General features: G+C 52.8%; 54 protein-coding genes, 1 tRNA gene, 1 other RNA gene and 1 pseudogene. 40 read left to right on the top strand and 17 right to left on the bottom strand.

Going from position 1 to position 57,435, the window contains the following annotated elements; genetic code table 11:
• Positions 1 to 80: 80 nt before the first annotated feature.
• A complete protein-coding gene (tkt, locus tag EOS97_RS04695; protein WP_000098650.1) occupies positions 81 to 2,072 on the top strand; it encodes a transketolase in 1,992 nt (663 codons plus the stop codon).
• A gap of 43 nt (positions 2,073 to 2,115) precedes the next feature.
• On the opposite strand, the gene EOS97_RS04690 is transcribed toward tkt, so the two are convergent.
• Genes EOS97_RS04690 through EOS97_RS04670 form a run of 5 tightly spaced genes read right to left on the bottom strand, consistent with a single transcriptional unit; the run spans position 2,116 to position 5,168 of the window.
• Positions 2,116 to 2,772, bottom strand: a complete 657-nt coding sequence (locus EOS97_RS04690) for an ABC transporter ATP-binding protein (RefSeq protein ID WP_000956906.1) — start codon at positions 2,770 to 2,772, stop codon at positions 2,116 to 2,118.
• Positions 2,766 to 3,443: an ABC transporter ATP-binding protein gene (locus EOS97_RS04685; protein WP_001805225.1), complete on the bottom strand. Its 678-nt coding sequence runs from the start codon at positions 3,441 to 3,443 to the stop codon at positions 2,766 to 2,768. The genes EOS97_RS04690 and EOS97_RS04685 overlap by 7 nt, the downstream gene beginning before the upstream one ends.
• On the bottom strand, positions 3,431 to 4,138 hold the full coding sequence (locus tag EOS97_RS04680) for an energy-coupling factor transporter transmembrane component T (RefSeq protein WP_000553271.1): 708 nt from the start codon (positions 4,136 to 4,138) through the stop codon (positions 3,431 to 3,433). The genes EOS97_RS04685 and EOS97_RS04680 overlap by 13 nt, the downstream gene beginning before the upstream one ends.
• Positions 4,139 to 4,717, bottom strand: a complete 579-nt coding sequence (locus EOS97_RS04675) for an ECF transporter S component (RefSeq protein WP_000124001.1) — start codon at positions 4,715 to 4,717, stop codon at positions 4,139 to 4,141.
• Between the two features lie 25 nt (positions 4,718 to 4,742).
• Complete coding sequence (locus EOS97_RS04670; protein WP_000218564.1) at positions 4,743 to 5,168, bottom strand: PPC domain-containing DNA-binding protein; 426 nt, start codon at positions 5,166 to 5,168, stop codon at positions 4,743 to 4,745.
• Positions 5,169 to 5,541: 373 nt separating this feature from the next.
• Here EOS97_RS04670 and epd point away from each other — a divergent pair, with 373 nt between their 5' ends.
• From epd to EOS97_RS04635, 6 genes are all read left to right on the top strand, one after another.
• Positions 5,542 to 6,588: an erythrose-4-phosphate dehydrogenase gene (gene epd / locus EOS97_RS04660; protein ID WP_000218327.1), complete on the top strand. Its 1,047-nt coding sequence runs from the start codon at positions 5,542 to 5,544 to the stop codon at positions 6,586 to 6,588.
• A gap of 21 nt (positions 6,589 to 6,609) precedes the next feature.
• A complete protein-coding gene (pgk, locus tag EOS97_RS04655; protein ID WP_000111274.1) occupies positions 6,610 to 7,773 on the top strand; it encodes a phosphoglycerate kinase in 1,164 nt (387 codons plus the stop codon).
• Positions 7,774 to 7,874: 101 nt separating this feature from the next.
• The gene (gene fbaA / locus EOS97_RS04650) at positions 7,875 to 8,954 is read left to right on the top strand and encodes a class II fructose-bisphosphate aldolase (RefSeq protein ID WP_000034386.1); all 1,080 of its coding nucleotides are present in this window, start codon (positions 7,875 to 7,877) and stop codon (positions 8,952 to 8,954) included.
• Positions 8,955 to 9,186: 232 nt separating this feature from the next.
• Positions 9,187 to 10,047: a small-conductance mechanosensitive channel MscS gene (locus tag EOS97_RS04645; protein ID WP_000389833.1), complete on the top strand. Its 861-nt coding sequence runs from the start codon at positions 9,187 to 9,189 to the stop codon at positions 10,045 to 10,047.
• Between the two features lie 187 nt (positions 10,048 to 10,234).
• Entirely contained in the window at positions 10,235 to 10,870 is a 636-nt protein-coding gene (gene argO / locus EOS97_RS04640) for an arginine exporter ArgO (protein ID WP_000626863.1), read from the top strand.
• Between the two features lie 93 nt (positions 10,871 to 10,963).
• Complete coding sequence (locus EOS97_RS04635; protein ID WP_000669854.1) at positions 10,964 to 11,710, top strand: oxidative stress defense protein; 747 nt, start codon at positions 10,964 to 10,966, stop codon at positions 11,708 to 11,710.
• A gap of 265 nt (positions 11,711 to 11,975) precedes the next feature.
• On the opposite strand, the gene argP is transcribed toward EOS97_RS04635, so the two are convergent.
• Positions 11,976 to 12,869, bottom strand: a complete 894-nt coding sequence (gene argP, locus EOS97_RS04625; RefSeq protein WP_000828345.1) for a DNA-binding transcriptional regulator ArgP — start codon at positions 12,867 to 12,869, stop codon at positions 11,976 to 11,978.
• Between the two features lie 153 nt (positions 12,870 to 13,022).
• Here argP and rpiA point away from each other — a divergent pair, with 153 nt between their 5' ends.
• Both rpiA and serA read left to right on the top strand, forming a co-directional pair.
• Positions 13,023 to 13,682: a ribose-5-phosphate isomerase RpiA gene (gene rpiA / locus EOS97_RS04620; RefSeq protein ID WP_000189741.1), complete on the top strand. Its 660-nt coding sequence runs from the start codon at positions 13,023 to 13,025 to the stop codon at positions 13,680 to 13,682.
• A 266-nt stretch (positions 13,683 to 13,948) separates the two neighbouring features.
• Positions 13,949 to 15,181, top strand: coding sequence for a phosphoglycerate dehydrogenase (serA, locus tag EOS97_RS04615; protein ID WP_001151627.1), 1,233 nt, complete (start codon positions 13,949 to 13,951; stop codon positions 15,179 to 15,181).
• A gap of 381 nt (positions 15,182 to 15,562) precedes the next feature.
• Here the strand turns inward: serA and EOS97_RS04610 are convergent, their stop codons facing one another.
• The 3 genes from EOS97_RS04610 to zapA form a co-directional block, all read right to left on the bottom strand.
• Positions 15,563 to 16,159, bottom strand: coding sequence for a 5-formyltetrahydrofolate cyclo-ligase (locus EOS97_RS04610; protein ID WP_000192754.1), 597 nt, complete (start codon positions 16,157 to 16,159; stop codon positions 15,563 to 15,565).
• A 20-nt stretch (positions 16,160 to 16,179) separates the two neighbouring features.
• A non-coding RNA gene (gene ssrS, locus EOS97_RS04605) (6S RNA) lies at positions 16,180 to 16,363 on the bottom strand.
• Between the two features lie 41 nt (positions 16,364 to 16,404).
• On the bottom strand, positions 16,405 to 16,734 hold the full coding sequence (gene zapA, locus EOS97_RS04600) for a cell division protein ZapA (protein ID WP_001276011.1): 330 nt from the start codon (positions 16,732 to 16,734) through the stop codon (positions 16,405 to 16,407).
• Positions 16,735 to 16,900: 166 nt separating this feature from the next.
• Here zapA and EOS97_RS04595 point away from each other — a divergent pair, with 166 nt between their 5' ends.
• The 8 genes from EOS97_RS04595 (at position 16,901) to EOS97_RS04555 (ending at position 27,673) form a co-directional block, all read left to right on the top strand.
• Positions 16,901 to 17,479, top strand: a complete 579-nt coding sequence (locus EOS97_RS04595) for a YecA family protein (RefSeq protein WP_000027237.1) — start codon at positions 16,901 to 16,903, stop codon at positions 17,477 to 17,479.
• 25 nt (positions 17,480 to 17,504) lie between these two features.
• Entirely contained in the window at positions 17,505 to 18,821 is a 1,317-nt protein-coding gene (gene pepP, locus EOS97_RS04590; RefSeq protein ID WP_000193682.1) for a Xaa-Pro aminopeptidase, read from the top strand.
• A complete protein-coding gene (ubiH, locus tag EOS97_RS04585) occupies positions 18,818 to 19,996 on the top strand; it encodes a 2-octaprenyl-6-methoxyphenyl hydroxylase (RefSeq protein WP_000111127.1) in 1,179 nt (392 codons plus the stop codon). The genes pepP and ubiH overlap by 4 nt, the downstream gene beginning before the upstream one ends.
• A gap of 125 nt (positions 19,997 to 20,121) precedes the next feature.
• Positions 20,122 to 21,324 carry an FAD-dependent 2-octaprenylphenol hydroxylase gene (ubiI, locus tag EOS97_RS04580; protein ID WP_001192144.1) on the top strand — a complete coding sequence of 401 codons (1,203 nt, stop codon included), beginning with the start codon at positions 20,122 to 20,124 and terminating at the stop codon, positions 21,322 to 21,324.
• A 454-nt stretch (positions 21,325 to 21,778) separates the two neighbouring features.
• Entirely contained in the window at positions 21,779 to 22,873 is a 1,095-nt protein-coding gene (gcvT, locus tag EOS97_RS04575; protein WP_000068741.1) for a glycine cleavage system aminomethyltransferase GcvT, read from the top strand.
• A gap of 25 nt (positions 22,874 to 22,898) precedes the next feature.
• On the top strand, positions 22,899 to 23,288 hold the full coding sequence (gcvH, locus tag EOS97_RS04570; protein WP_001295377.1) for a glycine cleavage system protein GcvH: 390 nt from the start codon (positions 22,899 to 22,901) through the stop codon (positions 23,286 to 23,288).
• Positions 23,289 to 23,450: 162 nt separating this feature from the next.
• Positions 23,451 to 26,324: an aminomethyl-transferring glycine dehydrogenase gene (gcvP, locus tag EOS97_RS04565; protein WP_000194984.1), complete on the top strand. Its 2,874-nt coding sequence runs from the start codon at positions 23,451 to 23,453 to the stop codon at positions 26,322 to 26,324.
• 455 nt (positions 26,325 to 26,779) lie between these two features.
• A complete protein-coding gene (locus EOS97_RS04555; RefSeq protein WP_000819372.1) occupies positions 26,780 to 27,673 on the top strand; it encodes a transporter in 894 nt (297 codons plus the stop codon).
• A 47-nt stretch (positions 27,674 to 27,720) separates the two neighbouring features.
• On the opposite strand, the gene bglA is transcribed toward EOS97_RS04555, so the two are convergent.
• Positions 27,721 to 29,154, bottom strand: a complete 1,434-nt coding sequence (bglA, locus tag EOS97_RS04550) for a 6-phospho-beta-glucosidase BglA (protein WP_023165909.1) — start codon at positions 29,152 to 29,154, stop codon at positions 27,721 to 27,723.
• Positions 29,155 to 29,311: 157 nt separating this feature from the next.
• Here bglA and yqfB point away from each other — a divergent pair, with 157 nt between their 5' ends.
• Positions 29,312 to 29,623, top strand: coding sequence for a N(4)-acetylcytidine aminohydrolase (gene yqfB / locus EOS97_RS04545; RefSeq protein WP_001182976.1), 312 nt, complete (start codon positions 29,312 to 29,314; stop codon positions 29,621 to 29,623).
• 163 nt (positions 29,624 to 29,786) lie between these two features.
• The gene (locus tag EOS97_RS04540; protein WP_000250289.1) at positions 29,787 to 30,446 is read left to right on the top strand and encodes a hemolysin III family protein; all 660 of its coding nucleotides are present in this window, start codon (positions 29,787 to 29,789) and stop codon (positions 30,444 to 30,446) included.
• Positions 30,447 to 30,561: 115 nt separating this feature from the next.
• Here EOS97_RS04540 and ygfZ read toward each other — a convergent pair whose 3' ends face one another.
• Positions 30,562 to 31,542 carry a tRNA-modifying protein YgfZ gene (gene ygfZ / locus EOS97_RS04530; RefSeq protein ID WP_000874178.1) on the bottom strand — a complete coding sequence of 327 codons (981 nt, stop codon included), beginning with the start codon at positions 31,540 to 31,542 and terminating at the stop codon, positions 30,562 to 30,564.
• A 249-nt stretch (positions 31,543 to 31,791) separates the two neighbouring features.
• Between ygfZ and sdhE the strand changes: the two genes are divergently transcribed.
• Both sdhE and EOS97_RS04520 read left to right on the top strand, forming a co-directional pair.
• The gene (gene sdhE / locus EOS97_RS04525) at positions 31,792 to 32,058 is read left to right on the top strand and encodes an FAD assembly factor SdhE (RefSeq protein ID WP_000351186.1); all 267 of its coding nucleotides are present in this window, start codon (positions 31,792 to 31,794) and stop codon (positions 32,056 to 32,058) included.
• Entirely contained in the window at positions 32,039 to 32,452 is a 414-nt protein-coding gene (locus EOS97_RS04520; RefSeq protein ID WP_000244756.1) for a protein YgfX, read from the top strand. Before sdhE ends, EOS97_RS04520 begins: the two co-directional genes overlap by 20 nt.
• Before the next feature lie 52 nt (positions 32,453 to 32,504).
• Here EOS97_RS04520 and fldB read toward each other — a convergent pair whose 3' ends face one another.
• Complete coding sequence (gene fldB, locus EOS97_RS04515; protein ID WP_001055885.1) at positions 32,505 to 33,026, bottom strand: flavodoxin FldB; 522 nt, start codon at positions 33,024 to 33,026, stop codon at positions 32,505 to 32,507.
• Between the two features lie 112 nt (positions 33,027 to 33,138).
• Between fldB and xerD the strand changes: the two genes are divergently transcribed.
• The 5 genes from xerD (at position 33,139) to lysS (ending at position 39,241) form a co-directional block, all read left to right on the top strand.
• The gene (xerD, locus tag EOS97_RS04510) at positions 33,139 to 34,035 is read left to right on the top strand and encodes a site-specific tyrosine recombinase XerD (protein ID WP_000434303.1); all 897 of its coding nucleotides are present in this window, start codon (positions 33,139 to 33,141) and stop codon (positions 34,033 to 34,035) included.
• 23 nt (positions 34,036 to 34,058) lie between these two features.
• Complete coding sequence (dsbC, locus tag EOS97_RS04505) at positions 34,059 to 34,772, top strand: bifunctional protein-disulfide isomerase/oxidoreductase DsbC (RefSeq protein WP_000745614.1); 714 nt, start codon at positions 34,059 to 34,061, stop codon at positions 34,770 to 34,772.
• Between the two features lie 5 nt (positions 34,773 to 34,777).
• A complete protein-coding gene (recJ, locus tag EOS97_RS04500; protein ID WP_000813386.1) occupies positions 34,778 to 36,511 on the top strand; it encodes a single-stranded-DNA-specific exonuclease RecJ in 1,734 nt (577 codons plus the stop codon).
• Between the two features lie 104 nt (positions 36,512 to 36,615).
• Positions 36,616 to 37,714, top strand: a protein-coding gene (prfB, locus tag EOS97_RS04495; RefSeq protein ID WP_010989230.1) for a peptide chain release factor 2 whose coding sequence is annotated in 2 segments (ribosomal slippage) — positions 36,616 to 36,690 and positions 36,692 to 37,714 — 1,098 coding nt in all. Because the reading frame shifts where the segments join, the coding sequence is not laid out codon by codon here.
• 9 nt (positions 37,715 to 37,723) lie between these two features.
• Positions 37,724 to 39,241: a lysine--tRNA ligase gene (gene lysS, locus EOS97_RS04490; RefSeq protein ID WP_000003339.1), complete on the top strand. Its 1,518-nt coding sequence runs from the start codon at positions 37,724 to 37,726 to the stop codon at positions 39,239 to 39,241.
• 75 nt (positions 39,242 to 39,316) lie between these two features.
• Here the strand turns inward: lysS and idi are convergent, their stop codons facing one another.
• On the bottom strand, positions 39,317 to 39,862 hold the full coding sequence (gene idi, locus EOS97_RS04485; protein ID WP_000133983.1) for an isopentenyl-diphosphate Delta-isomerase: 546 nt from the start codon (positions 39,860 to 39,862) through the stop codon (positions 39,317 to 39,319).
• 264 nt (positions 39,863 to 40,126) lie between these two features.
• On the opposite strand from idi, the gene actS reads away from it, so the two are divergent.
• Both actS and EOS97_RS04475 read left to right on the top strand, forming a co-directional pair.
• The gene (gene actS / locus EOS97_RS04480) at positions 40,127 to 40,885 is read left to right on the top strand and encodes an amidase activator ActS (protein ID WP_000244328.1); all 759 of its coding nucleotides are present in this window, start codon (positions 40,127 to 40,129) and stop codon (positions 40,883 to 40,885) included.
• Positions 40,886 to 40,964: 79 nt separating this feature from the next.
• Positions 40,965 to 41,038 (top strand) — tRNA-Gly (locus tag EOS97_RS04475).
• 131 nt (positions 41,039 to 41,169) lie between these two features.
• Here the strand turns inward: EOS97_RS04475 and EOS97_RS04470 are convergent.
• Positions 41,170 to 41,976, bottom strand: coding sequence for a DUF1460 domain-containing protein (locus EOS97_RS04470; RefSeq protein WP_127836125.1), 807 nt, complete (start codon positions 41,974 to 41,976; stop codon positions 41,170 to 41,172).
• 190 nt (positions 41,977 to 42,166) lie between these two features.
• Between EOS97_RS04470 and vapC the strand changes: the two are divergent.
• The 9 genes and pseudogenes from vapC to EOS97_RS04420 form a co-directional block, all read left to right on the top strand.
• Positions 42,167 to 42,337: pseudogene (vapC, locus tag EOS97_RS26700) on the top strand (tRNA(fMet)-specific endonuclease VapC); the annotation flags it as partial.
• 805 nt (positions 42,338 to 43,142) lie between these two features.
• Entirely contained in the window at positions 43,143 to 43,679 is a 537-nt protein-coding gene (locus EOS97_RS04455; protein ID WP_001038502.1) for an STM3031 family outer membrane protein, read from the top strand.
• Positions 43,680 to 43,725: 46 nt separating this feature from the next.
• Positions 43,726 to 44,358, top strand: coding sequence for a YfdX family protein (locus tag EOS97_RS04450; RefSeq protein WP_000835266.1), 633 nt, complete (start codon positions 43,726 to 43,728; stop codon positions 44,356 to 44,358).
• Positions 44,359 to 45,076: 718 nt separating this feature from the next.
• Positions 45,077 to 45,661, top strand: a complete 585-nt coding sequence (locus EOS97_RS04445) for a fimbrial protein (protein WP_001244640.1) — start codon at positions 45,077 to 45,079, stop codon at positions 45,659 to 45,661.
• A gap of 119 nt (positions 45,662 to 45,780) precedes the next feature.
• Positions 45,781 to 48,270, top strand: coding sequence for a fimbrial outer membrane usher protein StdB (gene stdB / locus EOS97_RS04440; protein WP_000705497.1), 2,490 nt, complete (start codon positions 45,781 to 45,783; stop codon positions 48,268 to 48,270).
• 40 nt (positions 48,271 to 48,310) lie between these two features.
• Entirely contained in the window at positions 48,311 to 49,054 is a 744-nt protein-coding gene (gene stdC, locus EOS97_RS04435; protein ID WP_000798493.1) for a fimbrial biogenesis chaperone StdC, read from the top strand.
• A complete protein-coding gene (locus tag EOS97_RS04430) occupies positions 49,051 to 50,118 on the top strand; it encodes a hypothetical protein (RefSeq protein ID WP_023165911.1) in 1,068 nt (355 codons plus the stop codon). The genes stdC and EOS97_RS04430 overlap by 4 nt, the downstream gene beginning before the upstream one ends.
• 109 nt (positions 50,119 to 50,227) lie before the next feature.
• On the top strand, positions 50,228 to 50,734 hold the full coding sequence (locus tag EOS97_RS04425) for a CaiF/GrlA family transcriptional regulator (RefSeq protein ID WP_000093332.1): 507 nt from the start codon (positions 50,228 to 50,230) through the stop codon (positions 50,732 to 50,734).
• Positions 50,721 to 51,479: a hypothetical protein gene (locus EOS97_RS04420; RefSeq protein ID WP_000134796.1), complete on the top strand. Its 759-nt coding sequence runs from the start codon at positions 50,721 to 50,723 to the stop codon at positions 51,477 to 51,479. Before EOS97_RS04425 ends, EOS97_RS04420 begins: the two co-directional genes overlap by 14 nt.
• Positions 51,480 to 51,688: 209 nt before the next feature.
• On the opposite strand, the gene EOS97_RS04415 is transcribed toward EOS97_RS04420, so the two are convergent.
• Positions 51,689 to 52,543 carry a nickel/cobalt efflux protein RcnA gene (locus tag EOS97_RS04415; RefSeq protein WP_000503701.1) on the bottom strand — a complete coding sequence of 285 codons (855 nt, stop codon included), beginning with the start codon at positions 52,541 to 52,543 and terminating at the stop codon, positions 51,689 to 51,691.
• 120 nt (positions 52,544 to 52,663) lie between these two features.
• On the opposite strand from EOS97_RS04415, the gene rcnR reads away from it, so the two are divergent.
• The gene (gene rcnR, locus EOS97_RS04410) at positions 52,664 to 52,936 is read left to right on the top strand and encodes a Ni(II)/Co(II)-binding transcriptional repressor RcnR (protein WP_000019953.1); all 273 of its coding nucleotides are present in this window, start codon (positions 52,664 to 52,666) and stop codon (positions 52,934 to 52,936) included.
• Between the two features lie 30 nt (positions 52,937 to 52,966).
• On the opposite strand, the gene EOS97_RS04405 is transcribed toward rcnR, so the two are convergent.
• Both EOS97_RS04405 and EOS97_RS04400 read right to left on the bottom strand, forming a co-directional pair.
• Positions 52,967 to 54,196 carry an amino acid permease gene (locus EOS97_RS04405; protein WP_000036825.1) on the bottom strand — a complete coding sequence of 410 codons (1,230 nt, stop codon included), beginning with the start codon at positions 54,194 to 54,196 and terminating at the stop codon, positions 52,967 to 52,969.
• 141 nt (positions 54,197 to 54,337) lie between these two features.
• Positions 54,338 to 54,793 carry a multidrug/biocide efflux PACE transporter gene (locus tag EOS97_RS04400; protein WP_001519547.1) on the bottom strand — a complete coding sequence of 152 codons (456 nt, stop codon included), beginning with the start codon at positions 54,791 to 54,793 and terminating at the stop codon, positions 54,338 to 54,340.
• 103 nt (positions 54,794 to 54,896) lie between these two features.
• On the opposite strand from EOS97_RS04400, the gene EOS97_RS04395 reads away from it, so the two are divergent.
• Both EOS97_RS04395 and EOS97_RS04390 read left to right on the top strand, forming a co-directional pair.
• Positions 54,897 to 55,760, top strand: coding sequence for a LysR family transcriptional regulator (locus tag EOS97_RS04395; RefSeq protein WP_001270770.1), 864 nt, complete (start codon positions 54,897 to 54,899; stop codon positions 55,758 to 55,760).
• Positions 55,761 to 55,882: 122 nt separating this feature from the next.
• Positions 55,883 to 57,061, top strand: coding sequence for an acetyl-CoA C-acetyltransferase (locus tag EOS97_RS04390; RefSeq protein WP_000665977.1), 1,179 nt, complete (start codon positions 55,883 to 55,885; stop codon positions 57,059 to 57,061).
• Positions 57,062 to 57,435: the final 374 nt, after the last annotated feature.

The following is a 57,435-nucleotide window of genomic DNA, read 5'->3' as shown; positions in this document are numbered from 1 at the left end:
AAATTTTCCGGCGTAGCCCAAAACGCGCTGTCGTCAAGTCGTTACGGGCATGGCCTTTCAACATCCGATCTGGAGTCAAAATGTCCTCACGTAAAGAGCTTGCCAATGCTATTCGTGCGCTGAGCATGGACGCAGTACAGAAAGCCAAATCCGGTCACCCGGGTGCCCCGATGGGTATGGCTGACATTGCCGAAGTCCTGTGGCGTGATTTCCTGAACCACAACCCGACCAACCCGTCCTGGGCCGACCGCGACCGCTTCGTGCTGTCCAATGGCCACGGCTCAATGCTGATTTACAGCCTGCTGCACCTCACCGGTTATGACCTGCCGATGTCCGAACTGCAGAATTTCCGTCAGCTACATTCAAAAACCCCTGGTCACCCGGAAGTGGGCTACACCGCTGGTGTTGAAACCACTACTGGCCCGCTGGGTCAGGGTATTGCCAACGCCGTCGGGATGGCGATTGCCGAGAAAACTCTGGCGGCGCAGTTTAACCGTCCTGGCCACGACATCGTTGACCACTTCACCTACGTCTTTATGGGCGACGGCTGCATGATGGAAGGCATTTCTCACGAAGTGTGCTCTCTGGCTGGTACTCTGAAACTGGGCAAACTGATCGCGTTCTATGATGACAACGGTATCTCTATCGATGGTCACGTTGAAGGCTGGTTCACCGATGACACCGCGAAACGTTTTGAAGCCTACGGCTGGCACGTTATCCGTGGCATTGACGGTCACGATGCCGACGCCATTAAACGCGCCACGGAAGAAGCTCGCGCCGTGACTGACAAACCGTCCCTGCTGATGTGCAAAACCATCATCGGCTTCGGTTCGCCGAACAAACAGGGTACCCACGATTCCCACGGCGCGCCGCTGGGCGACGCGGAAATCGCGCTGACCCGCGAACAGTTGGGCTGGAAATACGCGCCGTTCGAAATCCCGTCTGAAATCTACGCCCAGTGGGATGCGAAAGAAGCCGGCCAGGCGAAAGAGTCTGCATGGAATGAGAAATTCGCGGCTTATGAGAAAGCCTTCCCGCAGGAAGCTGCTGAATTCACCCGTCGTATGAAAGGCGACATGCCGGCTGACTTCGATGCGAAAGCGAATGAGTTCATCGCTAAACTGCAGGCTAACCCGTCCAAAATCGCCAGCCGTAAAGCGTCCCAGAATGCCATCGAAGCCTTCGGTCCGCTGTTGCCGGAATTCCTCGGCGGCTCCGCTGACCTGGCACCGTCTAACCTGACCCTGTGGTCTGGTTCTAAGGCTATCAACGAAGATGCCGCAGGTAACTACATTCACTACGGCGTGCGCGAATTCGGTATGACCGCTATCGCCAACGGTATCGCCCTGCACGGCGGTTTCCTGCCGTACACCTCCACCTTCCTGATGTTCGTCGAATATGCCCGTAACGCAGTGCGTATGGCAGCGTTGATGAAACAGCGTCAGGTGATGGTTTACACCCACGACTCCATCGGTCTAGGCGAAGATGGCCCGACGCACCAGCCGGTCGAGCAGGTGGCAAGCCTGCGCGTAACGCCGAACATGTCCACATGGCGTCCGTGCGACCAGGTGGAATCCGCGGTGGCGTGGAAATATGGCGTAGAGCGTCAGGATGGCCCAACCGCGCTGATCCTCTCCCGTCAGAACCTGGCGCAGCAGGAACGTACTGAAGAGCAACTGGCGAATATCGCCCGCGGTGGTTACGTACTGAAAGATTGTGCGGGCCAGCCGCAGATTATCTTCATTGCGACCGGTTCTGAGGTTGAGCTGGCGGTTGCCGCTTACGAAAAACTGACTGCCGAAGGCGTGAAGGCGCGCGTGGTTTCCATGCCGTCCACCGACGCGTTCGACAAGCAGGATGCGGCCTACCGTGAAGCTGTCCTGCCGAAAGCGGTCTCTGCGCGTGTGGCGATTGAAGCGGGTATCGCTGACTACTGGTTCAAATACGTCGGCCTGAACGGCGCTATTGTCGGCATGACCACCTTCGGTGAATCCGCCCCGGCAGAGCTGCTGTTTGAAGAGTTTGGCTTCACGGTGGACAACGTGATCGCCAAAGCGAAAGCGCTGCTGTAATCCTTAATACGGCATAAAACGGGTCGCTTCGGCGACCCGTTTTTTATTCCCCCTTTGACAACCTGCCGTTTTCCAGCTGTACCACCCGTGAAAAATGACGCCGGGTAAACGCAGCGTCATGGCTAATCGCCACGACGCTGGTTCCCCGTGCCCGGCATGTCGCCAGCCAGTGTTCAAATACGGTTAGCCAGTGGGCGTCAAAATCCCGGCTGGGTTCATCCAGTAATAACACCGGCGGCGCCATCGCCTCCAGACTGGCGACCGCCACCATCCGGCGCTGCGCGGCGTGCAGATCAAGCGGGTGCGCCTCGGCGACGTCCGTTAGCTGGCATAACCGCAGCGCGGCCTGCGTGCGCCGTGAAATTTCCTCCGCCGATAAGCGTTGTAGTTTCAGCCCAAAAGCGACCTCTTGCGCGATATTGCTGTGGAAAATCTGGTTTTCCGCTTCCTGAAAGAGTACGCCGATAGCGGCGGCGCGTTGACGATTTTTAAGCTGCGCAATCGGCTCTTCATTAAGCGTAACCGAGCCGGAAGTGGGGGAAAGCAGGCCGGCCATAATCCGTAACAGCGTTGATTTTCCCGCGCCGTTATCGCCGGTCAACGCCAGCCATTCGCCGTCATGAAGCTCAAGCGAGATGGCGTGTAGACAGTCGGCTGCGGCATCCGGCCAGCGATAAGCGACCTGATTTAACGTCAACATAATGGGGTTAGCGCTCCGTCGCGCAATTGCCATACCCGCTGGCATCGCGTCAGAAAAGGAAAGTGATTACGTTCAAAAAGCACAATGAGAGAATGACGTTCCTGCGCCCACTGTTGTAACCGTTCCAGCAGCGTCCCGGTGGCCGCTGAGGTCAGTCGACTGAAGGCTTCATCAAGAACTAATAGCCTGGGCTGCATGGCAAGCGCGCTGGCAATCACTACCCGCTGCGTTTCGCCGCCAGAGAGCGTGCCGGGATGGCGATGGCGTAACGACTGGCAGTTTGTCAGAGTCAGCGCCTCGTCAATGCGCCGTAGAATTTCTGCTTCATGGAGGCCGAGATTCTCCGGGCCAAACGCCACCTCTTCCTCTACGCTAAAGGTACAGCCGGAAAGCTGTAAATATGGCGATTGCTGCACCAACTGGATGGTGGGCGACTGTTCTACCAGCGGGAGCCGCCCGATAGGGACGCCAAGCAGTAAGCCTGTGCCGTCAATATCACCGGGGAGATAATCCGGATACCAGCCAGCCATCAGTTGCGCCAGCGTACTTTTTCCGCTGCCGTTATCGCCGACTATCGCCACTATTCCGGGTGTTGAATAGTGGAAATCAAAACATGCCGGCGGGCGTGTCGCATCGGACGGAAGATAACGAAACTGCTCTAACGTAACCATATCCATACTCCCGCTTCCGCCAGTATTAGCAGTACCATGCCATACCGCGCAACCCGTTGTAACACGCTATCTTTCGGCGCCCACAGCGTGGTTCGGGCTCGATGCAGCCGAAACCCCCGCATATCCAACGCCGCGCCGCGTATTGTCAGATCGTTAAGCGCATTTTGCGTAAGCGGCACGATCAGCGCAGGCATCGCCCGTAGCCGCTGATACCAGCCTTCATCCAGCGGTACGCCGCGCGCGCGCTGGGCTTCATGAACAATCGTCAGTTGTCGTTTGAGCTGTTCGACGACCAGCAGCGGGCCAGCGAACAGGTAAGCGATGCCGGGTGGCAGACGTGAAGCGAACAGGGCGCGAATAAACCGCTGAACCGGCACATACTGCATCCATAGCTGCGACGTCGACACGATCGCCAGCAGACGTAGCCATAGCGTAACGGCATATACCCAGCGCTGCGGATCGCGAGGCTGCCCGCTTATCCATTCCGTTAGCCAACCGCCATGTACCAGCCATAGCCCAAACCCTAAAGACAGCATCAGCCAGGCGACATACTTCGCCCGCCGCCGCGTTGATTTCAGCGCCAGCAGACAGAGGAAGGCCGCCGCGCTATAAACCGGGAGCACGGTCTGCGCAGGGAGTAGCAGCGTGGTGCAGGCCGCCAGCGCCCATAAGGTTAACGAGGTAAACGGATGCATTTAGCGTACGGCTGACATCGCAGGAAAATGCCGTGTCGTACGTAACGGTAGCTGACGCAGCAGCACCCAAACGATGATCGCCGTCAGAATTTTATCGACCAGATTAGCGCCTATGACGGTAATCGCGACTGACTCCACCAGGTTTTGGCCCATTGAATGCATCCAGGCGACGAACAAATCAGCGCCGCTGCCGGTAACGCCGCCAAAAAGCGCGGTACGAAGCGGTACGGCGACCAGCGTCACCGCTAACGTAATGACGACCCCGCTGACGATCACCTTGGGCAGGGTACGAAACCAGCCTGCGCGCGCCAGCCACCCGGCGACCAGACCGATAACCATCGCTACCGGGGCAAACGCGGCAGCGATAGGATCGGTAAGCAGCCCCCACAGCAAGTTGGTCAGAAGCCCAGTCAACATGCCGATGAACGGTCCTAACAGTACCGCGCTAATTAAGGTGCCGATCGAGTCGAGAAAAATAGGCAGCTTCAACATGCTAATAAGCTGTCCGCCAATCATATTGATGGCAATAGCGATGACAATCAGCACCAGAGACTGGCTGGAAAATGGGCGACGCGCCATAAAGTACCTCTTAAAGAGTCGTCAATTAACGGGAAGAAATATGCAGTTCGTCATAACCGGAAATGGCGCACGGTTGACGGCTGAACGTCAGCGCTGGCAGCTCGCCGATAACCAGTTCCAGCGTGGTACGCACGGTACACCCTGGCATCATATGGCCGCCGAGCATGGCCCCGTAGGGATCCGATACCGCGAGATGCAGATGCTCGCCGGTCAATTCAAGCGTGCCGTTTAGCGAGATAACTTCAAACGTGCCGGTGAGCGATGTGGTCGCTTCTTGCCCGGCATAACGCAGCGCAACGTCGGTCAGACTGCCGGTACACCCTGCAATCCAGGCGGCATGTAATTGGTTCTGTTGCACAAAGGCGTGTAATTGGGAAAACACTTCCTGGCCGGGAAGCAGACGAAGCGCGTAAAAGCGCGCTGTAGAGGCATTGTGGTGAGATACAGTCATCGTTACAGGACTCCGAGACTCGGACGTGGCGCTGATAATATAGACGCTGGCGACAGCGCTTTCTGATATAAATCAGTATTTGTGACGCGACGATGAAAAGATCTGACGGATGTACTGGTGATTCTTAAATATGGAATAAATTGCAGCGTAAGCGGCCATGAAATGTGATGCAGGTCAGATAACTGTCTTCTTCGACTGGACAAACGTTCCTTTTATTCCCCGTTTCGCTTATTCTAGCTGAAGCGTTTCAGTTAATTAAATGTTCGACAATTAACCAATCAGTCGCAGTTTGCGACAGGTGAGGTTTTACTCGACGATGAGCTGCATTACTCTGTCAGCCTCATCTGAATCGGGATAGCCTTGCAGGAGACCTATGACCGTACGCATAGCGATTAATGGCTTTGGTCGCATCGGGCGTAACGTGGTTCGTGCTTTGTATGAATCCGGACGTCGGGCGGAAATTACCGTGGTGGCCATCAACGAGCTGGCGGATGCCGCAGGCATGGCGCATTTGTTGAAATACGATACCAGCCACGGGCGTTTTGCATGGGAGGTTCGCCACGAGCGCGAGCAGCTTTTTGTCGGTGACGATGTCATTCGTATTCTGCATGAACGAAAGTTGGCGGATCTGCCGTGGCGCGAACTGGGCGTGGATGTCGTGTTGGATTGTACGGGCGTATATGGCAACCGGGAGCATGGCGAGGCGCATATTGCCGCAGGCGCGAAGAAAGTGCTCTTTTCTCATCCGGGCAGCAACGATCTTGACGCCACCGTCGTTTTTGGCGTGAACCAGAACCAACTGCGTGCGGAACATCGTATTGTCTCAAACGCGTCCTGTACCACGAATTGCATAATTCCCGTCATTAAATTGTTGGATGATGCTTACGGCATCGAGTCTGGTACCGTCACGACGATCCACTCCGCGATGAACGATCAGCAGGTGATCGACGCGTATCACTCCGATCTGCGGCGCACGCGCGCGGCCAGCCAGTCGATTATCCCGGTAGATACAAAACTGGCGGCAGGCATTACGCGTATATTCCCGCAGTTTAACGACCGTTTTGAGGCGATTGCGGTGCGCGTTCCAACCATTAATGTGACGGCGATCGATTTAAGCGTAACGGTGAAAAAACCAGTAAAAGCCAGTGAAGTCAACCAGTTGCTGCAAAAAGCAGCACAAGGTGCATTTCATGGTATAGTTGACTATACGGAATCACCGTTGGTCTCGATAGATTTTAACCACGACCCGCACAGCGCCATTGTTGATGGCACGCAAACCCGGGTCAGTGGCGCCCACCTGATCAAGACGCTGGTCTGGTGCGATAATGAATGGGGCTTTGCTAACAGGATGCTCGACACCACGTTAGCGATGGCCGCAGTTGGTTTCAGGCTCGACGCGTCAGCGTCGACAAAACTTTAAGCATCATTGAGAGGATTCACCATGTCTGTAATTAAGATGACCGATCTGGATCTGGCCGGGAAACGCGTTTTTATCCGTGCGGATCTGAACGTACCTGTTAAAGAAGGGAAAGTGACCAGCGACGCGCGTATCCGCGCTTCTCTGCCGACCATTGAACTGGCTCTGAAACAGGGCGCGAAAGTGATGGTAACTTCCCACCTGGGTCGTCCTACCGAAGGCGAGTACAACGAAGAATTCTCTCTGCTGCCGGTTGTTAACTACCTGAAAGACAAACTGTCTAACCCGGTTCGCCTGGTCAAAGATTACCTGGACGGCGTTGACGTGGCCGAAGGTGAGCTGGTGGTTCTGGAAAACGTTCGCTTTAACAAAGGCGAAAAGAAAGACGACGAAGCGCTGTCTAAAAAATACGCCGCCCTGTGTGACGTATTCGTGATGGACGCCTTTGGTACCGCGCACCGCGCGCAGGCTTCTACCCACGGTATCGGCAAATTTGCTGATGTTGCGTGCGCAGGCCCGCTGCTGGCCGCTGAACTGGATGCGCTGGGTAAAGCGCTGAAAGAACCGGCTCGTCCGATGGTGGCTATCGTTGGTGGTTCTAAAGTATCTACCAAACTGACCGTTCTGGATTCCCTGTCTAAAATCGCTGACCAGCTGATTGTCGGCGGCGGTATCGCCAACACCTTCGTTGCCGCTCAGGGCCACAGTGTCGGTAAATCCCTGTACGAAGCTGACCTGGTTGACGAAGCAAAACGTCTGCTGACCACTTGCGATATTCCGGTTCCGACCGATGTTCGCGTTGCCACCGAGTTCTCCGAAACCGCACCGGCGACTCTGAAATCCGTTAACGACGTGAAAGAAGACGAGCAGATCCTGGATATCGGCGATGCTTCCGCTCAGCAGCTGGCTGAAATCCTCAAGAATGCCAAAACCATTCTGTGGAACGGCCCGGTTGGCGTGTTTGAGTTCCCGAACTTCCGTAAAGGGACTGAAATCGTGGCGAATGCCATCGCTGATAGCGAAGCGTTTTCCATCGCTGGCGGCGGCGACACCCTGGCGGCAATCGACCTGTTCGGCATTGCTGACAAAATTTCCTACATTTCTACTGGCGGCGGCGCATTCCTCGAATTCGTGGAAGGTAAAGTTCTGCCAGCCGTAGCGATGCTCGAAGAGCGCGCTAAGAAGTAATCGTTACGGGCAGGGATTCCTGCCCGTTGATTTATCGCCGATCTGACATTCAGGGCGGCCCGTGTTTTTTCCCAAAGCCCGACGATACAGGACAACGAAACATGTCTAAAATTTTTGATTTCGTAAAACCAGGCGTGATCACTGGTGATGACGTACAGAAAGTGTTCCAGGTAGCAAAAGAAAACAATTTTGCTCTGCCGGCAGTTAACTGCGTGGGCACTGATTCCATCAACGCTGTTCTGGAAACCGCTGCAAAAGTTAAAGCGCCGGTCATCGTTCAGTTCTCCAACGGCGGCGCTTCCTTCATCGCGGGTAAAGGCGTGAAAACTGACGTACCTCAGGGCGCGGCAATCCTGGGCGCTATCTCTGGCGCGCATCACGTTCACCAGATGGCTGAACACTACGGCGTGCCGGTTATCCTGCACACTGACCACTGCGCGAAGAAACTGCTGCCGTGGATCGACGGTCTGCTGGACGCGGGTGAAAAACACTTCGCGGCTACCGGTAAACCGCTGTTCTCTTCTCACATGATTGACCTGTCTGAAGAGTCTCTGCACGAAAACATCGAAATCTGCTCCAAATACCTGGCGCGCATGTCCAAAATTGGCATGACTCTGGAAATCGAACTGGGTTGCACCGGTGGCGAAGAAGACGGCGTGGACAACAGCCACATGGACGCTTCTGCCCTGTACACCCAGCCGGAAGACGTTGATTACGCGTACACTGAGCTGAGCAAAATCAGCCCGCGTTTCACCATTGCCGCTTCCTTCGGTAACGTACACGGCGTTTACAAGCCGGGTAACGTGGTTCTGACCCCGACCATTCTGCGTGATTCTCAGGACTATGTTTCTAAGAAACACAACCTGCCGCACAACAGCCTGAACTTCGTTTTCCACGGCGGTTCCGGTTCTACTGCTCAGGAAATCAAAGACTCCGTAAGCTACGGCGTAGTGAAAATGAACATCGATACCGATACCCAATGGGCAACCTGGGAAGGTGTTCTGAACTACTACAAAGAAAACGAAGCGTATCTGCAAGGTCAGCTGGGCAACCCGAAAGGCGAAGATCAGCCGAATAAGAAATACTATGACCCGCGCGTATGGCTGCGTGCTGGCCAGACTTCGATGATCGCTCGTCTGGAAAAAGCATTTAAAGAACTGAACGCGATTGACGTTCTGTAATATAGTCTGCTGATTGAAATGGCTTCCCTCGGGAAGCCATTTTTTTATAGTTATTTCCGGAGAGCGGCGTTAGTTAGCGCTTTCATCCGGCCAACTCACAATGTATCTGCCTTTTTGGGTTTTGGGATGATGCCGAAAAATGGCATATTCCTCTGTTTTTGTTTACCTTTAAAAAGTTCTTTTCGTGAGAATGATCTCATTTGCTTGTTTTGCTATGACCAAGGAATATTGAATGGAAGATTTGAATGTTGTCGACAGCATAAATGGTGCGGGCACCTGGCTGGTACGCAACCAGGCGTTATTGCTCAGCTATGCTGTGAATATTGTTGCGGCTATCGCTATTATCATCATCGGCTTGATTGTAGCGCGTGTGATTTCCAATACGGTAAATCGTCTGATGCGTGCGCGTCATATTGATGCGACAGTGGCCGACTTTCTTTCTGCGCTGGTGCGCTATGGGGTTATCGCTTTTACGCTGATTGCGGCTCTGGGTCGCGTGGGGGTACAAACGGCGTCGGTGATCGCAGTACTGGGCGCCGCCGGTTTAGCCGTTGGCCTGGCATTACAGGGATCGCTTTCTAACCTTGCGGCTGGGGTATTGCTGGTTATGTTCCGTCCGTTCCGCGCCGGTGAGTATGTCGATTTGGGCGGCGTTGCCGGTACGGTACTGAACGTGCAAATCTTTTCCACGACAATGCGCGCGGTAGACGGCAAAATTATTGTGATTCCGAATGGCAAAATTATCGCGGGAAATATCATCAACTATTCTCGTGAGCCGGTTCGCCGTAACGAATTCATTATTGGGGTGGCCTACGATTCGGATATCGATCAGGTGAAACAGCTGCTAACGACGATTATCGAGTCCGACGATCGTATTTTAAAAGATCGCGAAATGACGGTGCGTTTGAATGAGCTGGGCGCCTCATCAATTAATTTTGTGGTGCGTGTCTGGAGTAAAAGCAGCGACCTGCAAAATGTCTACTGGGACGTGCTGGAACGTATTAAACGTGAATTCGACGCCGCTGGTATTAGCTTCCCGTACCCGCAGATGGACGTCAATTTTAAACGCGTGAAAGATAACGCCGCGGAGTAATTTTCCTCCCGCGCTGCGCTTATCCGCCTCCAGTATTCTCTGGTTATTGAGCGGATAAGCGTAGCCGCCATCCGTTATTCAGTCTCTTCATTAGCTTTTCTTATTAGTGATTAAAATTATCAATTTCCGCTAATAATATTCCCGCGCTATAGTCTGCCTTTAAGAAAAACAGCTCAGGGTAGTTAACGTGATATCTTATTATTTTCAAGGGTTTGCCCTTGGCGCCGCCATGATCCTTCCGCTTGGCCCGCAAAATGCGTTTGTGATGAATCAGGGAATTCGTCGCCAGTACCACCTCATGATAGCGCTGCTTTGCGCGTTAAGTGATTTAGTCCTGATTAGCGCCGGTATTTTTGGCGGTAGCGCGTTGCTGATGCAGTCGCCGTGGCTGCTGGCGCTGGTCACATGGGGCGGGGTCGCGTTCTTGTTATGGTACGGTTTTGGCGCGCTGAAAACGGCAATGAGCAGTAATCTGGAGCTGGCCAGCGCCGAGGTTATGAAGCAGGGGCGCTGGAAAATTATTGCTACGATGCTGGCGGTAACGTGGCTGAATCCGCACGTTTATCTGGATACGTTTGTCGTGTTGGGCAGTCTCGGCGGACAACTGGCTATGGAGCCAAAGCGCTGGTTCGCCCTCGGCACGATTAGCGCGTCGTTCTTATGGTTTTTTGGGTTAGCGCTACTGGCGGCCTGGCTTGCGCCTCGACTGCGTACGGCGAAAGCTCAACGCATTATCAACATTCTGGTTGGGGTGGTGATGTGGCTTATCGCCTTCCAACTGGCGCGGGAAGGCGTCGCGCATATGCACGCGCTTTTCAACTAAGCGTTGTCTGATGGACAACAGGCCGATATCCGCTAAGCTTGCCTGCATGCGCCCTGTATATCAGGGCAATGACTGCAATATGGAGGAGAGACTGTGAAGTTCAAAGTGATGGCCCTGGCGGCATTAGTGGGTTTAAGTGCAATGTCGGCGCAGGCAAGCGAATTGCCGGAAGGCCCGCACATCGTGACTTCCGGTACGGCAAGCGTCGATGCTGTGCCTGATATCGCCACCTTAGCGATTGAAGTGAACGTCGCGGCGAAGGATGCGGCGACGGCGAAGAAGCAGGCCGATGAGCGCGTGGCGCAATATCTTTCCTTCCTTGAGCAAAATCAGATTGCGAAAAAAGACATTAGCGCGGCGAATCTGCGCACGCAGCCGGATTATGATTACCAAAACGGTAAAAGCATTCTGAAAGGGTATCGCGCGGTGCGAACCGTTGAGGTGACGCTGCGTCAGTTAGATAAACTTAATTCGCTGCTGGACGGCGCGCTGAAGGCGGGTCTGAACGAGATTCGTTCGGTATCGCTGGGCGTGGCGCAACCGGACGCCTATAAAGACAAGGCCCGCAAAGCCGCCATTGATGACGCGATTCATCAGGCGCAAGCGCTGGCAGCCGGTTTTAACAGCAAATTGGGGCCGGTTTACAGCGTTCGTTATCATGTCTCTAATTATCAGCCGAGTCCGGTGGTGCGAATGATGAAAGCCGCAGATGCTGCGCCAGTATCCGCGCAGGAAACTTACGAGCAGCCGACCATTCAGTTCGACGATCAGGTCGATGTGGTATTCCAGCTTGAACCTGGAACAGGGCAGACGTCGACAACGGCCGCCAGCACGCAGTAATCTTGCCCGGCCTGGGCGCTTCCAGGCCGCGTTTTCTCCCGGTGTTCTCGTTTTTTGCTCCGTATTACGCAATGAAATGAAGATTTGCTAATACGGTGAGCGTTTTGAATCGCCTTGTCGCCAGCAAAAAATAGCCAATGGCGCGTCGTTTTTTGCCGCCTGAACGCAATGATTTTGTGATGAACTTCAAAGAAGTGACGAGGGAATAAGGGGTCATGCAGGCCGGATAAGACGTTCACGCCGCCATCCGGCATTCATAGAGAGGCTAATCCTGACGCAGCACCTTGTGCCCGTACTCCAGCAGCGCGTCGGTCACTTTGCGCATCATCCGGCTTTCTGGGGCAAAGCGGTGCCAGTAAAGCATCCGGCGCTGTAGCAAACCAGGCGTTAAGTTGATCAACTCGCCGCTTTCCAGCTCTTTCTCAATCTGCAGGTGAGGGATCATGCAGCAGGTCGTGCCCTGACGCGCAAGCTGTACAAACGCTTCGGATGAATTAACGATATGGCACGGCACGCTGCCGGGCGGTAGATCGAAATTCTGTTGCAAAAAGGCCTGATGCATATCATCCAGATGGTCGAACGCGACGGCGGGCGCTTTCAGCAGCGACGACCGGGTAACGCCATTGGGGAAATAGCGCTCGGCAAACGGCTTTGACGCGACAAACAGATAGTCGAGTGCGCCCAGTTTGTCTACCAGGCAACTGGGCAACGCCTGATGCTGAATACTCACCGCGCCCACCACCTCGCCGCGCCGCAGACGTTCTTGCGTGCGCGTTTCATCTTCCACCTGTAAATTGAGACGGATAGGGGAGTCCGCCAGCACCGGCGCCAGCGCCGGAAGCAGCCAGGTCGCCAGACTATCGGCGTTAACCGCCAGCGACAGCAGCAGCGGTGTAGAGCCGGTTTGTTCATCGCCCAGCCACTCTTCTTCCAGCAGTTCAACCTGACGCAGCAGAGCCAGTAATTTTTGCCCTTGCTCCGTGGGGCGAGGAGGAACGGTACGCACCAACAAAGGTTGTCCGAACATATTCTCAAGCTGTTTTATGCGCTGTGAGACGGCGGATTGCGTGATGCACAGCTTCTGGGCGGCGCGCTCGAATCCTCGTTCACGTATAACGGCATCCAGCGCCTGTAGTGTTCTGTAGTCCGGACGTTTCATTGTTGTGTCATGCTCCTGTTATTTTTTTTCGCACTATGACATAAATTTGCCGTCGGTACAGATGAAATCCGTAGCCTGTGTACGGACACGGAGATTTTTCCCGACAATGTTCTATAATGCGGCTGTATTTTCACACCACAGGCGAAACGATCTATGACGCAGGATGAACTGAAAAAAGCGGTAGGATGGGCGGCACTTCAGTATGTACAGCCCGGCACCATTGTGGGCGTTGGTACAGGCTCAACGGCCGCACACTTTATTGATGCGCTGGGCACAATGAAAGGCCAGATTGAAGGCGCGGTCTCCAGCTCGGACGCCTCGACTGAAAAACTCAAAGGCCTCGGTATTCATGTGTTTGATCTCAACGAAGTGGATAGCCTGGGTATCTATGTCGATGGCGCGGACGAAATCAACGGTCACATGCAGATGATCAAAGGCGGCGGCGCGGCATTAACCCGTGAGAAAATTATTGCTTCCGTGGCAGAGAAATTTATTTGTATTGCGGATGCCTCTAAACAGGTGGATATTCTTGGCAAATTCCCGTTGCCGGTCGAAGTGATTCCGATGGCGCGCAGCGCGGTCGCTCGTCAACTGGTGAAGCTGGGCGGGCGTCCGGAGTACCGTCAGAACGTGGTCACGGATAACGGCAACGTGATTCTGGATGTTTATGGTATGGAAATCCTTGATCCCATCGCGCTGGAAAACGCCATTAACGCGATTCCAGGCGTCGTGACCGTAGGGTTGTTCGCCAACCGTGGCGCCGATGTCGCACTGATCGGCACGCCGGACGGGGTGAAAACCATCGTAAAATGATCCCGCCAGGCGTATTTCCTGCCGCGTAAAAAATTCGGTCAGGGCAAATTTGGTGACATGTATCACGTTTAATCGTTTGCCCTGCCGATCCCTCCAAAGAAAAAGTTATTCCCGGTATTTTCATCTGCTATTTCCCGCTGTATGCGATTCCTTCACGACGCTGGCGCAAACGTTCATATTGCCGTGATAATTTTTTTTGATATGTTGAAGGACGGATGCAAATCCATACACAACATCAGATGGCAAAAAAAGACAGGATCGGGGAAATGGCAAAGGTATCGCTGGAGAAAGATAAAATTAAATTTCTGCTGGTTGAAGGGGTGCATCAAAAGGCGCTGGAAAGCCTTCGTGCGGCAGGTTACACCAACATTGAATATCACAAGGGCGCGCTGGACGCTGAACAGTTGAAAGCGTCCATCCGCGATGCCCACTTCATCGGTCTGCGATCCCGTACTCATCTGACAGAAGAAGTGATTAACGCCGCAGAGAAGCTGGTGGCGATTGGCTGTTTTTGCATCGGCACCAACCAGGTGGATTTAAATGCGGCGGCAAAACGCGGTATTCCGGTCTTTAACGCGCCATTCTCGAATACCCGTTCCGTGGCGGAGTTGGTGATTGGCGAGCTGTTGCTGCTGCTGCGCGGCGTGCCGGAGGCGAACGCCAAAGCGCACCGCGGCGTATGGAATAAACTGGCGGCGGGATCGTTCGAAGCGCGCGGTAAAAAGCTTGGCATTATCGGTTACGGCCATATCGGAACGCAGTTGGGCATTCTGGCGGAATCGCTGGGGATGCATGTCTATTTCTATGATATTGAAAATAAACTGCCGCTTGGTAACGCAACTCAGGTGCAGCACCTGTCTGAATTGCTGAATATGAGCGATGTGGTCAGTCTGCACGTACCTGAAAACGCCTCCACCAAAAACATGATGGGCGCAAAAGAGATTGCCCTGATGAAGCCGGGTTCGCTGCTGATTAACGCCGCGCGCGGTACGGTAGTGGATATCCCGGCTTTGTGCGACGCGCTGGCGACGAAACATCTGGCGGGGGCGGCTATCGACGTCTTCCCGACGGAACCGGCCACTAATAGCGATCCGTTTACCTCTCCGCTGTGCGAATTCGATAACGTGATCCTGACGCCGCATATCGGCGGCTCGACGCAGGAGGCGCAAGAAAACATCGGTCTGGAAGTCGCAGGAAAACTGATTAAGTACTCGGATAACGGCTCGACGCTGTCCGCCGTGAACTTCCCGGAAGTGTCGCTGCCGCTGCACGGCGGTCGTCGCCTGATGCACATCCACGAAAACCGCCCGGGCGTATTGACCGCGCTTAACCAGATCTTTGCCGAGCAGGGCGTTAACATTGCCGCACAGTATCTGCAAACCTCCGCCCGAATGGGGTATGTGGTAATTGATATAGAAGCCGATGGCGATGTGGCGGAGAAAGCGCTGCTGGCGATGAAGGCGATTCCGGGCACCATTCGCGCCCGTCTGCTGTACTAATTTCCTCTAAATGGGCAGGAGATGACCTGCCCATCCTTTCTTCTGGTTTCCCTGCCTCAACATCTCTTCGTGTAACGCATACATTCTGTTTTCGAGCCTTGCCGCAATTGGTAATTAAAGGCAGCGTTGCGTGTTGTACAGCAATAAAAGGAATTTACGATAAGGGCTCAGCATAGCGCTGAAACGGGAAAGCCCCTGGCGAAGCAGGGGCTCTAAAAAGGAAAGGGACGATGATGAGATACGTCATCATGCTGCTGATCCTGTTAATCATCGCTACGCCAGCATATTAACAGAGAGTACGCAGGAGGGAGGTTCGCCTCCCTCACCCTTCACCGAGAAATTTAGGTCAAAAAAGCGACGCTGTCAATCGGCAAAACACGGCTACCACTCCCAAATTTTGGATGGCGTTACCACCGCAGGCAGCGGGATATCCCACTCTTCAACCGGCAGCTTTTCTACTAACTGGCAATCATGCGCGTAGCCCACGGGCTGGATCTTATGCTGCTGCCAGTTTTGCAACGTACGGTCATAAAATCCGCCGCCCATTCCCAGGCGCTGCCCGTCTTCGTCAAACGCCACTAACGGCGTTACCAGCACATCCAGCTTTGCCAGCGGTAATACGTCGCGGACATCAAGCCGTGGCTCCTGGATCTTTAAGCGGTTGGTCACCAGCGCACTCTGCGGATGATAGTGCAGGAACAGGAGGTTGCCAGGGCTGAAGGGATGAAGAACCGGAAGGTAGACGCGCTTGCCCGCTCGCCATAGCTGTTCAATCAGCGGCTGGGTGTCGAGTTCGCCATCAAAGGAGAGAAACACGGCGACAGTGTGCGCCATCACGACGGGAGGAAAGCTGAGCATTCGGGCGGCGGCCTGTTGACCAAAACGGCGTTGCTGCTCTGGCGTCAGCGCACGGCGACGTTGCCGAATTATTCGGCGGATTTCTTGTCGTGATAAAGAGAGTTCGGGAAGTTGCGTCATGGCTGTTGCCAGTCAGAAGGGGAATCTCCGAGATGCCGCCGCAGGCTGTAACCCTTGAACCCTTGGTTCAAGGTGAATGTGTCGTCACAGTTTTAAGGCTTCTCGGACGAACCGAGCATGCTCACCAACCGCGGAGCGCCACATTCTTGTGGTATGAAATATCGGCTCAGGGGACTGGCCCGCTTGCAAACATCTCAGAGAAATTCTGTTTTCACAATCACTTTACCATAGTAAAGCGAAAAGTGTTATTCAAAGTTTTGGCCCGTTTTTTCGGTTATGCGACCTTGATCAAGCAACGCCTGTTCGATGGTCTGTTGTAGCATCCGAATACGTTGTTCCATGCTCGCCGCGTAATCGCGGGTCTTCGCTTTTTCCTGAGTTAACTCATAGCTGATATTCAATGCGGCAATGAAAACCAACTGCTCAGTATTTGTGACTCTAGTGCGAACTTTCAGATCTTGCAACCGCTGATTCAGATCGTCCGCAGCCTGATTCAACGCATCCCTTTGGTCAGGCGGGCAATTCACTCGCAGTGAACGGCCAAATATTTGGATATCGACGGGTTGTGCAGACATGCCACCTTCCTGCTGATTGACTGCGCTGCCTTCGTCTCCAGACCCAGGGTCCGCGAAGGGGCGACACTATAGCTACCCTGGTGTGAAGATACAAGCCCTTTTCTGGTTCACCAGGGTCCAAAGTGGTAGCATATCATGAATATCCTCCCTTTGATGACGAATGCTTATGTCTATACAGAACGAAATGCCTGGTTACAACGAAATGAACCGGTTTTTGAATCAACAAGGGACCGGTCTGACCCCGGCTGAAATGCATGGTTTAATCAGCGGGATGATTTGCGGCGGCAACAACGACAGCTCATGGCAGCCGCTGTTGCACGACCTGACGAACGAAGGTCTGGCCTTCGGGCATGAGCTTGCTCAGGCGCTGCGCAAAATGCACGCGGCGACCAGCGACGCGCTGGAAGACGACGGCTTTCTTTTTCAGCTTTATCTGCCTGAAGGCGACGATGTCAGCGTATTCGATCGCGCAGATGCCTTAGCCGGGTGGGTTAACCACTTTTTGCTTGGCCTCGGCGTAACGCAGCCTAAACTTGATAAAGTCACCGGCGAAACGGGTGAAGCGATTGACGACCTGCGTAATATTGCGCAGCTTGGTTATGATGAGAGCGAAGATCAGGAAGAGCTGGAGATGTCGCTCGAAGAGATCATCGAATATGTCCGTGTTGCGGCGCTGTTATGTCATGACACTTTCACGCGCCAACAGCCGACCGCGCCGGAAGTGCGTAAACCGACGCTACACTAAGAAAAAACGAAATGGAGGCCATGTCATGACTCAGCAGGAATACCAACGCCGTCGCCAGGCATTACTGGCGCAAATGCAGCCCGGCAGCGCCGCGCTGATCTTTGCCGCGCCGGAGGCGACGCGCAGCGCAGACAGTGAATATCCGTATCGCCAGAGTAGCGACTTCTGGTATTTCACCGGTTTTAACGAACCGGAAGCCGTGCTGGTACTGATTAAGAGTGATGACACCCACAACCACAGCGTTTTGTTCAACCGCGTTCGCGACCTGACGGCGGAAATCTGGTTTGGTCGCCGTTTAGGACAGGATGCCGCGCCGGAAAAACTGGGCGTTGACCGGGCGCTGGCGTTTAGCGAAATCAACCAGCAACTCTTTCAGTTGCTTAATGGTCTGGATGTGGTGTACCACGCGCAGGGCGAATATGCGTATGCCGACGAGATTGTTCTGGCTGCGCTGGAGAAGCTGCGCAAAGGCTCCCGCCAGAATCTGACCGCGCCGGCCACCATGACTGACTGGCGACCGATCGTCCATGAGATGCGCCTGTTCAAATCGCCGGAAGAGATTGCTGTCCTGCGCCGCGCCGGGGAAATTAGCGCGCTGGCGCATATCCGCGCGATGGAAAAATGCCGTCCGGGGATGTTTGAGTATCAGCTGGAGGGGGAAATTCACCACGAATTTAATCGCCACGGCGCGCGCTATCCCTCCTATAACACCATTGTCGGCAGCGGCGAAAATGGCTGTATCCTGCATTACACTGAAAACGAAAGTGAAATGCGCGACGGCGATTTAGTGCTTATCGACGCGGGCTGTGAATATAAAGGTTACGCGGGCGACATCACGCGTACTTTCCCGGTGAACGGGAAATTTACGCCAGCTCAGCGTGAAATTTATGACATCGTTCTGGAATCGCTGGAGACCAGCCTGCGACTGTTCCGTCCTGGTACCTCTATTCAGGAGGTGACCGGCGAAGTCGTGCGCATCATGATAACCGGGCTGGTGAAGCTGGGGATTTTGCAAGGAGAGGTTGATCAACTGATTGCCGAAAATGCGCATCGTCCTTTCTTTATGCATGGCTTGAGCCACTGGCTGGGGCTGGATGTTCATGATGTCGGCGTTTATGGGCCGGATCGCTCCCGTACCCTGGAGCCGGGCATGGTGCTGACCGTAGAGCCAGGCCTCTATATCGCGCCGGATGCCGACGTGCCGGAAGCGTATCGCGGCATTGGCGTTCGAATTGAAGATGACATTGTCATTACCGAAACCGGTAATGAAAACCTGACCGCTGGCGTTGTGAAGAAGGCGGATGACATTGAAGCATTAATGGCGGCGGCGCGGCAGCAATGAGCGTCATTATCGTTGGCGGCGGCATGGCAGGCGCGACGCTGGCGCTGGCCATCTCTCAGTTCAGTCATGGGATGTTGCCGGTACACCTGATTGAAGCGAAAGCGCCTGAAGCCGACGGTCATCCCGGCTTTGACGCCAGAGCGATTGCGCTGGCGGCGGGCACTTGTCAGCAACTGGCGCGAATTGGCGTCTGGCAGGCGATTTCCGATTGCGCAACGGCAATCAACACCGTACACGTCAGCGATCGCGGCCATGCCGGATTTGTGACTCTCGACGCGCAGGACTACAGTCTGGCAGCGTTGGGGCACGTTGCGGAGCTGCATGATATCGGGCTGCGTCTGTTTGCGCTCTTGCGTAAAGCGCCAGGCGTTACGCTGCACTGCCCGGAGCGCGTAGCCAGCGTGTCGCGTACCCAACAGCAAGTTAACGTCACTCTGGAAAACGGCAATGTGATAGCTGGCAGCGTGCTGGTGGCGGCTAACGGTACCCACTCCGCGCTCGCGTCAGCCTGCGGCGTTGACTGGCATCAGGAGCCTTACGAACAGTTAGCGGTGATAGCGAATGTCGCGACCGCTATCCCGCATCAGGGACGCGCCTTTGAACGTTTTACTCCCAATGGCCCGCTGGCGATGTTGCCGATGTCGCATGGCCGATGTTCGCTGGTTTGGTGTCACCCGCTCGACCAGCGCGATGAGGTGCTGAGCTGGTCCGACGCGCAGTTCTGCCATGCATTGCAGGCCGCGTTCGGCTGGCGGCTGGGGCGAATTACTCAGGCCGGTAAGCGCAGCGCGTATCCGCTTGCCCTGACTACGGCGGCGAAAGTGTTTACTCACCGGACTGTCGTGGTCGGCAATGCGGCGCAGACGTTGCATCCTATCGCCGGACAAGGGTTTAATCTCGGTCTGCGTGATGTCATGAGCCTGGCGGAAACGCTGGTCGCGGCACAGGACGCGGGCGAGGATATTGGCGCCTGGCACGTGTTATCGCGCTATCAGCAGCGTCGTCAGGTTGACCGGGATACGACGATTGGCGTAACGAACGGTCTGGTCCATCTGTTTGCAAATCGTTGGGCGCCGCTGGTTATTGGGCGCAATATCGGTTTAATGGCGATGGAATTATTACCGCCTGCGCGCGATGCGCTGGCACAGCGGACCTTAGGTTGGGTTGCGCGTTAAGCAGATCTGTAGGCCGGATAAGGCATTTACGCCGCCATCCGGCATCGTGTTCGTAAAAATACCGGATGGCAGCTTCGCCTTATCCGGCCTACGGTTTTGATTGTTCCGGTTTCCAGGAGTAAATAGTGCAAAGTGTTGATGTAGCAATAGTTGGCGGAGGCATGGTGGGACTGGCTGTCGCCTGCGGCTTGCAGGGGAGCGGTTTGCGCGTTGCGGTGCTGGATCACGTTGTTCCCCAGCCGTTGGCGAACGATGCCCCGCCTCAGCTTCGGGTGTCGGCGATTAATGCCGCCAGCGAAAAACTGCTTACCCGTCTTGGCGTATGGTCAAACATTGTAGCGCGACGGGCAAGTTGCTACCACGGTATGGAAGTCTGGGATAAAGACAGCTTTGGCCGTATTACGTTTGATGACGCAAGCATGGGATATAGCCATCTGGGGCATATTGTTGAAAACAGCGTCATTCACTACGCATTGTGGCAAAAAGCGCAGCAAGCGGCGGATATCACCTTAATGGCGCCAGCGGAGTTACAGCAGGTCGCCTGGGGGGAGAACGACGCCTTCCTGACTTTAAAAGACGGCGCGATGTTAACCGCGCGTCTGGTGATTGCCGCGGATGGCGCCAACTCCTGGCTGCGTAACAAAGCGGATATTCCCTTAACTTTCTGGGACTACCGTCACCATGCGCTGGTAGCGACTATCCGCACCGAAGAGCCGCACGGCGCGGTTGCTCGCCAGGTGTTTCATGGTGAAGGTATTCTGGCGTTTTTGCCGTTAAGCGATCCGCATCTGTGTTCCATTGTCTGGTCGCTTTCTCCGCAGGATGCGGAGCGTATGCAACAGAGCGGCGACGAGGCGTTTAACCAGGCGTTGACTATCGCCTTCGATAATCGGCTGGGCTTATGCCGCCTGGAAAGCGAACGGCAGGTTTTTCCGCTGACGGGCCGCTATGCTCGCCAGTTTGCCGCGCATCGTCTGGCGTTGGTCGGCGATGCCGCGCACACCATCCATCCGCTGGCAGGGCAAGGCGTCAACCTCGGCTTTATGGACGCGGCCGAACTGGTGGACGATCTGCGCCGGCTTCAGCGCCAGGGCAAAGACATTGGCCAACATCTTTATCTTCGTCGTTATGAGCGTAGCCGTAAACATAGCGCGGCGATGATGCTTGCCGGGATGCAAGGTTTTCGTGACCTGTTTGCCGGCGAAAACCCGGCAAAAAAATTGCTGCGCGACATCGGGCTGAAACTGGCGGATACGCTCCCCGGCGTCAAACCCCAACTGCTTCGCCAGGCAATGGGGCTAAACGACCTTCCGCAATGGCTTCGTTAAGCGTCTGACTGCACGCCAGCAAGAGTTTGAAACCCGTCACACTTTGCTTTCCCGGCTATCGCGCCGGGGGGCTTTCCTCGTTTGAAATAATCTAATTTCACCGCTTATTTCGCATTATATTTTCTAATGCCACTATTTTTGGCGAACGCGATTTTCGACATTTTTTCCGCATTTAATATTAATTTATGTTGTGGTAAATCGTATCAGCTTCCTTTTTATGACGGTTATTTAGCGTAATAGTGGTTTTTTGTGCTGATGGGATTTTAGCGTTTTTTAGTCATAAGCTAATGTGATGGTAAATTCAGCCTTATGGTTTAGCGCCTGGTTCGGTGGTAAGTTCAGGAGCAAGAGAACGTTTGCGTCGGCGCAGGAAAAAGGGCGTCGATGCCAGGTTTCGTGGCGAAGATTTCCCATGAAAATGGTTGTTAGCCCCCGCTAATTCAACGAGGAAAAGATGGCCCAACAGACGCCTTTGTACGAACAACACACGCTATGCGGCGCCCGCATGGTCGATTTTCATGGCTGGATGATGCCCCTGCATTACGGCTCTCAGCTTGATGAACACCACGCTGTGCGCACCGATGCCGGGATGTTTGATGTATCGCATATGACCATTGTCGATCTTCATGGCAGCCGCACCCGGGAGTTCTTGCGTTATCTGCTGGCAAACGACGTCGCGAAGCTAACGAAGACGGGTAAAGCCCTCTACTCCGGTATGCTTAACGCATCGGGCGGCGTGATTGATGACCTTATCGTCTACTACTTCACTGAAGATTTCTTCCGTCTCGTTGTTAACTCCGCCACCCGCGAAAAAGACCTCTCCTGGATTACCCAACACGCTGAACCTTATGCCATCGACATCACCGTTCGTGACGACCTGTCGCTGATTGCGGTACAGGGGCCGAATGCGCAGGAAAAAGCGGCGACTCTGTTTACTGACCAACAGCGCCATGCAGTAGAAGGTATGAAGCCGTTCTTCGGCGTTCAGGAGGGTGATTTGTTTATCGCCACCACCGGTTATACCGGCGAAGCGGGCTATGAAATCGCCATGCCGAATGAAAAAGCGGCGGATTTCTGGCGTGCGCTGGTGGAGGCGGGCGTGAAGCCGTGCGGTCTTGGCGCGCGCGACACGCTGCGTCTGGAAGCAGGCATGAACCTGTACGGTCAGGAGATGGATGAAGGTATCTCTCCGCTGGCGGCTAATATGGGATGGACTATCGCCTGGGAACCTGCTGACCGCGACTTTATTGGCCGTGAGGCGCTGGAGATGCAGCGTGAAAAAGGCCATGAGCAGCTTGTCGGTCTGATGATGACCGAGAAGGGCGTATTGCGTAATGAATTGCCGGTGCGTTTTACCGATGCGCAGGGCAATCAGCAAGAAGGCATTATCACCAGCGGGACGTTTTCCCCAACGTTGGGCTACAGCATTGCGCTGGCGCGCGTTCCGGCGGGCATCGGCGAGACGGCGATTGTACAAATTCGTAACCGTGAAATGCCGGTAAAAGTGACTAAACCTGTTTTTGTGCGTAACGGCAAAGCCGTCGCGTGATTCATCCTTTTTTGGAGATTAATTGATGAGCAACGTACCCGCAGAACTGAAATACAGCAAAGAACACGAATGGCTGCGTAAAGAAGCGGATGGCACTTACACCGTTGGCATTACTGAACACGCTCAGGAGCTGTTGGGCGATATGGTTTTTGTTGATCTGCCGGAAGTCGGCGCGACCGTAAGCGCGGGCGACGACTGCGCCGTGGCGGAGTCCGTAAAAGCGGCGTCCGACATTTATGCGCCGGTAAGCGGTGAGATCGTGGCGGTAAACGATGCGCTGAGCGACTCCCCGGAGCTGGTGAACAGCGAACCGTATGCCGGTGGCTGGATCTTTAAAATCAAAGCCAGCGATGAAAGCGAACTTGAATCGCTGCTGGATGCCACCGCGTATGAGGCATTGTTAGAAGACGAATAATGTTGTGCCGGATGGCGCTAATGCTTATCCGGCCTACTCACTGCAACGCGAATGATTTTGCGTATTCGTTTTCGCACGCGTAGGCCCGGTAAGCGTCAGCGCCACCGGGCAACTGAGTTAGAGACAATCACGATTCACTGCACGTTTCAGGAACCATCGCCCATGACACAGACGTTAAGCCAGCTTGAAAACCGCGGCGCTTTCATTGAACGCCACATCGGACCGGACGCCGCGCAGCAGCAAGAGATGCTGAATGTGGTTGGCGCCGAGTCGTTAAACGCGCTGACAGGTCAGATTGTGCCGAAAGACATTCAGCTCGCGACTCCGCCGCAGGTTGGCGAGGCGGCAACCGAATATGCCGCACTGGCGGAATTAAAAGCCATCGCCGGGCGTAACAAGCGCTTCACGTCCTATATTGGCATGGGCTACACCGCCGTGCAGCTACCGCCGGTTATCCTGCGCAACATGCTGGAAAATCCGGGTTGGTATACCGCCTACACTCCTTATCAGCCGGAAGTCTCTCAGGGGCGTCTGGAAGCGCTGCTCAACTTCCAACAGGTGACGCTGGACCTGACAGGGCTGGACATGGCTTCCGCCTCGCTGCTGGATGAAGCGACCGCCGCCGCTGAAGCGATGGCGATGGCAAAGCGCGTCAGCAAATTGAAAAATGCCAACCGGTTCTTTGTCGCCTCTGATGTCCATCCGCAAACTCTGGACGTCGTGCGTACGCGTGCCGAAACCTTTGGCTTTGACGTCATTGTGGATGACGCGGCGAAAGCACTGGATCACCAGGATGTGTTTGGCGTGCTGTTACAACAGGTAGGCACCACGGGCGAAATTCACGACTACAGCGCACTGATTACTGAGCTGAAATCCCGTAAAGTTGTGGTCAGCGTCGCCGCCGATTTTATGGCGCTGGTACTGCTGATGGCTCCGGGCAAACAGGGCGCGGACATTGTTTTCGGCTCTGCGCAACGCTTCGGCGTACCGATGGGGTACGGTGGCCCGCATGCAGCGTTCTTTGCCGCCAAAGACGAATTTAAACGCTCCATGCCAGGCCGTATTATCGGCGTCTCAAAAGATGCGGCGGGCAATACCGCACTGCGCATGGCGATGCAGACTCGCGAGCAGCATATCCGCCGTGAGAAAGCGAACTCCAACATTTGTACCTCGCAGGTACTGCTGGCTAACATCGCCAGTCTGTATGCCGTTTATCATGGACCGGTTGGACTGAAACGCATTGCGAATCGTATCCACCGCCTGACCGATATTCTGGCGGCCGGTCTGCAACAGAAAGGCTTAAAGCTGCGTCATGCGCACTACTTTGACACGCTGTGTGTGGAAGTAGCTGATAAAGCAGCGGTACTGGCGCGTGCGGAAGCGGCAGAGATCAACCTGCGCAGCGATATTCATAACGCGGTGGGTATTACGCTCGATGAAACCACCACCCGTGAGAATGTGGCGCAGTTGTTCAATGTTTTGCTGGGCGACAGCCACGGCCTGAACATTGAAACACTGGATAAAGACGTGGCGCTTGATAGCCGTTCCATTCAGCAAAGTATGCTGCGTGACGATGCGATTCTGACGCATCCGGTATTTAACCGTTACCACAGCGAAACCGAGATGATGCGCTATATGCACTCGCTGGAGCGTAAAGATCTGGCGCTGAATCAGGCGATGATCCCGCTGGGTTCCTGCACCATGAAGCTGAACGCCGCCGCCGAGATGATCCCTATCACCTGGCCGGAATTCGCTGAACTGCATCCGTTCTGCCCGCCGGAACAGGCGGAAGGATATCATCAGATGATTAGCCAGCTTTCTGACTGGCTGGTGAAACTCACCGGGTACGACGCCGTCTGTATGCAGCCTAACTCCGGCGCACAGGGGGAATACGCGGGGCTGCTGGCGATTCGTCACTATCACGAAAGCCGCAACGAAGGGCATCGCGATATCTGCCTGATTCCGGCCTCTGCTCACGGCACTAACCCTGCTTCTGCACATATGGCAGGAATGCAGGTGGTGGTAGTCGCCTGTGATAAGAACGGCAACATCGACCTGGACGATCTGCGGGCAAAAGCAGAACAACATGCTGCGAACCTCTCTTGCATCATGGTGACTTATCCTTCCACCCACGGCGTCTATGAAGAAACGATCCGTGAAGTGTGTGAAGTTGTGCACCAGTTCGGCGGTCAGGTTTACCTTGACGGCGCGAACATGAACGCTCAGGTCGGCATTACCTCACCGGGCTTTATTGGCGCGGACGTTTCGCATCTTAACCTGCATAAAACTTTCTGCATTCCGCACGGCGGCGGTGGCCCTGGCATGGGACCGATCGGCGTGAAAGCGCATCTGGCACCGTTCGTACCGGGTCATAGCGTGGTGCAAATTGAAGGCATGTTAACCCGTCAGGGCGCGGTTTCTGCGGCGCCGTTCGGTAGTGCCTCTATCCTGCCAATCAGCTGGATGTACATCCGCATGATGGGCGCAGAAGGCCTGAAGCAGGCAAGCCAGGTCGCGATTCTTAACGCTAACTACATTGCCAGCCGTCTGAAAGACGCGTACCCGGTACTGTATACTGGTCGCGATGGCCGTGTGGCGCACGAATGTATTCTTGATATTCGTCCGCTGAAAGAAGAAACCGGCATCAGCGAGCTGGATATTGCCAAGCGTCTGATCGACTACGGTTTCCACGCGCCAACCATGTCGTTCCCGGTGGCGGGCACGCTGATGGTTGAACCGACGGAATCTGAAGGTAAGGCCGAGCTGGATCGCTTTATCGATGCGATGCTGGCTATCCGCGCAGAGATTGACCAGGTGAAAGCCGGTGTCTGGCCGCTGGAAGATAACCCGCTGGTGAACGCGCCGCACATTCAGAGCGAACTGGTCGCCGAGTGGGCGCATCCGTACAGCCGTGAAGTTGCCGTATTCCCGGCAGGCGTGGCAGACAAATACTGGCCGACGGTGAAACGTCTGGATGATGTTTATGGCGACCGCAACCTGTTCTGCTCCTGCGTACCGATTAGCGACTACCAGTAATTTGCTGATTCGACTGTTTTCTAAAGGCGCTTCGGCGCCTTTTCAGCTTGTTAATAAAGTGCGCTTTGTTTATGTCGGATGCAGTGTGAGTGCCTTATTCAGGCTACAAAGTGTTACTAATTCAATATATTACAGTAAATCGTTGGCTCCTGTCAGGCAACCTGGCGTTTGTATCAGTGTATTAGCCAGAATTAAATTGCCGGTTTTTTAGAGTCTAATGATTCATTGTGCATCATTTTTACTTTGCTGTTATTTAATCAAAATAACACGGTATATTTACATGTAGTTACAAATGGTTTCCCTCCGGAATCGTTATTTACCTCTCAATATAGTTACAAAAATTTCCGTATATTAAATTCATCAAGTTATTAATTTAAATTATAAATTAAAAATAAGCATAAATAACGTAAATATTTATTAACTTAGCGCTTTGTTTTTTATACCTGGAGGGAATAATGAAACGATTTATATTTCTGCCATTAATGACATATTTTCTATTAATGAATGCAATGGCAGCTAACGGAGAAAATAATCCCAGTAATCTATTAGGTGCACCAGTTAATACCGCTATTTCTGGTGGTTCAGTATTGCCGGAAGGAAAGTTATTAACCGCCGTGAATAGCTCATTTCGCGATAAAGATCATCAAATCGAGGGGCACGGAAGTCCGGATGTTTACTCCCAGATATGGTTATTGAAGATTCGTTACGGTTTGACCGACAGACTGGAATTATCAACTGTGGGTTCCTATATCAATAACAAACGAGACAATCTGTCTCCTGAGCACATAGAGGGAATGGGCGACCAATCGGTGGGGGGCAATTATGCTTTAATGAGCCAGCGAAGAGGTGATCCGTTTTGGGTTACGGTAGGTGGGGCAGTATTACTACCCACCGGGCAAGATGGAGATAATCATTTGCCTGGGAATAGCGCCTGGGGAGGAAGAGTAACACTCACTTTAACAAAATTATTTACTCCTAACATTAAAGGGGATATGGGTTTTGTCTATCAGGGACCATTTGAGCGCGGTAACCAGGACGTGAAACGAGGTAACGAATTCCAGTGGAATACCCAGGTACGGTATATGTTTAGCGATTTACCGCTGGATCTTGGTCTGGAAAGTGCCTACAGCAATAATGCCTCTGGAACGAAAAAACTGTCTAATGGCAGCGTAATTAATAACCATTCTGGAACTACCGAATGGGTTGTTGGTCCGTCATTTAATATTGCCGTCGATTCACTGAAATTATGGTTTGGTGCCGGAGCCTTCTTCCCGGTAATGCAGGAAGCGAAGTCGCCAACCAAAATGGAAGATGTACGCTGGGAATTTAAAATAGGTAAGACCTGGTAAGACTCGTTCAAAGTGTTACCCGCCGACTGGCGGGTAACGTGCAGGAGTTAAAGCTTCTCGCCGTTGCTGGCAATCACCTCTTTGTACCAGTTGAAGCTCTTCTTACGCGAACGCGACATATCGCCCGTACCGTCATCGTGCTTGTTCACGTAGATGAAGCCGTAGCGCTTGCTGTACTGACCGGTGGTGAACGAGACGCAGTCGATGCAGCCCCACGGCGTGTAGCCCATCAGGTCGACACCATCGTAAGTGACCGCTTTTTTCATCTCTTCAATATGGGCGCGCAGGTAGTCAATGCGATAGTCGTCGTTGATGCCGCCATCTTCTTCTACTTTGTCGTAAGCACCAAAACCGTTTTCGACAATAAACAGCGGCTTTTGATAGCGTTCGTACAGTTCACACAATGAATAACGCAGGCCCACCGGGTCAATCTGCCAGCCCCAGTCAGAGGCTTTAACATAGGGGTTCGGTACGCTGCCTTCAAAACCGGAAATCGCATCGCCGCTACCGCCTTCGGCTTTGACCGCGTTGGTCATGTAATAACTGAAACCAAGATAATCGCAGGTGCCTTCGCGCAGCACTTCAAGATCGCCATCGTCCATTTTGATGTTAAATCCGCGGCGCTCCCACTCGTTCAACACATAGGACGGGTAATAGCCGCGCAGCTGCACATCGGTAAAGACGTAGCGTTCACGCATCGACTCCTGAGCAAACATCACATCTTCTGGTTTACAGGAGAAAGGATACAGCGCGACCATCGCCAGCATACAGCCCACTTTCATCTGTGGATTAATACGACGTGCCGCTTTTACCGCCAGCGCGCTGGCGACAAACTGATGATGTAAGACCTGATACATGGTTTCTTCTGGATTCTCATGCTCGGTATACACTACGCCGGAACAGCAGTAACCAAACAGCGGCGCGCGCCAGTTTCGCTGATTGTTGATTTCATTGAAGGTCATCCAGTATTTGACCTTATGTTTGTAGCGTTCAAACACGACTTCAGCAAAACGGACAAAGAAATCAACGACCTTACGATTGGTCCAGCCGCCGTAGTGCTGTACCAGATGTAATGGCATTTCAAAGTGAGAAAGGGTAATGACCGGTTCGATGTTGTATTTGAGTAACCCATCAAACATGTCGTCGTAGAATTTCAGACCGGCCTCGTTTGGCTGGGATTCGTCGCCATTCGGGAAGATACGCGTCCAGGCAATAGAGGTACGGAAGCATTTGAACCCCATTTCGGCGAAAAGACGGATGTCTTCTTTGTAATGTCCGTAAAAATCCACCGCCTCGTGGTTCGGATAGTATTTGCCAGCAACGACATTCTGGGTGATTTCGCGTGGCACGCCGTGTGCGCCGCCGGTTAGCACGTCGCAGATGCTGGGGCCTTTACCGTCTTTATTCCAGCCGCCTTCAACCTGGTGTGCGGCAACCGCGCCGCCCCATAAAAAATCTTTTGGCAGGGTGAGTTTTCTCATTGTTGCATAATCTCAATTTATTTAGTCTGTTATCATTCATTCTGCACCAAATGGCATGTAAAGCGTACGCAAAATTCCAGGATGCTCGCGTGTCGGGACAAGAACACATTCAGATCGTAACATCCACTTCAAGGGGCCATATTCAGGGGATAACCACATGCAGCCAAACGACATTACTTTCTTTCAACGTTTCCAGAATGACATTCTGGCAGGGCGTAAAACCATCACTATTCGTGATGCCTCCGAGTCCCACTTTAAAGCAGGCGATGTGCTACGCGTGGGACGGTTCGAAGATGATGGCTATTTTTGCACAATCGAAGTGACAGGAACGTCAACTGTGACGCTGGATACGCTGAACGAAAAACATGCGCAACAGGAAAATATGTCGCTTGATGAGCTGAAACGGGTCATTGCTGAAATCTATCCCAACCAGACGCAATTTTATGTGATTGATTTTAAATGCCTTTGATAAATATGAACGCGTGTTAGTTGAGTTTTTGTAGTTAACTTATTGAATAATAAACAAAATTTAATTTTGCGAATTTATTTTAGCTAACATGTGTTCACTGGAACCATTCTCAGTTACGCTAGAGGCGCAGTTCATCGTTATGAACGTTTCTCCGGAGTAAGTTATGGTGCAAAAACCATTAATGACGCAGGGATATTCGCTGGCTGAGGAAATCGCCAACAGTATTAGCCACGGCATTGGATTGGTATTTGGTATTGTCGGCCTGGTGCTGTTGTTGGTTCAGGCGGTAGAGGCGAATGCGGGTATGACGGCTATCGCCAGCTACAGTTTATATGGCGGGAGCATGATCCTGCTTTTTCTTGCCTCAACGCTTTATCATGCCATTCCTCATCAGCGGGCAAAAATCTGGTTAAAGAAATTTGATCACTGCGCTATCTATCTGCTCATTGCCGGAACCTATACGCCATTTCTGCTGGTAGGTCTGGATTCGCCGCTGGCGCGCGGACTAATGATTGTGATCTGGAGCCTGGCGCTATTCGGTATCCTCTTCAAGTTGACGATTGCGCACCGATTTAAAGTGCTTTCACTGGTTACGTATCTGGCAATGGGCTGGCTGTCGCTGATAGTGGTTTATCAGTTGGCGATTAAGCTGGCGATAGGCGGCGTGACGCTGCTGGCGGTAGGTGGCGTCGTTTACTCGCTAGGCGTAATTTTCTATGTTTGCAAACGCATACCTTATAACCACGCCATCTGGCATGGCTTTGTGCTGGGCGGCAGCGTGTGCCACTTCCTGGCCATCTATTTGTATGTGGGACAGGCGTAATTCCCGGATGCCCGTGCCGGATGGCGGCGCTGTCGCACCTTATCCGGCCTACGAGAACAGCACGTGCGAGCCTGATGGCGTTGCGCTATCAGGCTATCCGGCTTTTAACGTGATATCACTCTTCCAGCGAGTAAGGCAGCGGGACGATATGCAGGGTGTTGGCATCGTCGCGAACACGGAAGACGCTTTCGGCTTCTAAATCGTTATTCATGACGGCCTGAACCAGTAACTGACCATCGTCCAACTGCGTCGCCGCCAGAATAGCGCCGGTACGACGCCAGTTCTCGCCCATCTGTAGCTCCAGATCTTCTCCTGCTTCCGGTACCCGGCTGGCTTTGCCCGCCAGCAACCAAAGCGCGCGTTTATTGGCGCCGCGGAATTTTGCCCGTGCGACCATCTCCTGCCCGGTGTAGCAGCCTTTCTTGAAGCTGATGCCGCCCAGCGCCTGTAGGTTAGTCGCCTGGGGGATAAACTGACCGCTGTTCGCCGCGTCAATCACCGGAATGCCTGCTTCAATATCCAACGCCAGCCACTGTTGACTGTTATTCAGTTCGGCTTCGCCATGCAACTTCTCTGTTAACATGTTGGCCGTCGCGACATCGGTGACAAGCAGGAATCGTTCCGCAGGATGTTCAAACCATAGCAGCGTGGAGGCGCCGTCTCTGACCACCTGATTTTCGCTATTGGGCAGTACGCTAAAGACATTAGCCAGCGCCGCGCGGGCCTGAAAACCTGCCACGCCAAGCAATACGCGTTCGTCATCCGGCGCGATGACCACTTTGGAAAATACGGCGTACTTTTTCAGCTCCGTTAATTGCGCTTCACGCACGCTACGGCGTTCAATCCAGGCGAAACCGTCGCGCTCACGGAACAGGCGCAGAGTGCTCCACATCTTACCTTTAGCATCGCAGTGGGCGGCGAGAAGGTGTTGCTGTTCAGTCATCTGGCTTACGTCAGCGGTGACCTGGCCCTGAATATACTTTTCACTGTCTACGCCGGTAATGGTCGACAGCGCCCAGTCGTCAAGCGCGATCAGCGTCAGCGGCAGGCGGGCTGACGATGAAGGATGACGCGGTGGAAAGGAGATAAAAGCCATAAATAATGTCCTGGTTAGCTGCAACAATAATGGTTAATGGTAAAAGAGCCATCGGTCATTGCAAGTGCTTTAAATAGCCCATTGAGAGCGGATTGATCGTTTTGCGAGGCGGTATCCAAAATGGATGAACATATTGATTCCCAGCCTTTTATTTCGCGATCGCGTTCCAGATTACTGAGATTCCCGTAAAACAACGCCAAAAACACGTTACAATAGCCCGGTACTTCATTTTCGCGAGGCAGGAAGAACATGGATATTCACAATAAAGCACGTATTCACTGGGCATGTCGTCGCGGTATGCGCGAACTTGATATTTCCATCATGCCGTTTTTTGAACATGAGTACGATAGTTTAAGTGATGAAGAAAAGCGTATTTTTGTCCGTTTGTTGCAGAGTGATGACCCGGATTTATTTAACTGGTTAATGAATCACGGTAAACCGGCTGACGCTGAACTGGAACAGATGGTCCGACTCATTCAGACACGGAATCGGGAACGTGGTCCTGTGGCAATCTGATTTACGCGTCTCATGGCGCGCTCAGTGGATCTCATTGCTCATTCATGGGCTGGTTGCCGCGGTGATTTTATTGATGCCCTGGCCGCTGAGTTATACCCCGTTATGGATGATACTACTGTCGCTGGTCGTGTTTGACTGTGTACGTAGCCAGCGCAGGATTAATACCTGCCAGGGAGAGATCAAGCTACTCATGGACGGGCGCTTACGCTGGCAGGGGCAGGACTGGACGCTCTTGCGTCCGCCCTGGTTACTGAAGAGCGGGATGGTGTTGCGTTTACGCGCAGAGTCTGGACGTCATCAACATTTATGGCTGGCGGCGGATAGCATGGAAGAAGCGGAATGGCGTGAGTTGCGTCGGATACTGTTACAGCAGCCGATATCAGGCCAACACTGACGGAACGGCGTAAACGCGGTTCCGTCGAGAGGGAAATACAGCGAGTAAGGCTTCAGGCGTAGTGTTCGGCCATTTCGCCGAGAATTTGTTCACACCAGGTCTGTATACGCTCATCGCTGAGATCGTACTGGTTCGTTTCATCCAGCGCCAGGCCGACAAACAGTTGCCCATCCGCAATGACCGGTTTATTGCTGGTAAATTCGTAGCCTTCTGTGGGCCAGTAGCCGACAAATTTAACGCCTTTGAGGGCAAGTTTGTCATGCAACATACCCAGCGCATCCAGGAACCACTCGCCGTAGCCGAGCTGGTCGCCCATACCGTAAAGCGCAACGATTTTGCCTTCCAGATTGAGATCGTCCAGTTGCTCCCAGACGGCTTCCCAGTCCTCCTGAATTTCACCAAAATCCCAGGTGGGGATGCCTAAAATGAGCACGTCGTACTGCTCCATTAAGGCGGGGGCGTCATCCTTGAGGTTATGTAATGTCACCAGCTCCGGGCCGAGGATATCGCGAATTTTCTCTGCGGCCATCTCGGTGTAGCACGTGCTGGAACCGTAAAAAAGACCCATGTTCATTACGTTACATCTCGATTCTGCTATAGCGTTGCGGGTAGTGTAACAGAATCGCTGCATTCACGGCACAATGAGGCATAATGCACCCAAAGTCAGCGTGAAGTGGGGAGCGCGAATGGAACAGGATTTAGCGCGTATTGAGCAGTTTCTGGATGCCCTGTGGCTGGAACGAAATCTGGCGGAAAATACATTAAGCGCGTATCGTCGCGATTTATCGATGGTCGTTGCGTGGTTGCATCGTCGCGGAAAAACGCTTGCGACGGCGCAGGCTGATGATTTACAAACGCTGCTGGCTGAACGGGTGGAGGGCGGATACAAAGCGACCAGTTCCGCACGCCTGTTAAGCGCTATGCGGCGCTTTTTCCAGCATCTGTACCGTGAAAAGTATCGTGAGGATGATCCGAGCGCGCAGTTGGCCTCGCCTAAGCTTCCGCAGCGTTTACCGAAAGACCTTAGCGAGGCGCAGGTTGAACGGCTCTTGCAGGCGCCGCTTATTGATCAACCTTTGGAGTTGCGCGATAAAGCTATGTTGGAAGTGCTGTATGCCACCGGTTTGCGCGTGTCGGAACTGGTGGGGCTGACAATGAGCGATATCAGTCTGCGGCAGGGCGTGGTGCGGGTTATCGGTAAAGGCAATAAAGAGCGGTTGGTGCCGTTAGGCGAAGAGGCGGTATATTGGCTGGAAACGTATCTGGAGCATGGGCGTCCCTGGTTACTCAATGGCGTATCGATTGACGTATTATTCCCCAGTCAGCGTGCGCAGCAGATGACGCGGCAGACCTTCTGGCACCGTATTAAACATTATGCGGTACTGGCTGGAATCGATAGCGAAAAACTATCGCCGCATGTTTTACGTCACGCTTTCGCCACGCATTTGCTGAATCACGGCGCCGACTTGCGCGTTGTACAAATGCTACTTGGGCATAGCGATCTTTCGACGACACAAATTTATACGCATGTCGCAACGGAGCGTTTGCGTCAACTTCATCAACAGCACCATCCGCGGGCATGAGTGCTGACAGGAAAGGATAGTTTATGAAAAAGCGTTTTATGATGTTCACTTTACTGGCGGCGGCGTTTTCAGGCGTGGCCCATGCGGATGATGCGGCTATCCGTCAGTCGCTGGCTAAGCTGGGCGTTCAGAGTACGGAAATTCAGGCCTCGCCAGTGGCAGGGATGAAAACCGTCCTCACTCACAGCGGCGTACTGTACGTCACTGATGACGGCAAACATATTATTCAAGGGCCGATGTATGACGTGAGCGGCGCGCATCCGGTAAACGTGACGAACAAACTGCTGATGAGCCAGCTAAATGCGCTGGAAAAAGAGATGATCGTCTATAAAGCGCCGGATGAGAAACATGTCATTACTGTTTTTACCGATATCACCTGCGGCTATTGTCATAAGCTACATGAAGAGATGAAAGATTATAACGCGCTGGGGATCACGGTACGTTATCTGGCCTTCCCGCGCCAGGGGCTGGAAAGCCAGGCGGAGCAGGATATGAAATCTATCTGGTGCGCCAAAGACAAAAACAAAGCGTTTGATGACGCCATGGCAGGTAAGGGTGTGAAACCGGCAAGCTGTGACGTGAACATTGCTGATCATTATGCGTTGGGCGTGCAGTTGGGCGTTAGCGGTACGCCAGCCATTGTATTGAGTAACGGCTATGTGGTGCCTGGCTATCAGGGACCGAAAGAGATGAAAGCGTTTCTTGATGAGCATCAAAAACAGACCAGTGGTAAATAATACGCGTGAAACAACAGAGACAACTTCGTCGGCGCGAGGCTGATGAGACGGCGGAACTCCCCGCCGATCTTCCTCCATTACTACGACGTTTATATGCCAGCCGGGGCGTTCGTAGCGCCCGCGAACTAGAGCGCAGCGTGAAAGGAATGCTGCCCTGGCAACAGCTTAGCGGCATAGATAACGCGGTGGAGATCCTCTACAACGCCTTTCGCGAAGGTATCCGCATTATTGTTGTTGGCGATTTTGACGCCGACGGCGCGACCAGTACTGCGCTAAGCGTATTGGGAATGCGTGCGTTGGGATGTGACAACATCAGTTATCTGGTGCCTAATCGCTTTGAGGACGGCTACGGTTTAAGCCCGGAAGTGGTCGATCAGGCGAAGGCGCGCGGCGCGCAGCTTATCGTCACCGTAGACAACGGCATTTCATCCCACGCCGGCGTAGCGCATGCAAAGACGTTGGGGATTCCGGTGATCGTGACCGATCACCACCTGCCTGGCGACACGTTGCCGGATGCCGAAGCGATTATTAATCCCAATCTGCGCGACTGCGAATTCCCGTCTAAGTCGCTGGCGGGCGTCGGCGTGGCGTTTTACCTGATGCTGGCGTTGCGAACATTTTTGCGCGACAAAGGATGGTTCGACGAGCGTGGCATCGCGCCGCCGAATCTGGCGGAGCTGCTGGATTTAGTGGCGTTGGGTACGGTAGCAGACGTTGTGCCGCTGGACGCTAACAACCGTATTCTGACCTGGCAAGGGCTAAGTCGTATTCGTGCCGGGAAATGCCGTCCGGGAATTAAAGCGTTGCTGGAGATATCGAATCGCGATCCGCAGCAGCTTGCCGCCAGTGATTTAGGCTTCGCGTTGGGGCCTCGCCTGAATGCCGCTGGCAGGCTGGATGATATGTCCGTTGGCGTGGCGTTACTGTTGTGCGATAACCTCGGCGAAGCGCGTGTTCTGGCCAGCGAGCTGGATGCGCTTAACCAGACGCGCAAAGAAATAGAGCAGGGGATGCAGGCGGAAGCGCTTATCCTGTGCGAAAAGCTTGAGCGCAGTAGTGAAACGCTTCCGGGCGGTCTGGCGATGTATCATCCTGAATGGCATCAGGGCGTGGTCGGAATTCTGGCGTCGCGCATTAAAGAGCGTTTTCACCGCCCGGTGATCGCCTTTGCGCCTGCGGGCGACGGCACGCTAAAAGGCTCAGGCCGTTCGATTCAGGGGTTGCATATGCGCGATGCGCTGGAAAGGCTGGATACCCTTTACCCTGATCTGATGATCAAGTTCGGCGGTCATGCGATGGCGGCGGGATTGTCGCTGGAAGAGCATAAATTCGGGCAGTTTCAGCAACGTTTTGGCGAGCTGGTGACGGAATGGCTCGATCCTGCCCTGTTGCAAGGCGAGGTGATCTCCGATGGTCCATTAAGCGCGGCGGAGATGTCTATGGAAGTGGCGCAACTGTTGCGGGATGCCGGACCGTGGGGGCAAATGTTCCCGGAACCGTTATTCGATGGTCGTTTCCGTCTGCTACAGCAGCGTCTGGTGGGCGAGCGTCACCTCAAGGTGATGGTGGAGCCTGTCGGCGGCGGCCCGCTGTTGGATGGCATCGCATTTAATATTGATACGACCTGTTGGCCGGATAACGGCGTGCGGGAGGTAGAACTGGCTTATAAACTGGACATTAACGAGTTTCGCGGCAACCGTAGTTTACAGATTATTATCGATGATATTTGGCCGCTATGATCGGGGCGATTTAACAACACTTTCGCTGTAATTAAGGGGCGAAATCCGCTAATATTTCGCCCTTATAACCGCATTTTGACAAGTCAAATAAAAGAAATCAGACCATGTTTGAAATTAACCCGGTGAATAACCGCATTCAGGACCTCACGGAACGCACCAACGTTCTTAGGGGGTATCTTTGACTACGATGCTAAGAAAGAGCGTCTGGAAGAAGTAAACGCCGAGCTGGAACAGCCGGATGTCTGGAACGAACCTGAGCGCGCGCAGGCGCTGGGAAAAGAGCGTTCATCGCTCGAAGCGATCGTCGATACGCTTGATCAAATGACTCAGGGGCTGGACGACGTTTCCGGGCTGCTGGAACTGGCGGTAGAAGCTGACGACGAAGAGACGTTTAACGAAGCCGTCGCGGAACTGAATACGCTGGAAGAGAAACTGGCGCAGTTGGAATTCCGTCGGATGTTCTCCGGCGAGTACGATAGCGCCGATTGCTATCTCGATATTCAGGCCGGTTCCGGTGGTACTGAAGCGCAGGACTGGGCCAGCATGTTGCTGCGTATGTATCTGCGTTGGGCGGAAGCGCGCGGCTTCAAGACGGAAGTCATTGAAGAGTCGGAAGGGGAAGTCGCCGGCATTAAGTCCGCGACTATCAAAATCTCCGGCGAATATGCCTATGGCTGGCTGCGCACTGAAACCGGCGTACATCGTCTGGTGCGTAAAAGTCCGTTTGACTCCGGCGGTCGCCGTCATACCTCGTTTAGCTCCGCGTTTGTGTACCCGGAAGTGGACGACGATATCGATATCGACATTAACCCGGCGGATCTGCGTATCGATGTCTATCGCGCGTCTGGCGCAGGCGGTCAGCACGTTAACCGTACGGAATCCGCAGTGCGTATCACCCATATTCCCACCGGGATTGTGACGCAGTGTCAGAACGACCGTTCGCAGCACAAAAACAAAGACCAGGCCATGAAGCAGATGAAAGCGAAGCTTTATGAACTGGAGATGCAGAAAAAGAACGCTGAAAAACAGGCGATGGAAGACACTAAGTCTGATATCGGCTGGGGAAGCCAGATTCGTTCCTATGTCCTGGACGATTCCCGCATTAAAGACCTGCGTACTGGGGTGGAAACCCGCAATACACAGGCGGTACTGGACGGTAGTCTGGATCAATTTATCGAAGCAAGTTTGAAAGCAGGGCTATGAGGAATCAACATGTCTGAACAAAACGCACAGGGCGCTGACGAGGTAGTCGATCTTAACAATGAAATGAAGGCACGTCGCGAGAAGCTGGCTGCACTGCGTGAGCAGGGTATCCCGTTCCCGAACGATTTCCGTCGTGACCGTACCTCAGACCAACTGCACGCAGAGTTTGACGCGAAAGAAGCTGAAGAACTGGAAGCGCTGAATATTGAAGTGTCCGTCGCGGGCCGTATGATGACTCGCCGTATTATGGGTAAAGCCTCTTTTGTTACCCTGCAAGACGTAGGCGGCCGCATTCAGCTGTATGTGGCGCGCGATGATCTGCCGGAAGGCGTTTACAACGAGCAGTTCAAGAAGTGGGATCTTGGCGATATCCTCGGCGCAAAAGGTAAGCTGTTCAAAACCAAAACCGGCGAGCTGTCTATCCACTGCACCGAACTGCGCCTGCTGACGAAAGCGCTGCGTCCGTTGCCGGATAAATTCCACGGCCTGCAGGACCAGGAAGCGCGCTATCGCCAGCGTTATCTGGATCTCATCTCTAACGATGAATCCCGTAACACCTTCAAAACCCGTTCGAAGATCCTGGCCGGTATTCGCCAGTTTATGGTTGCTCGCGGCTTTATGGAAGTCGAAACCCCGATGATGCAGGTGATCCCAGGCGGCGCGTCTGCCCGTCCGTTTATCACCCATCACAACGCGCTGGATCTGGACATGTACCTGCGTATCGCGCCGGAACTGTACCTCAAGCGTCTGGTGGTTGGCGGCTTCGAACGCGTATTCGAAATTAACCGTAACTTCCGTAACGAAGGCATCTCCGTGCGCCATAATCCTGAGTTCACCATGATGGAACTCTATATGGCGTATGCGGACTACAAAGACCTGATCGAGCTGACTGAGTCTCTGTTCCGTACGCTGGCGCAGGATGTTCTGGGCACCACCCAGGTTCCGTACGGTGATGAAGTGTTTGACTTCGGTAAGCCGTTCGAAAAACTGACCATGCGTGAAGCGATCAAGAAATATCGTCCGGAAACAGATATGGCTGATCTGGACAACTTCGATTCCGCGAAGGCGATTGCTGAAAGCATCGGCATTCACGTCGAGAAGAGCTGGGGTCTGGGCCGTATCGTCACCGAGATCTTTGACGAAGTCGCTGAAGCGCATCTGATTCAGCCGACCTTCATCACCGAATATCCGGCTGAAGTGTCTCCGCTGGCGCGTCGTAATGATGTGAACCCGGAAATCACTGACCGCTTCGAGTTCTTTATCGGCGGTCGTGAAATCGGCAATGGCTTTAGCGAGTTGAACGATGCGGAAGACCAGGCGCAGCGTTTCCTGGATCAGGTTAATGCAAAAGCGGCGGGCGACGACGAAGCCATGTTCTACGACGAAGACTACGTGACGGCGCTGGAACACGGTTTACCGCCGACAGCGGGTCTGGGAATTGGTATCGACCGTATGGTGATGCTGTTTACTAACAGCCACACGATTCGCGACGTTATTCTGTTCCCGGCGATGCGTCCGGTGAAATAAGATGTAAATTGCCGGATGGGGCATTAGCCGCCATCCGGCATCTCTTTGTTCAGGCGTAGCGCCATCAGGCAATCTTTAACGCTGGCAGTAATTGAGGAGTCGTTCACGCGCTTGTTCGTCTGACGCTTGCATGACCATCCACGGGCTAAATGCCCACGGCGTAGCGAGAAGGCTTTTCCATACGCTTTTAAATTCGCTCCACTGATAGTCCATCACCTCTTCGCTGTTAACCTGTAACACACTGGTTGCCCGCGCGGCAAATACCGGACAGACTTCATTTTCCACAATACCGTTTGGATCTGTCGCCCGATAGCTGAAGTGCGGATAGACGGGGGTGAGATCGGTAATTTCCACGCCGAGTTCGAACCGACAACGGCGGATGATCGCCTCTTCGGTGGTTTCGCCTTGTTGCGGATGACCGCAAACCGAATTCGTCCACACGCCTGGCCAGGCTTTCTTGCTCAGCGACCGTCGTGTTACCAGCAACTGACCATCTTCGTTAAATAGCCAGCAGGAGAAAGCCAGATGCAAAGGCGTATTAAGCGTATGAGCCGCAAACTTTTCCAGTGTGCCGGAAGGCTTATCCTGCTCATCCAATAAAACGACATGTTCCTCAGTCATGAAAGCTCCTGAAAATTAAAATGACCCGGCAGCATGGCCAGGCCATATACTCAGACGATCAGCGTAGCGCATAACAGAAAGAAAGGCATTACCAAAACAGGCCCTGACAGAACGCAGACGAGCGCCATTGTGCCGTGAGTCGATATTATGCTGGCATATCGGATATTCGCGGCATCATCATCCACGCGGCCCCTTTCCGGCGTCAATGGATTGGGCATACGGCATTTGGCTGCTATCATAAGGCGTCTGTCAATAGAGTGAGGAATGGTTTTGAGCGCAGGACGCCTGAACAAAAATAGCCTGGGTATTGCGGTGCTGTTATGCACAGGGCTGCTGCTGGCGGGGTGTTCCAGTAATTCCGGCTCAGGAACGTATTCCGGCTCCGTCTATACCGTTAAGCGCGGCGATACGTTGTATCGTATATCGCGCGCCACGGGAACCAGCGTGAAAGAACTGGCCCGACTGAATGGCATTTCTCCGCCTTATACTATTGAGGTGGGGCAGCGAATTAAAGTGCGCGGCAGCGCAAAGAGTAGCAGTTCAACACGCAAAACCAGCAATAAAACAGCAACAAAAACTGCTGCGGTCAGACCGTCATCTTCGGTGCCAAAATCCTCCTGGCCGCCGGTGGGGCAGCGTTGTTGGGTATGGCCTGCTAACGGTAAAGTGATTTTACCTTATTCCACCGCGGAGGGCGGAAATAAGGGGATCGATATTGCGGGCGCGCGCGGAACGCCTGTTTATGCGGCGGGAGCGGGTAAAGTTGTCTATGTCGGGAACCAGCTGCGCGGTTACGGCAATCTCATCATGATTAAGCACAATGAAGATTACATTACGGCTTACGCTCATAATGACACCATGCTGGTTAATAATGGACAAAGCGTTAAAGCGGGGCAAAAAATCGCTACGATGGGCAGCACGGATGCCGCATCCGTAAGACTACACTTCCAGATTCGCTACCGGGCGACGGCCATCGATCCGCTGCGTTATCTGCCGCCGCAGGGGAGTAAACCGAAGTGCTGACGGCGAATTAATCGCCAGTCAGCCAGTAAGTCTCTTGCCAACCAGAGCGTAAGGTTTATAATGCCTTACGCATCTCAAAGCGGGCGTAGTTCAATGGTAGAACGAGAGCTTCCCAAGCTCTATACGAGGGTTCGATTCCCTTCGCCCGCTCCAGACAAATATCTTCTAGTATTTACTAAATCCACGAATTTACAGCAATTTTTCCTGTCGGCCCCACAGTACACAGGGTTTCAATATCTATGTCGGACGGCTATTATCAGCTGGCGACTCCGGTAATGACTTTATCATTCAGCCCGCAGCACAACGATGCCCGGTCTGGAATGCATGTATTCCATAAACGGTGTGTCCACCACTTTTCTGTTTGCGGCCAATGAGGAGGCGTTCCTGAACCACACCTGTTCATCATGGCGAACTACGATACTCACATGTGAAACGTCCAGCCCGTCAAGCGGGGAGTAGACACCGATATAATCCCCGTTTTTTAGGTGGTTCATGACCTGCTGGTTGATGGCTCTTCCGGGAATGTAATTTATTTTACGAGGATGGATGCCCAGACCAGGAATGTACTCGCCGCCATCAGGTTTATGGTTAAGCTGCTTGTCAACAACGATATAATCAGGGCTGATATACGGCGTTACATCCCGTGCATTACGCGGTGCTGCGGCGAACCAGTCAGAGAAGAAGTGCCTGCGGCTGAGATAAGCAACTTTGCCCGCGGCGTAGCGAGTCCTGGCAAGATTATGCAGAAACGATTTCTGATTATCGCTGCGGGCCAGGGCCTCAACGTAATCAGCCAGGGTAAAGCAGTCCACGCCGTTGAAATTCGCTACAAGGACTTCGGGGGTTCCGGGCCCACCGATGAGCGTATCCGCCTGATAAGGTGTTCCGAGAAAAGCAGACGATACGCGGCTAATAACTTCTCCATGGTTTTCGCCTTTATAAGGAATGACATCCGACTGGATAATCCGGCTTACTTTTTCTGCCGTAACGCTGTCCATGCTGGTCTGATATTTTTCTGTGCCAGGGACGGCACAGGCCGTCAGATGCGCCGACATAAGCAAAATTGTCCATGCATTTACCTTCATTATCATCTCCGGAAAGGTTCAAATCCCTTTTTTACCTTTACCGGAAATGGTTGTGATGGATACAGAAAAACGCCAGAGGTTGATTACAGGTTGAGTAATATGAACGCTGATGATGATAAATGTGAAGATCATCATACGACTTTATTCGCCGTTGTTTTTTGCCTGATCGTCAAAGCCAACATACCCCTTCAGGCTGGCGATACATACCGGTCAAATCCGTGCCGAACTGGCCCGCAAGGGAACACCTGTCGGGCCTTATGACCAGATGATTGCTGGCCATGCCCGTAGCCGCGGACTGGTCGTCGTCACAAACAATCTCCGCGAATTTGAACGCATTCCGGGTATCCGAATCGAAGACTGGTGCTAATTTCTGCATCAGATGTTATCCCCGGATTCAAACTCTTTTCCGGATTGTAGTGGCACAGTCAATTTGGTTAGCTGCTTAATGGTGGTTTGCATCACATTTTTAGCTGGTGGTATTTTTTTATGTTGACTGGAGATATCTGCCAACAGCATAACTTTTACGGCCAGATAATAAATAAAAGAGTACCAAAATGTCGTATTCTGACATGTTTACGAAGGGAGTACCGCTCCCTTCTTTTTTTTCCTGGATACTCATTGAACAATGCCGTTACTGCCCGATAACTGCCGCCCCCCCCCTCTCCATAGCCGTTTCCTGCAACTTAAATCACAGACGTTGATTTACCAGGCCGATATGCCTTCTTTCCCGTTATATACCCTTCATACTTCAAGTTGCTTATGTGTTGGCTACGGATTACTCGGTCCATCCACGGGCCTCGCCCTGACGGGCCGTCGCACGCGACGTTCAAATCTGCTCCCGGCAGAATTGTCGCTCACCCCAGTCACAGAGTTATCTATGCTCCCGGGGACTCACTCCCTTGCCACCTTTAAGCAACTCGAATTATTTTGGGTATATATCAGTGAACTTCTATTTTTGTCAGTTTTTATTTTTCAGTTTATTTATTATTAAATACTGTTTCTGGCTTGGATATATTTTCGTGAATAGCCTCCCGACAGCCGGAGATAAAGGTATTTGCTGGCGTAACAGCGCTCATAATTTAAAAGATTTATTTATAGTTTGTTATCACGGAAAGATTTTAACTTAATACATGCCAGTAAGGCATCAGGTAAAAATAACCGGAGAGAAGAAGATGAACAAAATGCTATTAGCCGGAAGTGCCGGTATTGTTCTGCTGTCTGCTGCAGCCAGTCCGGTATGGGCAGACGATAATGCCAGTACATTTTCACTTGGATACGCCCAGTCCCATACTAATCACGCCGGGACGTTGCGTGGGGTTCGGCTGGCAAACAACTATGAAATGTCACCGGACTGGGGGCTGACAACCTCATTTGCATGGCTAAATGGAAGCCAGCGCTATTCCGATGAAAGCAGTAATGGTCGTGTAACAACCCGTTATTACTCCCTGCTTGCAGGCCCCTCATGGAAAATAAATAACCAGTTAAGTCTGTATAGTCAAGTGGGCCCCGTATTATTGCATCAGCGTGATCACGGGATAAATGAGTCTGACAGTAAGGTCGGATATGGTTATTCTGCTGGCGTGGCTTATACGCCGGTCAGTAGTGTCGCTATAACTCTGGGTTATGAGGGAGCGGATTTTGATGCTACCCATAACAGCGGAAGCCTTAATAGCAATGGTTTTAATCTTGGCGTGGGTTACCGGTTCTGAATAGGATAATCCGATAAAAAATGTTACTTTGTGGAGATGATGGATTATGAAAAGCCATATTATGCCAGGCGTTGCGCTGATGGTTATCCTGTTTTCAGGAAATATTATGGCCGCAACAAACATGACTGATAACGTTACTCTGAATAATGACAAGATATCCGGACAGGCCTGGCAGGCCATGCGTGATATCGGAATGTCGCGATTCGAGTTGTTTAATGGTCGCACCCAAAAGGCGGAACAACTGGCTGCGCAAGCAGAAAAACTCCTGAACGATGACAGCACTGACTGGAATCTGTATGTCAAATCAGATAAAAAAGCCCCAGTTGAAGGAGACCACTATATTCGGATAAATTCATCGATTACGGTAGCAGAAGATTATCTCCCTGCGGGCCAGAAAAATGATGCTATTAATAAAGCAAACCAGAAAATGAAAGAAGGAGATAAAAAAGGGACTATAGAGGCCCTGAAACTAGCAGGCGTCAGTGTTATTGAAAATCAGGAACTCATTCCTCTTCAGCAAACCCGTAAGGATGTGACCACAGCGCTTTCCTTGATGAACGAAGGAAAATACTATCAGGCAGGTCTGTTACTGAAATCAGCTCAGGATGGCATAGTTGTAGACTCTCAGTCAGTTCAGGAATCACCCACGCCCCCCGTGCAGCACGACGCCGCGCATTAATATCCCCCAGCCTGCTGTATATATTACAGCAGGCAGCATTATGTCTGACAGCTATTACCAGTTTGCTCTTTGCTGTCGGCATTGTTTTTAAAATTCATCCGTGAAGTTCAGTAATGTCAGGGTACCTGCATTTATATCTATTGTGATGTCCATCACAAATACAGAAGAATATCGTTTCATTTATTATTTTTTATCCCTTCCGCTTATGATGGTTCATAATGATTTATTAAGTTAATGTTTTGAAATTAAATGCCTTCCATTTGTGTTATGTCTGGTTTTTTATGCTGCCAGTAATTTCATTGTTATATATGATTAGTATTATGTTTTGTAAATATCCAGTGTGATGGAAAAGCAAAACATACATTCCTGATAATATATTACAAAATATTTCATGTCCACTGAGAATATCTGTCTGTTAGGTATTCATCTGCTTATAATTACATTAAAAAGTATTTCTTTGATGATTATTCTTAAATTACGATCATAATCATCGATCGTATCGATCTATTTTTATTGTTTTAATTTGAATAAGAATTTTCTTACAACTGATTAGGCATTAGCTGAAATCAATATTTTTCGATGGAAAGTTCAGGTGCTTCGTTTAACACCCGGCGTTTATTATTCATACGAATCTTTTCTGAACGCTTTCATTAATACCCTCAGATTTGTTTTCAGCCTTTGCAAAATAATTCTCATTCACCCAAAGGACATATTATCTATGCGTAATAAAATAATACTTGCCATGGCGGCTGCCGGTATGATGTATGGCGCTTCTGTATTTGCCGCCGATACTACACCCACAGCAGGCCCGTTCGGCTCAGGTAAAATTACCTTCACTGGTACCATCACCAACTCACCCTGTGATATCGCACCGGGCGACGATGCAATCACCGTTCCGTTTGGACAGATTTCTTACCGTAAACTGAATACCGCCAATGCAACCACGGACTCAAAACCGTTCACCATTCATCTGCAGAACTGTGCTTTCGATCCGAATACCCCGGACACAGCTGGCTCCGCAGGGAAAATGTCCAAAGTAACCGTATCTTTCTCTGGCGCAGCGAATACCAGCAAAAAGGCTTACACCACCAGCGGTATCGCACAGCATGTTGGTGTCCAGCTACTGAAGAGTGACAACGCCACAATTATCGATCCCAACACCCCGATGCCGGATGGCGACGCTCAGCAACTGCAGGCCGGAAACAACGAACTCAACTTCTTTGCCCGACTAATAGCACTGGATAATGGCGTCACTCCCGGTGACTTCAACGCATCCGTCACCTACACCCTGAAATACCTGTGATTTCACGCGGTAAATAACGACAGGGAGAAGCCGTCCACGGAGGGGATCGGACGGCTTTTATATCTGACTGTGCCTGCGGGCTGTCTGTTACACGGACGACAACACGAAAGCGCCATGCCATGAAAATTACCCGGCTTGCCATTCTGATTACCCTGACATTTTCCGTCCTGAAGTCGCAGGCCACGGAGTTCAATGCCAGCCTGCTGGACAGCGGGAACCTGTCTAACGTGGACCTCACGGCCTTCAGCCGCGAGGGGTATGTGGCGCCCGGTAACTATATTCTCGATATCTGGCTCAATGACCAGCCGGTACGGGAACAGTATCCGGTCAGAGTTGTACCGGTTGCCGGACGCGACGCGGCCGTCATCTGTGTGACAACAGACATGGTGGCCATGCTGGGTCTTAAGGATAAGATTATTCATGGCCTGAAACCCGTTACCGGTATCCCGGACGGGCAATGCCTTGAGCTGCGCTCCGCTGACAGTCAGGTACGGTACAGCGCTGAAAATCAGCGTCTGACCTTCATTATCCCCCAGGCCTGGATGCGTTATCAGGACCCGGACTGGGTGCCTCCTTCACGCTGGAGCGACGGCGTCACCGCCGGCCTGCTCGATTACAGCCTGATGGCCAACCGCTATATGCCGCAGCAGGGGGAGACCTCTACCAGCTACAGCCTCTACGGCACCGCCGGGTTTAATCTCGGCGCCTGGCGGTTGCGGAGCGATTACCAGTACAGCCGTTTTGACAGTGGGCAGGGCGCATCACAGTCCGATTTTTATCTACCGCAGACGTATCTGTTCCGTGCCCTGCCAGCACTGCGCTCAAAACTGACGCTCGGACAGACGTACCTCAGCTCCGCTATTTTTGATTCCTTCCGCTTTGCCGGGCTCACTTTGGCCAGCGATGAGCGCATGCTACCGCCCTCTCTTCAGGGGTATGCCCCGAAAATCAGCGGCATTGCGAACAGTAATGCACAGGTTACCGTCAGCCAGAATGGCCGCATTCTGTACCAGACCCGAGTGTCACCGGGGCCTTTTGAGCTTCCCGACCTGAGCCAGAATATCAGCGGCAACCTGGATGTCAGCGTCCGGGAAAGCGACGGTAGCGTCCGGACATGGCAGGTCAACACGGCCAGCGTCCCCTTTATGGCACGCCAAGGACAGGTTCGCTATAAGGTGGCCGCCGGACGTCCGCTGTACGGCGGGACGCATAACAACAGCACGGTCAGTCCTGACTTTCTGCTCGGGGAGGCCACCTGGGGAGCATTTAACAACACGTCGCTGTATGGCGGCCTCATTGCCTCCACCGGCGACTACCAGTCCGCGGCGCTCGGGATCGGCCAGAATATGGGGCTGCTGGGCGCTCTGTCTGCGGACGTCACCCGCTCAGATGCGCGGTTGCCGCATGGGCAGAAGCAGTCCGGTTACAGCTACCGTATCAACTATGCCAAAACGTTTGATAAAACCGGCAGTACCCTGGCGTTCGTCGGATACCGCTTCTCGGACCGCCATTTTCTGTCCATGCCGGAGTACCTGCAGCGTCGGGCCACCGACGGCGGCGATGCATGGCATGAAAAACAGAGCTACACCGTGACTTATAGCCAGTCTGTTCCGGTACTCAACATGAGCGCGGCCCTCTCGGTAAGCCGGCTCAATTACTGGAATGCGCAGTCCAACAATAACTACATGCTCAGCTTCAATAAAGTGTTCAGTCTCGGCGAGCTTCAGGGGCTCTCGGCCTCGGTGTCGTTTGCCCGTAACCAGTACACCGGCGGGGGGAGCCAGAACCAGGTCTACGCCACCATCAGTATCCCGTGGGGCGACAGCCGCCAGGTGAGCTACAGCGTGCAGAAGGATAACCGGGGCGGCCTGCAGCAGACTGTGAATTACAGCGATTTCCATAACCCGGATACCACATGGAACATCAGCGCCGGTCATAACCGCTATGACACCGGCAGTAACAGCAGCTTTAGCGGCAGCGTGCAGAGCCGTCTTCCGTGGGGCCAGGCGGCAGCGGACGCCACCCTGCAGCCTGGACAGTACCGCAGCCTGGGCCTGAGCTGGTACGGCTCGGTGACCGCCACCGCCCACGGCGCCGCCTTCAGCCAGTCGATGGCCGGGAATGAGCCTCGCATGATGATAGATACCGGAGACGTGGCCGGTGTGCCGGTGAACGGCAACAGCGGGGTGACCAACCGCTTCGGGGTGGGCGTGGTGAGCGCCGGCAGCAGCTATCGCCGCAGCGATATTTCGGTTGATGTGGCCGCCCTGCCGGAGGACGTGGACGTCAGCAGCTCCGTCATCAGCCAGGTGCTGACGGAGGGCGCGGTGGGCTACCGGAAGATTGACGCCAGCCAGGGGGCGCAGGTGCTCGGTCATATCCGACTGGCTGATGGCGCCAGTCCACCGTTTGGCGCTCTGGTAGTGTCCGGGAAAACCGGCAGAACCGCGGGGATGGTCGGAGATGACGGTCTGGCCTACCTGACAGGCCTCAGCGGGGAAGACCGCCGGACCCTGAACGTGTCCTGGGATGGCCGGGTGCAGTGCAGACTCACCCTGCCGGAAACGGTGACACTCAGTCGGGGGCCGCTGTTACTGCCCTGCAGATAAAAATATCCCTGTCACAGAGCAGGACTAACGGAGAAAACAGGTGAAAAACAGCAGAAGAAGCCGTGTGATTTTACTCGCGCTGGCGGCAGCATGGAGCCAGTGCAGCCCGGCGGCCGTCAATGTCGACCGGACCCGTATTATCATGGATGCGCCACAGAAAACGGTGGCCATCACGCTGAATAACGATGACAAAACCACGCCGTTCTTGGCGCAGTCCTGGGTGACGGACGCTGACGGGGTGAGAACCGATGCGCTGATGGCGCTGCCGCCGCTGCAGCGTATTGATGCCGGACAGAAATCCCAGGTCCGCATTACCCAGGTTCGTGGGCTGACAGATAAGCTCCCTCAGGACAGAGAAACACTGTTCTGGTTTAACGTGCGGGGCGTTCCCCCGAAGCCGGAAGACGACAACGTCCTGCAGCTGGCCATGCAGAGCCAGCTGAAACTGTTTTACCGTCCGAAAGCCATTATCAGAAGCAGCAGTGACCAGCCGGAAAGAAAGCTGACTGCTGAGCGAAATGCGGGACATCTGACCCTCAGAAACCCGACGCCGTACTACATCACTGTGGCGTGGCTGGGAGCAGACCGTAGCCACAGGCTCAGCGGTTTCCGCGAGGGCGTGATGGTGCCGCCCCTGGGGAGCCTGCCTTTAAAGGCTGTTCTGCCGGCAGAAACCCGGACGCTGTGGGTGGGGTATATTGATGATTACGGTGGACTGCAGATGAACCGCTACGCCTGCGATGCCCTGAACTGCGCGTTTAAGGACGCAGGGGCGACATCATGACAGGACGATTATTCAATATGAAATCACTGATACTGTCAGGTGTGTTTCTTTTCTTTGCTGTCTGTGATTCTGCGAGGGCAAATATCGAATGGTCATATTGTGACGCGAATGGACATGTCGGCATTCAGAATATTAATCTGAAGGGTGGAACATTCTTCACTGGTCAGGAGCTGCAGAGCGTTACCGTTCCCATTAGTTATACCTGTTATACAAAATGGAAAAGTTACGGACCCTCTTACTACACAACTCTTAATCTTTACAATATGGGGGAGGTAGTAACTGCACTAAGAAAAAGCGGTCTCGGCATGGATATCACTGTTCAGGAAGGGACGTCGGCTTCCGTAACATTTACATGGAAAGAGATACAGGCAGGATTTTCTGGCTGGAGCAGCTCAAAAGTATTCGGGCAATATATGGATCCGGAGAAAACATATAACCGGAGCGGAACGCTGACGTTTCGTATATTTGTGTATCAGGCGTTTAAGAATAACTTTTTGAACATAACTATACCATCAAGCACGATTAACATATTACCCTATGACCCAAATGGTGTAAGCCCCCCATCTGTTTCATTCAGACCTTTAACTGTTTCTGCGTTTAATCTCAGGTTTATTCCTGACAACTCAGGCACGGTTATTATCTCTCCTTCTAATACTATCAAAATGGGGCATTTTTATACGGAATATAAGGAAACCATGGTGCCCAGGGAAGTACCTTTCACCGTTACAGCACAACAGAATGTCGGAACGCAGATCCCGTTCGTCGCCCCACTGGCTATAGAGTTCAGGACCAACGGTCTGACACTGGCAGATGCTGACAGCACCGTGATTCTTAAGAATAATAAACAAGAAAACAATGGTTTCAGACTGTCGGTAATGGATGTGGATAATAACACACCAGTTCAATTTAATGTGAAAACAGATATGGGATCTATCCATCTTGATAACGGTGCCGGTGGCAGAATTATAAAACAGTATAAAGCAAAGGTCGAAGCTATACCCGGTGCGGTAATTAAAACAGGTGCTTTTTCAGCCGCAATGACAGTGATTGTTACTTACAATTAGCAGGATTAAATACCATTTCCTGATAGTTAATTAAAAAATAGCTATAAATTTATCTTTATGATTATTTTTTTCTTCTCGGTCTTTTTCACTAAAAAAACGGAGAGTTTGCATGTCTTCTGATAAATCAAAAGGGAAGATAGTTTTTTCAGGTAACGATATTCATTATCCCGGACAGACCAACCATGATGCCTGTTTTATTCCGGTAAGTGTCCGCCAGTATGCCGGCGAGCCCCTGTATATCATCGTGGCACACTGGTGCCTGTTGCAGCAGAACTGGGTTCAGCGTAACCAGATAGCAGAGGCGTTTCACATCACGGCCAGACGGGCCAGCTACCTGATTGCCTATCTGCGAAGCAAAACATCGCGGGTGGTCAGCATCTGCCGTCACCAGACCCTGCCCAATAAAGCACGACGCTATGAGATTTATGTTATCCGGGTTCTTGACAGTCCCACCCCGTCCACGCGCCGTGAAAAAGCCGGACCGCCGCTGGTATCAAAACGCCGGGTCGGTAATGGTGACAGGTCGATGGCAAATGAACTGTGGAACCGGCTGTGCAGTAACAGAAATGCGGGAAAGATCCTGAAAAAGAAGGAGGATGAGGATGACGGAACATAACCGGATGCCGGCCCGGCAGATTATCGTTTACGGTGACTGCTGGCCGGTGACGATCGCCGTGGCACACCTGGTCCGGAGATTTCTGCCGGGCTGCAACTGTGAAACCGCATACAGGCTGCCTGTTCTGTTGCAGCAATTACGTCGGAAACCGGAGGCCATACTGATACTGTGTCTGCGTCCCCGTGAACATCTCTTTTTGTTCTATTCCCTGAGACAGATACTGCCGGACTACCCGGTTATGGTTATCAGCGATGAGCTGTTTTTCAGCGACCGGGTGGTACTGAAGGTATACGGCGGCATCCCGGCGCTGCTGGAGCCGGAACTGGCGGAGATACTTATCCGGGGGCGGCGGGGTGAACAGTGGGCCGGGGGCGCACGCCTGCGCAGGACAGGAGCGCTGGACGCCTTTTTGTTATCTCCGGCTCCGGTGACGGGCTTTCTGGAAGTGCCACCGATATTTAACAATCCGAAGCGGTTGATGAACTATATGGACCAGTTGATGCACCGGGAGATACTGGCATGTGGAGTGAGCCTGGCCCAGTTACGCTTGCTTCAGGAAGTTTACCGTGGACGGGGAAGGTTGTCAGCGTTGTGTGGAAGGCTGAATACGCAGGAGAAGCAAATCTGGCAGGACAAATACCGGTTACTGGTGAAGCTGGGAATGCGGAACCGATTACGGGAACTGCTGTTTGGTACCCGGTTTTGTAAATCACTGCAGCGAACTCCGTTTATCGCTCCGCAATAACCCGCCTCCGGCAACCCTATCCAGAAACACTGACACGCCGGCTAAACCCGGTGGCGGTGGGGTATGTTTTGCCTGTGGTGTAGTGGAGTAAAATACAGAATTCAGGCGGGACGCTGAGTGTATGGCCTTTCATACCGTTTGATAAGTAAAAACGCTTCTGGAATGAAACCCGACGTGAATGATACGGCCTGAGCAGAAGCGTTACATATTTACTGCATGATCCCGGTATAGCCATGAATTCCCATATACACGCCGACCAGACCAATCAGAATGCTCGAAAAATAGGGCGCCCGCCGGGCAAGCGTCGAAAAACCACTCCAGCGCTTTGCTGCCTGTTGAACGCTTATCGCCGCGCCAACGCCTACCGTCACCAGTGTTAATGCCAGGCCAAGACTAAAGCTCAGCACCATCGTGGCGCCCAGCGTAAACGCTTTAAGCTGGATACAAATCAGTAAAACGGTGATCGCAGCCGGACAGGGGATAAGCCCTCCGGTCAGGCCGAACAGTAGGATCTGTCCATTAGTCACTGTTTGACCATCAAAACGGCGTTGAATATCGGCAGCATGGGCGCGTTCATGGGCATCCTGATACGCTTTTGACGTTGCGCCTTCCGGATGTATGTGACCATGATGGTCATGGTCATGGTCATGGTCATGGTCATGGTCATGGCCGTGGTCGTGGTCGTGATGGTGGTCGTGATGGTGGTTTCCCGCCAGCCACTGCTGCTCGCCTCGCCATGTCCGCCAAAACATCCAGCACGCGGTGCTCAGAATAATAATCGCAGAAATTAACTGCAGCCATGGTTCCACTGATTGTGCGGTGAATGCCCGGCTAAGATACATCCCACCCAGCGCGATTAACCAGACGATCGCGGTATGAGAAAGCGTTGCTGCCAGACCGAGCATGACGGCCTGTTTAACCGTACCTTTAATGGCAATGATAAAAGCCGCCATCATAGTTTTGGAGTGCCCTGGTTCAAGCCCGTGCAAAATACCTAATAAAATGGCGCTGGGAATGAAGAACCAGCCGTTTCCTTGCTGAAGAAGTGTCGAAAATTCACCCATGAGAATGATTCTTAGTTGTTTTATGTGGGCGTCATTCTACTCCCCCCAGTATGGAATACTACCCCCCAGTAGCATCGTAATGCTATAATTTGTATTCGTTAATGTTAGTGAGGTGTTGCAATGTCACATACCATCCGGGACAAACAAAAGCTTAAAGCCAGAACCAGCAAGATTCAGGGACAGGTGATAGCGCTAAAAAAAATGCTGGATGAACCGCATGAATGCGCGGCCGTGTTACAACAGATCGCGGCGATTCGCGGCGCGGTAAATGGCTTAATGCGTGAGGTGATTAAAGGGCATCTGACCGAGCATATCGTTCATCAGAGTGATGAAGCCAGACGTGAAGAAGATCTGGACGTAATATTAAAGGTGCTGGATTCTTATATAAAATAGCCGGGAGTTATATCCCGGCTATCTTTTACTTTAGCCGAAAAACATCACCGATACGCAAAGTAAACCGACGACCAACGTAATGAAATTACCTACTGAACGGTAGGGTTTCAATGCCGGTATCAGGTACGTTGACAGCGTGGGCATAATAAACAGGATCATCGCAATGAGCGGGCCGCTAATGGCATAAATCATAGAGATGGCATTCGGGTTAATACAGCAAATAATAAACGTAATCCCGGAAACCAGCATGATAGACAGCGCGCGATTGAACGCCCGGCTTTTTTTCACGCCAACCTGCTGTAGGGTGGTTCTTACCATTTCGGTTGCGCCCTCAATGACGCCGAAATAGGTGCCGAGGAAAGATTTCGACATGGCCACGACGGCAACGATAATACCGGAAATAGAGAGCCAGGCCGGCGCATTGGGCATCATCGAGAGCGCGGAAAGGATGGTAACGCCTTCGTTGCGCGCGTCTTCAATGTATGACGGCGGAATGGAGAGCAGGCAGCTAAAGACAAAGAACAGCACGCTCAGGCAGATAATCAGGTAGGCGACCTTCATGATCTTTTTGCATTTATCCATGGCCTGATCGCCAAAATTTTCCCGTCTGTCGATGGCAAACGTCGAAATAATGGGCGTATGGCTAAAAGCAAAAACCATCACCGGAATAGAAATCCATACCTGATGCAACGTGTGACTATCCAATGACATCTGCCCGGTCAGTAACGAGGGTTGCCAGCTTCCGGTTAAGTAGAGCGAAAGGAACAAGAAGTAAGCGATAAGTGGAAAGACTAAAAAGCCCATTACGCGAAGAGTGGCATGTCTTCCCATTAAGAAAATCATATTCAGGATAAGTACTACGCCGAAGCTAACTGCCATCCGGATGCGAATATCTATCTGAATATGCTTCGCTAATTGCTCTGTCAGGGAATTGGTAATCGCCACAGCATAAATTAATACCACGACAAAAAACGCAATGAAATAAAGCGTGGTAATAATATTGCCGATTTTCTTGCCGTAATAATGAGTAACGGCGCCAGTAATTCCCTCACCGGCAGAAGTCTTTGAGGAAAGAATAAACTGACACAGCGCCTTATGCGGCCAGTATGTTAGAGGCCAGGCGACCAGCGCGGTAATAAATAGCACGATTGCGCCTGCCGATCCCAACTGGATGGGAAGGAAAAGAGTGCCTGCGCCTACAGCCGTTCCGTATAATGCAAAACTCCAGAGAGTCTCATCTTTTGACCAAATTTTAGACATTATTTGAATTTATCAACTATAAAACACACAAAAAGAAGCGCAATTTACCATAAATAGCGTCAGTTGGGGGCGTTTTAAGCAGATGGATGTCGTGGAGGAGGATGGCCAGGAGCGTTGCGATCCCGGCAAAAAAGAGCAATATCATGCACTAACGCGCTGTTGGCGGCGGGTCACTATTCGCTGGCGTAAAACATCGTATGCCCAGTTGTACAGCATCGTGTACGGCAAAAAGAACAGGAAGAAACCAATTTCCAGGGTGAATGCTTGTAGCAGGCTGACATTTAGTACCCAGGCGACAATACTCACGCCAATGACAATAAACCCACTTTCAAATCCTAACGCATGGAGTGCGCGCACTTTGGCGGTTCGTCTCACCTGATGCGCAGGCCACAGTCGATCAAACAGAGCGTTATAAATGATATTCCAGATCATGGCCGTCGTTGCCAGCAATATCGTCAGGCCGCCCATCTCCAGCACCGAGCGCTGCATTAGCCAGGCGGTCGTTGGCGCCAGTATCGCAGTTGCAATACCTTCAAAACAGACAGCATGGAAAATACGCTCCGGCAGCGAGCGACGTTGTATGGCGTCATGTTGCATAAACGAAAAAACCTTACTCTTAATCAAACTAAAGAAATTTCCGCTATTTTATCGTTTAATGTGATACCTAAAAGATAATATCCATCGATAAAGTAGATAGGTTATGCGTTACTCACCTGAAGCGTTAATGGCATTTGTTGAGACCGTCTCTTGCGGTTCGTTTTCTGCGGCGGCGCGCCGCCTGCGTAAAAGCCAGTCCACCATTAGTACCGCCATTGCGCATCTGGAGGCGGATCTGGGATTTTCATTATTTGATCGATCATCGCGCCAGCCCGTTCTGACCGAAGAAGGAAAACGGGTGCTTAGCTATGTTCAGGCTATTTTATCTGCGAGCGATCGTCTGGATGAGGTGGCGCTGACGTTATCCGGCGAGACGGAGGCAAGACTCACGTTCGTCCTCTCTGATACCCTGCACCCTGACAGTCTGGAAGAGTTAATGGCGCAGTTTGATCGTCAATTCCCGCATACCGAGTTTGAATGCTTGATCGGAGAAAATGATGATGTCATCGACCTGCTGCAAAAAGGGCGCGCCCAGATAGGCCTGATTGAAGCGCGTGATGACTATCCCACAGACATTGGCGCGACGCGTCTGCCTGTTCAAAGCTGGATGGGGGTTTATGTGGCGACCACGCATCCGTTGGCGTCGCAGACGAACCTGCAATGGGAGCAACTGCATACCTGGCGCGAGCTGCGTCTGAATACCTACCTTGACTCTAACGCCAACATTACGCGCGGCCCGGCCTGGTCAGCGCCAAACTATTTATTACTGTTGAGCATGGCGGTTCAGGGATTTGGCTGGTGCGTATTGCCCTGCGCGCTGGTGGAAGAGTTTGCGGCGGAAAAACCGCTGGCGCAGCTGGAAGTTCCTGGCTGGCCGAGGGCGATTGCTATTGATTTGCTGTGGAACAAGAAGACGCCGCCCGGAACGGCAGGGAACTGGCTTCGCTACCATTTGCAGCAGAAATAAGCTGCGTCACCGTCAAATCAGCGTCATTTCCTTTGTGATAAAACTCACTTTTTTTAAACAATCAAGATAACTAATTTTAACAATGCTCTACTATGGCGGTGTCATTTTGCGCTGAGGTGGTAATGAAAGAGGTTGTGATAGTGGGGGCTTTACGGACACCCATCGGCTGTTTTCAGGGAACGCTGGCCCGTCATTCCGCCGTCGAGCTGGGGAGCATGGTCGTAAAAGCGTTAATTGAGCGCACCGGCGTGGACGCTAACGCTATCGATGAGGTCATCCTCGGTCAGGTGCTGACGGCTGGCGCCGGGCAGAATCCGGCGCGCCAGTCAGCCATCAAAGGAGGGCTGCCGACTACCGTTTCCGCCATTACCATTAATGACGTTTGTGGTTCCGGTTTAAAAGCGTTGCACCTGGCGACGCAGGCTATTCAGTGCGGCGAAGCGGACATTGTTATTGCGGGCGGGCAGGAGAATATGAGCCGTGCGCCGCATGTCCTCAATGACAGCCGTAGTGGCGCGTTGCCTGATGCCGACAATCTGGTGGATAGTCTGGTACATGATGGCTTATGGGATGCCTTCAACGATTATCACATTGGCGTGACGGCAGAAAACCTGGCGCGGGAATATGGCATCAGCCGCGAGTTACAGGATGCTTATGCGCTCAGTTCGCAGCAAAAAGCCAGGGCCGCGATTGATACCGGACGTTTTAAAGATGAGATTGTCCCCATCGTCACGCAACGTAATGGGCAGACCGCAATTGTCGATACGGATGAACAACCGCGGGCCGACGCCAGTGCGGAGGGGTTAGCCCTGCTGCATCCGGCGTTTGATAGTTTAGGTTCGGTGACGGCGGGTAATGCCTCCTCAATCAACGATGGCGCCGCCGCGGTGATGATGATGAGCGAGGCGAAAGCCCAGGCGCTGGGGCTGCCGGTGCTGGCGCGCATCCGCGCGTTTGCCAGCGTCGGCGTCGATCCTGCGCTAATGGGGATTGCGCCGGTATATGCTACCCGGCGCTGTCTGGAGCGTGCCGGCTGGCAACTGACGGAGGTCGACCTTATCGAAGCCAACGAAGCGTTTGCCGCCCAGGCGTTGTCGGTAGGAAAAATGCTGGAATGGGATGAGCGACGGGTAAACGTTAATGGCGGCGCGATTGCGCTGGGGCATCCCATTGGCGCTTCCGGTTGTCGAATTCTGGTTTCACTGGTGCACGAAATGGTTAAACGCGACGCGCGAAAAGGTCTGGCGACGCTGTGTATCGGTGGCGGCCAGGGCGTTGCTTTAACCATTGAACGCGACTGATCCTGCGCCAGCCATCCTTTTCCTGCTTCAGTATTCCGTTATAAAAAGCCCTCTATCACGAGGGCAAAGCCAGTGACAGAACCCCCTTTTTCGTTATAGCGCAGAACGTCTTGCCGCGTCGGGCATTGCAGACGCATACCGCTTTTAATTCAATTCGCACATCAGACCCCGTTCCAAAACAAGCCCCAATTTTTATCTGAGTAACCGCATACAGCATCTGGCGCACATGTCTGAAAATCAGACAAGTGCGTAAGTTTTAGCGCCGTTCGTGATCGCTACAGCAGTTTTAAAAATAACCAACCATATAAATGAAACGTTGTTTTATTTATTATTGAAAACCTTCATCCAGGCGACTATGATGCCGTTAAATAAAT

Origin of the sequence: Salmonella sp. SSDFZ54 (genome assembly GCF_004010735.1) — a bacterium.
GTDB classification, from domain to species: domain Bacteria; phylum Pseudomonadota; class Gammaproteobacteria; order Enterobacterales; family Enterobacteriaceae; genus Salmonella; species Salmonella enterica.
This window is presented reverse-complemented; position numbering and strand designations above follow the sequence as displayed.

Bases quoted from the DNA above. Each gene is read 5' to 3' on its own strand.
- tkt (WP_000098650.1), top strand. From the start codon at position 81: ATGTCCTCACGTAAAGAGCTTGCCAATGCTATTCGTGCGCTGAGCATG.
- EOS97_RS04690 (WP_000956906.1), bottom strand. From the start codon at position 2,772: ATGTTGACGTTAAATCAGGTCGCTTATCGCTGGCCGGATGCCGCAGCC.
- EOS97_RS04685 (WP_001805225.1), bottom strand. From the start codon at position 3,443: ATGGTTACGTTAGAGCAGTTTCGTTATCTTCCGTCCGATGCGACACGC.
- EOS97_RS04680 (WP_000553271.1), bottom strand. From the start codon at position 4,138: ATGCATCCGTTTACCTCGTTAACCTTATGGGCGCTGGCGGCCTGCACC.
- EOS97_RS04675 (WP_000124001.1), bottom strand. From the start codon at position 4,717: ATGGCGCGTCGCCCATTTTCCAGCCAGTCTCTGGTGCTGATTGTCATC.
- EOS97_RS04670 (WP_000218564.1), bottom strand. From the start codon at position 5,168: ATGACTGTATCTCACCACAATGCCTCTACAGCGCGCTTTTACGCGCTT.
- epd (WP_000218327.1), top strand. From the start codon at position 5,542: ATGACCGTACGCATAGCGATTAATGGCTTTGGTCGCATCGGGCGTAAC.
- pgk (WP_000111274.1), top strand. From the start codon at position 6,610: ATGTCTGTAATTAAGATGACCGATCTGGATCTGGCCGGGAAACGCGTT.
- fbaA (WP_000034386.1), top strand. From the start codon at position 7,875: ATGTCTAAAATTTTTGATTTCGTAAAACCAGGCGTGATCACTGGTGAT.
- EOS97_RS04645 (WP_000389833.1), top strand. From the start codon at position 9,187: ATGGAAGATTTGAATGTTGTCGACAGCATAAATGGTGCGGGCACCTGG.
- argP (WP_000828345.1), bottom strand. From the start codon at position 12,869: ATGAAACGTCCGGACTACAGAACACTACAGGCGCTGGATGCCGTTATA.
- rpiA (WP_000189741.1), top strand. From the start codon at position 13,023: ATGACGCAGGATGAACTGAAAAAAGCGGTAGGATGGGCGGCACTTCAG.
- serA (WP_001151627.1), top strand. From the start codon at position 13,949: ATGGCAAAGGTATCGCTGGAGAAAGATAAAATTAAATTTCTGCTGGTT.
- EOS97_RS04610 (WP_000192754.1), bottom strand. From the start codon at position 16,159: ATGACGCAACTTCCCGAACTCTCTTTATCACGACAAGAAATCCGCCGA.
- zapA (WP_001276011.1), bottom strand. From the start codon at position 16,734: ATGTCTGCACAACCCGTCGATATCCAAATATTTGGCCGTTCACTGCGA.
- EOS97_RS04595 (WP_000027237.1), top strand. From the start codon at position 16,901: ATGTCTATACAGAACGAAATGCCTGGTTACAACGAAATGAACCGGTTT.
- pepP (WP_000193682.1), top strand. From the start codon at position 17,505: ATGACTCAGCAGGAATACCAACGCCGTCGCCAGGCATTACTGGCGCAA.
- ubiH (WP_000111127.1), top strand. From the start codon at position 18,818: ATGAGCGTCATTATCGTTGGCGGCGGCATGGCAGGCGCGACGCTGGCG.
- gcvT (WP_000068741.1), top strand. From the start codon at position 21,779: ATGGCCCAACAGACGCCTTTGTACGAACAACACACGCTATGCGGCGCC.
- gcvH (WP_001295377.1), top strand. From the start codon at position 22,899: ATGAGCAACGTACCCGCAGAACTGAAATACAGCAAAGAACACGAATGG.
- gcvP (WP_000194984.1), top strand. From the start codon at position 23,451: ATGACACAGACGTTAAGCCAGCTTGAAAACCGCGGCGCTTTCATTGAA.
- EOS97_RS04555 (WP_000819372.1), top strand. From the start codon at position 26,780: ATGAAACGATTTATATTTCTGCCATTAATGACATATTTTCTATTAATG.
- bglA (WP_023165909.1), bottom strand. From the start codon at position 29,154: ATGAGAAAACTCACCCTGCCAAAAGATTTTTTATGGGGCGGCGCGGTT.
- yqfB (WP_001182976.1), top strand. From the start codon at position 29,312: ATGCAGCCAAACGACATTACTTTCTTTCAACGTTTCCAGAATGACATT.
- EOS97_RS04540 (WP_000250289.1), top strand. From the start codon at position 29,787: ATGGTGCAAAAACCATTAATGACGCAGGGATATTCGCTGGCTGAGGAA.
- ygfZ (WP_000874178.1), bottom strand. From the start codon at position 31,542: ATGGCTTTTATCTCCTTTCCACCGCGTCATCCTTCATCGTCAGCCCGC.
- sdhE (WP_000351186.1), top strand. From the start codon at position 31,792: ATGGATATTCACAATAAAGCACGTATTCACTGGGCATGTCGTCGCGGT.
- fldB (WP_001055885.1), bottom strand. From the start codon at position 33,026: ATGAACATGGGTCTTTTTTACGGTTCCAGCACGTGCTACACCGAGATG.
- xerD (WP_000434303.1), top strand. From the start codon at position 33,139: ATGGAACAGGATTTAGCGCGTATTGAGCAGTTTCTGGATGCCCTGTGG.
- dsbC (WP_000745614.1), top strand. From the start codon at position 34,059: ATGAAAAAGCGTTTTATGATGTTCACTTTACTGGCGGCGGCGTTTTCA.
- lysS (WP_000003339.1), top strand. From the start codon at position 37,724: ATGTCTGAACAAAACGCACAGGGCGCTGACGAGGTAGTCGATCTTAAC.
- idi (WP_000133983.1), bottom strand. From the start codon at position 39,862: ATGACTGAGGAACATGTCGTTTTATTGGATGAGCAGGATAAGCCTTCC.
- actS (WP_000244328.1), top strand. From the start codon at position 40,127: ATGGTTTTGAGCGCAGGACGCCTGAACAAAAATAGCCTGGGTATTGCG.
- EOS97_RS04470 (WP_127836125.1), bottom strand. From the start codon at position 41,976: ATGATAATGAAGGTAAATGCATGGACAATTTTGCTTATGTCGGCGCAT.
- EOS97_RS04455 (WP_001038502.1), top strand. From the start codon at position 43,143: ATGAACAAAATGCTATTAGCCGGAAGTGCCGGTATTGTTCTGCTGTCT.
- EOS97_RS04450 (WP_000835266.1), top strand. From the start codon at position 43,726: ATGAAAAGCCATATTATGCCAGGCGTTGCGCTGATGGTTATCCTGTTT.
- EOS97_RS04445 (WP_001244640.1), top strand. From the start codon at position 45,077: ATGCGTAATAAAATAATACTTGCCATGGCGGCTGCCGGTATGATGTAT.
- stdB (WP_000705497.1), top strand. From the start codon at position 45,781: ATGAAAATTACCCGGCTTGCCATTCTGATTACCCTGACATTTTCCGTC.
- EOS97_RS04430 (WP_023165911.1), top strand. From the start codon at position 49,051: ATGACAGGACGATTATTCAATATGAAATCACTGATACTGTCAGGTGTG.
- EOS97_RS04425 (WP_000093332.1), top strand. From the start codon at position 50,228: ATGTCTTCTGATAAATCAAAAGGGAAGATAGTTTTTTCAGGTAACGAT.
- EOS97_RS04420 (WP_000134796.1), top strand. From the start codon at position 50,721: ATGACGGAACATAACCGGATGCCGGCCCGGCAGATTATCGTTTACGGT.
- EOS97_RS04415 (WP_000503701.1), bottom strand. From the start codon at position 52,543: ATGGGTGAATTTTCGACACTTCTTCAGCAAGGAAACGGCTGGTTCTTC.
- rcnR (WP_000019953.1), top strand. From the start codon at position 52,664: ATGTCACATACCATCCGGGACAAACAAAAGCTTAAAGCCAGAACCAGC.
- EOS97_RS04405 (WP_000036825.1), bottom strand. From the start codon at position 54,196: ATGTCTAAAATTTGGTCAAAAGATGAGACTCTCTGGAGTTTTGCATTA.
- EOS97_RS04400 (WP_001519547.1), bottom strand. From the start codon at position 54,793: ATGCAACATGACGCCATACAACGTCGCTCGCTGCCGGAGCGTATTTTC.
- EOS97_RS04395 (WP_001270770.1), top strand. From the start codon at position 54,897: ATGCGTTACTCACCTGAAGCGTTAATGGCATTTGTTGAGACCGTCTCT.
- EOS97_RS04390 (WP_000665977.1), top strand. From the start codon at position 55,883: ATGAAAGAGGTTGTGATAGTGGGGGCTTTACGGACACCCATCGGCTGT.